Source organism: Microbacterium sp. LWH13-1.2, from assembly GCF_038397735.1.
Classification (GTDB): domain Bacteria; phylum Actinomycetota; class Actinomycetes; order Actinomycetales; family Microbacteriaceae; genus Microbacterium.
Map to the genome: position 1 here is coordinate 2,755,236 of NZ_CP151635.1, position 54,816 is coordinate 2,810,051.

General features: G+C 66.4%; 58 protein-coding genes (2 of these 58 running past the window's edge). 27 read left to right on the forward strand and 31 right to left on the reverse strand.

Features of this window, described 5'->3' with window-relative positions; all coding sequences use genetic code 11:
• Positions 1-76, forward strand: partial view of an AAA family ATPase gene (locus tag MRBLWH13_RS13295; RefSeq protein ID WP_341955435.1) — the 3' end only. It extends 473 nt beyond the left edge of the window; the window shows 76 of its 549 coding nt (coding positions 474-549); its start codon lies off the left edge, out of view; the stop codon is at positions 74-76.
• A gap of 185 nt (positions 77-261) precedes the next feature.
• On the opposite strand, the gene MRBLWH13_RS13300 is transcribed toward MRBLWH13_RS13295, so the two are convergent.
• The 8 genes from MRBLWH13_RS13300 to MRBLWH13_RS13335 all read right to left on the reverse strand — a co-directional run bounded on the left by MRBLWH13_RS13300 (position 262) and on the right by MRBLWH13_RS13335 (position 6,994).
• A complete protein-coding gene (locus MRBLWH13_RS13300) occupies positions 262-1,728 on the reverse strand; it encodes a carboxylesterase family protein (protein ID WP_341955436.1) in 1,467 nt (488 codons plus the stop codon).
• A gap of 5 nt (positions 1,729-1,733) precedes the next feature.
• Positions 1,734-2,078: a type II toxin-antitoxin system PemK/MazF family toxin gene (locus MRBLWH13_RS13305; protein ID WP_341955437.1), complete on the reverse strand. Its 345-nt coding sequence runs from the start codon at positions 2,076-2,078 to the stop codon at positions 1,734-1,736.
• A complete protein-coding gene (locus MRBLWH13_RS13310; RefSeq protein WP_341955438.1) occupies positions 2,075-2,320 on the reverse strand; it encodes a CopG family transcriptional regulator in 246 nt (81 codons plus the stop codon). The genes MRBLWH13_RS13305 and MRBLWH13_RS13310 overlap by 4 nt, the downstream gene beginning before the upstream one ends.
• Before the next feature lie 76 nt (positions 2,321-2,396).
• Positions 2,397-3,404, reverse strand: coding sequence for a site-specific DNA-methyltransferase (locus tag MRBLWH13_RS13315; RefSeq protein ID WP_341955439.1), 1,008 nt, complete (start codon positions 3,402-3,404; stop codon positions 2,397-2,399).
• The gene (locus MRBLWH13_RS13320) at positions 3,401-4,450 is read right to left on the reverse strand and encodes a lipoate--protein ligase family protein (RefSeq protein ID WP_341955440.1); all 1,050 of its coding nucleotides are present in this window, start codon (positions 4,448-4,450) and stop codon (positions 3,401-3,403) included. The genes MRBLWH13_RS13315 and MRBLWH13_RS13320 overlap by 4 nt, the downstream gene beginning before the upstream one ends.
• A gap of 47 nt (positions 4,451-4,497) precedes the next feature.
• Complete coding sequence (locus MRBLWH13_RS13325; RefSeq protein WP_341955441.1) at positions 4,498-5,235, reverse strand: DUF1684 domain-containing protein; 738 nt, start codon at positions 5,233-5,235, stop codon at positions 4,498-4,500.
• A 134-nt stretch (positions 5,236-5,369) separates the two neighbouring features.
• Entirely contained in the window at positions 5,370-6,224 is an 855-nt protein-coding gene (locus MRBLWH13_RS13330) for an alpha/beta hydrolase (RefSeq protein ID WP_341955442.1), read from the reverse strand.
• A gap of 32 nt (positions 6,225-6,256) precedes the next feature.
• On the reverse strand, positions 6,257-6,994 hold the full coding sequence (locus MRBLWH13_RS13335; RefSeq protein ID WP_341955443.1) for a copper homeostasis protein CutC: 738 nt from the start codon (positions 6,992-6,994) through the stop codon (positions 6,257-6,259).
• Between the two features lie 184 nt (positions 6,995-7,178).
• Here MRBLWH13_RS13335 and MRBLWH13_RS13340 point away from each other — a divergent pair, with 184 nt between their 5' ends.
• From MRBLWH13_RS13340 to MRBLWH13_RS13355, 4 genes are all read left to right on the forward strand, one after another.
• Positions 7,179-7,517 (forward strand): MarR family transcriptional regulator, encoded by a 339-nt coding sequence (locus tag MRBLWH13_RS13340; RefSeq protein WP_341955444.1) that lies wholly within the window; start codon positions 7,179-7,181, stop codon positions 7,515-7,517.
• Between the two features lie 5 nt (positions 7,518-7,522).
• On the forward strand, positions 7,523-8,869 hold the full coding sequence (locus MRBLWH13_RS13345) for an MFS transporter (protein WP_341958317.1): 1,347 nt from the start codon (positions 7,523-7,525) through the stop codon (positions 8,867-8,869).
• Positions 8,870-8,942: 73 nt separating this feature from the next.
• Complete coding sequence (locus MRBLWH13_RS13350) at positions 8,943-9,275, forward strand: hypothetical protein (RefSeq protein ID WP_341955445.1); 333 nt, start codon at positions 8,943-8,945, stop codon at positions 9,273-9,275.
• A gap of 135 nt (positions 9,276-9,410) precedes the next feature.
• Positions 9,411-10,409, forward strand: coding sequence for a hypothetical protein (locus tag MRBLWH13_RS13355; protein WP_341955446.1), 999 nt, complete (start codon positions 9,411-9,413; stop codon positions 10,407-10,409).
• A gap of 95 nt (positions 10,410-10,504) precedes the next feature.
• On the opposite strand, the gene MRBLWH13_RS13360 is transcribed toward MRBLWH13_RS13355, so the two are convergent.
• Positions 10,505-11,341, reverse strand: coding sequence for an alpha/beta hydrolase (locus MRBLWH13_RS13360; protein WP_341955447.1), 837 nt, complete (start codon positions 11,339-11,341; stop codon positions 10,505-10,507).
• A 294-nt stretch (positions 11,342-11,635) separates the two neighbouring features.
• Here MRBLWH13_RS13360 and MRBLWH13_RS13365 point away from each other — a divergent pair, with 294 nt between their 5' ends.
• A complete protein-coding gene (locus MRBLWH13_RS13365; RefSeq protein WP_341955448.1) occupies positions 11,636-12,034 on the forward strand; it encodes a CrcB family protein in 399 nt (132 codons plus the stop codon).
• Positions 12,031-12,405, forward strand: coding sequence for a CrcB family protein (locus tag MRBLWH13_RS13370; RefSeq protein WP_341955449.1), 375 nt, complete (start codon positions 12,031-12,033; stop codon positions 12,403-12,405). The genes MRBLWH13_RS13365 and MRBLWH13_RS13370 overlap by 4 nt, the downstream gene beginning before the upstream one ends.
• Positions 12,406-12,707: 302 nt before the next feature.
• Here MRBLWH13_RS13370 and MRBLWH13_RS13375 read toward each other — a convergent pair whose 3' ends face one another.
• From MRBLWH13_RS13375 to MRBLWH13_RS13390, 4 genes are read right to left on the reverse strand one after another with little or no spacing between them, the layout of a single operon-like run.
• Positions 12,708-13,427, reverse strand: a complete 720-nt coding sequence (locus MRBLWH13_RS13375; RefSeq protein WP_341955450.1) for a YoaK family protein — start codon at positions 13,425-13,427, stop codon at positions 12,708-12,710.
• Positions 13,424-14,677 carry a threonine/serine exporter family protein gene (locus MRBLWH13_RS13380; protein WP_341955451.1) on the reverse strand — a complete coding sequence of 418 codons (1,254 nt, stop codon included), beginning with the start codon at positions 14,675-14,677 and terminating at the stop codon, positions 13,424-13,426. Before MRBLWH13_RS13380 ends, MRBLWH13_RS13375 begins: the two co-directional genes overlap by 4 nt.
• Positions 14,678-14,682: 5 nt before the next feature.
• Entirely contained in the window at positions 14,683-16,143 is a 1,461-nt protein-coding gene (fumC, locus tag MRBLWH13_RS13385; protein WP_341955452.1) for a class II fumarate hydratase, read from the reverse strand.
• Positions 16,144-16,161: 18 nt separating this feature from the next.
• Complete coding sequence (locus MRBLWH13_RS13390) at positions 16,162-16,890, reverse strand: YoaK family protein (RefSeq protein ID WP_341955453.1); 729 nt, start codon at positions 16,888-16,890, stop codon at positions 16,162-16,164.
• 158 nt (positions 16,891-17,048) lie between these two features.
• On the opposite strand from MRBLWH13_RS13390, the gene MRBLWH13_RS13395 reads away from it, so the two are divergent.
• Positions 17,049-18,260 carry a cupin domain-containing protein gene (locus tag MRBLWH13_RS13395; protein ID WP_341955454.1) on the forward strand — a complete coding sequence of 404 codons (1,212 nt, stop codon included), beginning with the start codon at positions 17,049-17,051 and terminating at the stop codon, positions 18,258-18,260.
• A gap of 40 nt (positions 18,261-18,300) precedes the next feature.
• Here the strand turns inward: MRBLWH13_RS13395 and MRBLWH13_RS13400 are convergent, their stop codons facing one another.
• The 6 genes from MRBLWH13_RS13400 to MRBLWH13_RS13425 all read right to left on the reverse strand — a co-directional run bounded on the left by MRBLWH13_RS13400 (position 18,301) and on the right by MRBLWH13_RS13425 (position 23,388).
• Positions 18,301-19,377, reverse strand: coding sequence for an FUSC family protein (locus MRBLWH13_RS13400; RefSeq protein WP_341955455.1), 1,077 nt, complete (start codon positions 19,375-19,377; stop codon positions 18,301-18,303).
• The gene (locus MRBLWH13_RS13405) at positions 19,374-19,838 is read right to left on the reverse strand and encodes a lipocalin-like domain-containing protein (RefSeq protein WP_341955456.1); all 465 of its coding nucleotides are present in this window, start codon (positions 19,836-19,838) and stop codon (positions 19,374-19,376) included. Before MRBLWH13_RS13405 ends, MRBLWH13_RS13400 begins: the two co-directional genes overlap by 4 nt.
• Positions 19,835-21,523 (reverse strand): MFS transporter, encoded by a 1,689-nt coding sequence (locus MRBLWH13_RS13410; protein WP_341955457.1) that lies wholly within the window; start codon positions 21,521-21,523, stop codon positions 19,835-19,837. Before MRBLWH13_RS13410 ends, MRBLWH13_RS13405 begins: the two co-directional genes overlap by 4 nt.
• A gap of 86 nt (positions 21,524-21,609) precedes the next feature.
• Positions 21,610-22,596 (reverse strand): NAD(P)H-quinone oxidoreductase, encoded by a 987-nt coding sequence (locus MRBLWH13_RS13415; protein WP_341955458.1) that lies wholly within the window; start codon positions 22,594-22,596, stop codon positions 21,610-21,612.
• Between the two features lie 68 nt (positions 22,597-22,664).
• A complete protein-coding gene (locus MRBLWH13_RS13420) occupies positions 22,665-22,823 on the reverse strand; it encodes a zinc transporter permease (RefSeq protein ID WP_341955459.1) in 159 nt (52 codons plus the stop codon).
• Positions 22,824-22,836: 13 nt separating this feature from the next.
• Positions 22,837-23,388 (reverse strand): hypothetical protein, encoded by a 552-nt coding sequence (locus MRBLWH13_RS13425; protein WP_309687627.1) that lies wholly within the window; start codon positions 23,386-23,388, stop codon positions 22,837-22,839.
• Between the two features lie 74 nt (positions 23,389-23,462).
• Between MRBLWH13_RS13425 and MRBLWH13_RS13430 the strand changes: the two genes are divergently transcribed.
• The gene (locus MRBLWH13_RS13430; RefSeq protein ID WP_341955460.1) at positions 23,463-26,477 is read left to right on the forward strand and encodes an AAA family ATPase; all 3,015 of its coding nucleotides are present in this window, start codon (positions 23,463-23,465) and stop codon (positions 26,475-26,477) included.
• Here the strand turns inward: MRBLWH13_RS13430 and MRBLWH13_RS13435 are convergent.
• The 6 genes from MRBLWH13_RS13435 to MRBLWH13_RS13460 form a co-directional block, all read right to left on the reverse strand.
• Complete coding sequence (locus tag MRBLWH13_RS13435; protein WP_341955461.1) at positions 26,474-27,181, reverse strand: NAD(P)/FAD-dependent oxidoreductase; 708 nt, start codon at positions 27,179-27,181, stop codon at positions 26,474-26,476. The two genes, MRBLWH13_RS13430 and MRBLWH13_RS13435, sit on opposite strands and share 4 nt — an antisense overlap.
• 330 nt (positions 27,182-27,511) lie before the next feature.
• Positions 27,512-27,871 carry a UBP-type zinc finger domain-containing protein gene (locus MRBLWH13_RS13440; protein WP_341955462.1) on the reverse strand — a complete coding sequence of 120 codons (360 nt, stop codon included), beginning with the start codon at positions 27,869-27,871 and terminating at the stop codon, positions 27,512-27,514.
• A gap of 60 nt (positions 27,872-27,931) precedes the next feature.
• Positions 27,932-28,327: a nuclear transport factor 2 family protein gene (locus tag MRBLWH13_RS13445; RefSeq protein WP_341955463.1), complete on the reverse strand. Its 396-nt coding sequence runs from the start codon at positions 28,325-28,327 to the stop codon at positions 27,932-27,934.
• A complete protein-coding gene (locus tag MRBLWH13_RS13450; protein WP_341955464.1) occupies positions 28,324-28,626 on the reverse strand; it encodes a hypothetical protein in 303 nt (100 codons plus the stop codon). The genes MRBLWH13_RS13445 and MRBLWH13_RS13450 overlap by 4 nt, the downstream gene beginning before the upstream one ends.
• A 97-nt stretch (positions 28,627-28,723) precedes the next feature.
• Positions 28,724-29,350 carry an acetate uptake transporter gene (locus MRBLWH13_RS13455; RefSeq protein WP_341955465.1) on the reverse strand — a complete coding sequence of 209 codons (627 nt, stop codon included), beginning with the start codon at positions 29,348-29,350 and terminating at the stop codon, positions 28,724-28,726.
• A 105-nt stretch (positions 29,351-29,455) separates the two neighbouring features.
• Positions 29,456-30,397, reverse strand: coding sequence for a Dyp-type peroxidase (locus MRBLWH13_RS13460; protein WP_341955466.1), 942 nt, complete (start codon positions 30,395-30,397; stop codon positions 29,456-29,458).
• Positions 30,398-30,603: 206 nt separating this feature from the next.
• Between MRBLWH13_RS13460 and MRBLWH13_RS13465 the strand changes: the two genes are divergently transcribed.
• Both MRBLWH13_RS13465 and MRBLWH13_RS13470 read left to right on the forward strand, forming a co-directional pair.
• On the forward strand, positions 30,604-31,449 hold the full coding sequence (locus tag MRBLWH13_RS13465) for a helix-turn-helix transcriptional regulator (RefSeq protein WP_341955467.1): 846 nt from the start codon (positions 30,604-30,606) through the stop codon (positions 31,447-31,449).
• The gene (locus MRBLWH13_RS13470; protein ID WP_341955468.1) at positions 31,446-32,765 is read left to right on the forward strand and encodes a helix-turn-helix domain-containing protein; all 1,320 of its coding nucleotides are present in this window, start codon (positions 31,446-31,448) and stop codon (positions 32,763-32,765) included. The genes MRBLWH13_RS13465 and MRBLWH13_RS13470 overlap by 4 nt, the downstream gene beginning before the upstream one ends.
• Before the next feature lie 43 nt (positions 32,766-32,808).
• Here the strand turns inward: MRBLWH13_RS13470 and MRBLWH13_RS13475 are convergent, their stop codons facing one another.
• Positions 32,809-33,183, reverse strand: a complete 375-nt coding sequence (locus tag MRBLWH13_RS13475; RefSeq protein ID WP_341955469.1) for a DUF488 family protein — start codon at positions 33,181-33,183, stop codon at positions 32,809-32,811.
• 132 nt (positions 33,184-33,315) lie between these two features.
• On the opposite strand from MRBLWH13_RS13475, the gene MRBLWH13_RS13480 reads away from it, so the two are divergent.
• Together MRBLWH13_RS13480 and MRBLWH13_RS13485 are read left to right on the forward strand one after the other, a co-directional pair.
• Complete coding sequence (locus MRBLWH13_RS13480; RefSeq protein ID WP_341955470.1) at positions 33,316-33,879, forward strand: YbhB/YbcL family Raf kinase inhibitor-like protein; 564 nt, start codon at positions 33,316-33,318, stop codon at positions 33,877-33,879.
• On the forward strand, positions 33,876-34,178 hold the full coding sequence (locus tag MRBLWH13_RS13485) for a Dabb family protein (protein ID WP_341955471.1): 303 nt from the start codon (positions 33,876-33,878) through the stop codon (positions 34,176-34,178). Before MRBLWH13_RS13480 ends, MRBLWH13_RS13485 begins: the two co-directional genes overlap by 4 nt.
• 12 nt (positions 34,179-34,190) lie before the next feature.
• Here the strand turns inward: MRBLWH13_RS13485 and MRBLWH13_RS13490 are convergent, their stop codons facing one another.
• On the reverse strand, positions 34,191-35,957 hold the full coding sequence (locus MRBLWH13_RS13490) for a GAF domain-containing protein (RefSeq protein WP_341955472.1): 1,767 nt from the start codon (positions 35,955-35,957) through the stop codon (positions 34,191-34,193).
• 66 nt (positions 35,958-36,023) lie between these two features.
• Between MRBLWH13_RS13490 and MRBLWH13_RS13495 the strand changes: the two genes are divergently transcribed.
• The 8 genes from MRBLWH13_RS13495 to MRBLWH13_RS13530 all read left to right on the forward strand — a co-directional run bounded on the left by MRBLWH13_RS13495 (position 36,024) and on the right by MRBLWH13_RS13530 (position 44,289).
• A complete protein-coding gene (locus MRBLWH13_RS13495) occupies positions 36,024-37,517 on the forward strand; it encodes an aldehyde dehydrogenase (protein WP_341955473.1) in 1,494 nt (497 codons plus the stop codon).
• Positions 37,518-37,636: 119 nt separating this feature from the next.
• Positions 37,637-38,911: an MFS transporter gene (locus tag MRBLWH13_RS13500; protein ID WP_341955474.1), complete on the forward strand. Its 1,275-nt coding sequence runs from the start codon at positions 37,637-37,639 to the stop codon at positions 38,909-38,911.
• A gap of 18 nt (positions 38,912-38,929) precedes the next feature.
• Complete coding sequence (locus MRBLWH13_RS13505; protein ID WP_341955475.1) at positions 38,930-40,183, forward strand: hypothetical protein; 1,254 nt, start codon at positions 38,930-38,932, stop codon at positions 40,181-40,183.
• A gap of 20 nt (positions 40,184-40,203) precedes the next feature.
• Positions 40,204-40,635, forward strand: a complete 432-nt coding sequence (locus tag MRBLWH13_RS13510) for a hypothetical protein (protein ID WP_341955476.1) — start codon at positions 40,204-40,206, stop codon at positions 40,633-40,635.
• Positions 40,635-41,606, forward strand: a complete 972-nt coding sequence (locus MRBLWH13_RS13515; protein WP_341955477.1) for an amidohydrolase family protein — start codon at positions 40,635-40,637, stop codon at positions 41,604-41,606. Before MRBLWH13_RS13510 ends, MRBLWH13_RS13515 begins: the two co-directional genes overlap by 1 nt.
• 95 nt (positions 41,607-41,701) lie before the next feature.
• Complete coding sequence (locus MRBLWH13_RS13520) at positions 41,702-42,166, forward strand: MarR family transcriptional regulator (protein ID WP_341955478.1); 465 nt, start codon at positions 41,702-41,704, stop codon at positions 42,164-42,166.
• A 99-nt stretch (positions 42,167-42,265) separates the two neighbouring features.
• Positions 42,266-42,958 carry a VOC family protein gene (locus MRBLWH13_RS13525; RefSeq protein ID WP_341955479.1) on the forward strand — a complete coding sequence of 231 codons (693 nt, stop codon included), beginning with the start codon at positions 42,266-42,268 and terminating at the stop codon, positions 42,956-42,958.
• A 26-nt stretch (positions 42,959-42,984) separates the two neighbouring features.
• Positions 42,985-44,289 carry an MFS transporter gene (locus MRBLWH13_RS13530; protein WP_341955480.1) on the forward strand — a complete coding sequence of 435 codons (1,305 nt, stop codon included), beginning with the start codon at positions 42,985-42,987 and terminating at the stop codon, positions 44,287-44,289.
• A gap of 226 nt (positions 44,290-44,515) precedes the next feature.
• On the opposite strand, the gene nrdF is transcribed toward MRBLWH13_RS13530, so the two are convergent.
• The 4 genes from nrdF to nrdH are packed head-to-tail and all read right to left on the reverse strand — an operon-like array spanning position 44,516 to position 48,372.
• The gene (nrdF, locus tag MRBLWH13_RS13535) at positions 44,516-45,496 is read right to left on the reverse strand and encodes a class 1b ribonucleoside-diphosphate reductase subunit beta (protein WP_241796658.1); all 981 of its coding nucleotides are present in this window, start codon (positions 45,494-45,496) and stop codon (positions 44,516-44,518) included.
• A 33-nt stretch (positions 45,497-45,529) separates the two neighbouring features.
• Positions 45,530-47,650 carry a class 1b ribonucleoside-diphosphate reductase subunit alpha gene (gene nrdE / locus MRBLWH13_RS13540; RefSeq protein ID WP_042537901.1) on the reverse strand — a complete coding sequence of 707 codons (2,121 nt, stop codon included), beginning with the start codon at positions 47,648-47,650 and terminating at the stop codon, positions 45,530-45,532.
• A gap of 20 nt (positions 47,651-47,670) precedes the next feature.
• Complete coding sequence (gene nrdI / locus MRBLWH13_RS13545) at positions 47,671-48,132, reverse strand: class Ib ribonucleoside-diphosphate reductase assembly flavoprotein NrdI (protein WP_042537840.1); 462 nt, start codon at positions 48,130-48,132, stop codon at positions 47,671-47,673.
• A 6-nt stretch (positions 48,133-48,138) separates the two neighbouring features.
• Entirely contained in the window at positions 48,139-48,372 is a 234-nt protein-coding gene (nrdH, locus tag MRBLWH13_RS13550) for a glutaredoxin-like protein NrdH (protein ID WP_042537838.1), read from the reverse strand.
• 389 nt (positions 48,373-48,761) lie between these two features.
• Here nrdH and MRBLWH13_RS13555 point away from each other — a divergent pair, with 389 nt between their 5' ends.
• From MRBLWH13_RS13555 to MRBLWH13_RS13580, 6 genes are all read left to right on the forward strand, one after another.
• Complete coding sequence (locus MRBLWH13_RS13555; protein ID WP_341955481.1) at positions 48,762-49,970, forward strand: MFS transporter; 1,209 nt, start codon at positions 48,762-48,764, stop codon at positions 49,968-49,970.
• Positions 49,971-50,047: 77 nt separating this feature from the next.
• Complete coding sequence (locus tag MRBLWH13_RS13560; RefSeq protein ID WP_341955482.1) at positions 50,048-50,902, forward strand: sugar kinase; 855 nt, start codon at positions 50,048-50,050, stop codon at positions 50,900-50,902.
• A gap of 54 nt (positions 50,903-50,956) precedes the next feature.
• Positions 50,957-51,715 (forward strand): alpha/beta hydrolase, encoded by a 759-nt coding sequence (locus MRBLWH13_RS13565; RefSeq protein WP_341955483.1) that lies wholly within the window; start codon positions 50,957-50,959, stop codon positions 51,713-51,715.
• Entirely contained in the window at positions 51,712-52,872 is a 1,161-nt protein-coding gene (locus MRBLWH13_RS13570) for an acyl-CoA dehydrogenase family protein (protein WP_341955484.1), read from the forward strand. The genes MRBLWH13_RS13565 and MRBLWH13_RS13570 overlap by 4 nt, the downstream gene beginning before the upstream one ends.
• A gap of 88 nt (positions 52,873-52,960) precedes the next feature.
• Complete coding sequence (locus MRBLWH13_RS13575; protein WP_341955485.1) at positions 52,961-53,428, forward strand: Lrp/AsnC family transcriptional regulator; 468 nt, start codon at positions 52,961-52,963, stop codon at positions 53,426-53,428.
• Positions 53,425-54,816: the 5' portion of an aspartate aminotransferase family protein gene (locus MRBLWH13_RS13580; RefSeq protein WP_341955486.1), read on the forward strand. Its footprint extends 3 nt past the window's final position; 1,392 of the gene's 1,395 nt are visible here — the first part of the coding sequence; the start codon lies at positions 53,425-53,427; its stop codon lies beyond the right edge, outside the window. The genes MRBLWH13_RS13575 and MRBLWH13_RS13580 overlap by 4 nt, the downstream gene beginning before the upstream one ends.

A 54,816-nucleotide genomic window follows, 5' to 3' on the forward strand; every position in this document is an offset into this window, starting at 1 on the left:
TTGGATCGACACGTCGAACCACACAGCGGAAGAGTCCGCGGCCGACGTTCTCCGACGGGTCCGCGTCGGGAGCTGACGGCCGCCAAGAACGGTCGTTTGCGGCGCGATTGTCGACGTAGACGTCCAGCCGCACGACTCGCCGTCAAACGGTCCGCCGAAGCCTCCTGCCGAAACGCGATCCACCGAAACTCCGGCATCAGCGTTTTCGGCAGGGCACCCGTGGCTGATCCGCATCTGGCGCCACCGCCTCGGACGCTCGACTCAGAGCAGCGCCCGCACCGACGCATACGCGTCGGCGACGTCACGGGTGGGCCGGTCGTAGACCCGCACGACGCCGGCATCCCCCTCGTGTCTCGTCCACCCCGGATCGCCGGTGGTGATGAACGCGACCGCGGCGCCGTGCACGTCGTCGGCGAGCTCCTGCGGCGGGTTCGGACCGGCGAGAGCTTCCATCGACGGGCCGTCGAGGCAGTCGAAGAAAAACGGCACGTCGAGGCAGTGCTCCGCGAAACCGAAGCGTCCCGAGGGCCAGGAGAAGCGGTAGAGCCAGGTGGGAGCATTGCCACGGTCGGCCGCGATGCCCGGCACGGTGGTGCGGAACATCCGATCTGTCAGCACCCGGCCCGCGAGACGCGCCTTGCCGAGACGCACGACGGCCGCATTCGCGGCGAGGTACTCCGCACGGATGCTCTTGGGCACCCCGAACCGGTTCAGCAGCACCGCCTGCGGCACCCACCGCAGGGCCGTCGCCGCCTTGCCTGCAAAAGCCATCGTGAACTCGTCGTCGGTGGCGCCGATCACGAGCGGCTTGTCGGCGCCGATGCCGGCGCGCAGCGATTCGCGGGTCGGCCGCGGCAGCAGGTCGCCGTCGATCGCAGGCCCGAGTGGCAGCCCCTCCTCGATCATGGTCGTCATCGACGACGGTCCGAGTTGGGTCGCCTTCTTCTGCAGCGCGAGCAGACGATCCTCGCTCACGGTCGACAGACCGGCCACGGTGGGCTCGACGCCTGCTGCCGCGGCGAGCGCCCGCCCCAACGCCTCGGCTCGCGGCGCAGCGACGTCACCGAGTGCTCCCGAGATCGCATAGACCCCGTGGAACAGGTGCTGCGCCTTCTCCATGCCGAGCAGGGTGAGCACCGCCCCGCCGCCCGCGGACTGTCCGGCGATCGTCACGCGCCCGGGGTCTCCACCGAAGGCGGCGATGTTCTGCTGCACCCATTCGAGCGCGAGCAGCCAGTCGCGCACACCACGGTTCGAGGGCGCATCCTCGATCCAGCCGAAGCCGTCGAAGCCGAGCCGGTACGAGATCGACACGGTGACGATGCCGTCGCGGGTGAAGTTGCGTCCGTCGTACCAGGGGCTCGCCGGAGAGCCCGCGAAGTAGCCGCCGCCGTGGATCCACACGAGCACGGGCATGCCAGATGCCCTGGGATCGGGCGTGAAGACGTTGACGTTCAGCGTCGAATCGCCCTCGACGCTCGGCTCGGGGATCAGCGTCACCCCGGGGTCGCCCCGCTGCGCTGTGGCGGCGAACTCGAGCGCATCGTGCACGCCCTCCCACGGTGCCTTCGGCACGGGAGCCTGGAATCGCAAGTCACCGATCGGCGGCTCCGCGAACGGGATACCGAGAAAAGCCGCCGACCGCGGAGCCCCTCGCCCTCCCGTGGTCGGGCGCCAACGCCCGCGAACCCGCCCCGCGGCGGTCTGCACTTCGACGTACTCGGTCATGACTCTCACACTCCCAGAACGAGGCGGATGCCGGTGCTGATCTGCGCCATCAGATATGGCGCGAGGTGGCCGGCCGGGTAGGCGTCGACGAATTCTCGGGTGACCGGGCCGATCTGACCGACGTTCGCCACCGAGTCACGATCGAGTCCTGACGCGGCGGCCGGCACCAGCACGTTGCCGGGAAAGCCCTCGAGAGCGGTGTTCGAGGTCAGCGGCACGACGAGGACCGTGTTGATGTCCGTGTCCAGCAGCCAGTCCTCCTGCACCACGACGGACGGTCGCACCTTCGCAGGCGCCGAGCCGCGCGGAATCCCGAAGTCGACCCAGACGATGTCGCCGCGGCGGATCACCAGTCGGAGTTCTCGCGCAGCCGCTGCTCGTTCGCACGAACGAACAGCTCATCCGCGGCATCGCTGCCCGCCTGTGCCAGGATCTGATTCCCGATCCTGGTCAGGTCCGACGAGCCCTCCAGCTCGTCGGCCAGTCGTCGCCCGGCGAGCTGGAAGAACTCGGACCTGTTCATCCCGTGTCGCGCGGCCACGCGCTCGAAGCGAGCGAAGTCGCCATCGGGTACCGAGATCGCCGTCTTCATGGCAAGAGTATAACCGGTCATACCGCGAGAGTAGTATGAGCCTCCGACATTCCCGGATGCACGGAAAGAGGCCCGCCTACTCGCCGAGCTGCGTGACCACGGCATGCGGCATGCGCTCGGTCATCACGCGCACCGCCTCGGGGTTGTCGTCGACGAGCACCGCGTCGCGCCCGAGAACCGAGGCGACGGCTCCGGTGGTACCGCTGCCCGCGAAGAGGTCGAGCACACGGTCGCCGGGGCGGCTCGAGGCGCGCACGATGCGCCGCAGGATGCCCTCGGGCTTCTGAGTCGGGTATCCCGTCTTCTCGCGCCCGGTCGTCGGCACGATCGTGTGCCACCACACGTCGGTGGGCAGCTTGCCGCGGGCGGCCTTCTCGGCCGTCACCAGACCCGGAGCCATGTACGGCTCGCGGTCGATGTCGTCGGCGTTGAACACGTACTCGCGCGGGTTCTTCACGTACACGAGGATCGTGTCGTGCTTGGTGGGCCAGCGGCGACGCGACTTCGCGCCGTAGTCGTAGGCCCAGATGAGCTCGTTGAGGAAGCAGTCGCGACCGAAGACCGCATCGAGCATGACCTTGGCGTAGTGCGCCTCGCGGTAGTCGAGGTGCAGGTAGAGCGTGCCGTCGTCGGCGAGCAGCCGCCATGCCTCCTCGAGTCGGGGCATCAGGAACGCGCCGTAGTCGTCGAAGCGGTCGTCGTAGGTGCGCAGCATCCCCCGCACCCGCTCGTACGCGTGGCCGTGGAATCCGTGCCGCACCTCGGAGGGCGCCGTCGCCGGTTCGGTATTCAGCACGATCGGGGCGACCGCGGCATCCGACCCGCGGGGTTCCGTGAGCGCGACGCCCTCGGCCTCCGACTCCTGCTGAGTCGTGAACGTACGACGGGCGGTGACGACCTGCCGCTCCTGGGCGCGGCCCGTGTTGAACGGCGGATCGAGGTAGACGAGCGTGAAGGACGCCGACGGAAGAGTCGCCGCTGCGGCGAGGTTGTCTCCCTGGAGGATCGAGACATCGCCGCGGACGGGAGCAGGATCGGCGGGCCTCTCCGGGGCAGCCTCCGGCTCAGGCGCGGGATCTGTCACGGAACCCGCTGCAGCCACGCGTCGGTGGCGAACTTCGACTCGACCAGAGCCTCGGCATCCGCGTACTCGTCGGCAGTGATCGCGCCGTCTTCGGCGGAGGTCAGCGAGCGGAACGTGTCCTTGAAGCGCTCGATGATCTCGGCCCGCGCGAGACCGGTCTGGCTGCGCAGCGGATCGACGCGCTTCGCCGCCGACGTGGTGCCTTTGTCACTGAGCTTCTCGCGTCCGATGCGCAGCACCTCGGTCATCGTCTGACCGTCGATGTCGTACGAGAGCGTCGCATGGTGCAGCACTCCCCCGTTCGCGAGGCGCTTCTGCGCGGCTCCGCCGATCTTGCCCGAAGAGCTCGCGATGTCGTTGAGCGGCTGGTAGATCGCGTCGATCCCGAGCGAGCGCAGCGCCTGCAGCACCCAGTCGTCGAGGAAGGCATACGAGTCGGCGAAGGTCATGCCCTGCACGAGGGATGCCGGAACGTACAGCGAGTACGTGATGATCTGCCCCGCGGCCATGAGCATCGCGCCACCGCCCGAGATGCGACGGACGACGTCGAAGCCGTGACGAGCAGCACCCTCGGGGTCGACCTCGTTGCGGTATGACTGGAACGAGCCGATGACGACAGCCGACTGGTCCCATTCCCAGATGCGCAGGGTCGGGCGTCGACGCCCTTCGCCCACGCGAGAGGTGAGCACCTCGTCGAGCGCGAGGTTCATGCGGGGAGAGACCGCCTTCTCGTGCACGATCTCCCAGTCGAAGTCGTTCCAGCCGGGGGCCGTCACCAGCGCACGGCGCACCGCGGTGCCGACGGCCTCGGGCGTGAAGCCGAGCAGCTGCGCACCCTCGGGCAGGGCACCGCGCACCGCCGCGGCGATGGCCGTGGCATCGGATTCGACCGGCAGCCCCGTGACCGCCGCGTCGATGTCGTCGAGAGCCGTGTCGGGCTCGAGGAAGAAGTCGCCGGCGAGGTGGAAGCGAGCGATCCGGCCGTCCTCGACCTCGAGGTCGACGACGACGAGCTTTCCGCCTGGAACCTTGTATTCACCGTGCACGGTTACAGCTTAAGCCGAGCGGGTCGCGCAGGCGCCGAACCCGGGGATCAGCGTCCGAGCACCACCGCACGCTCGCCGGCGCGGATCGGCGCCGAGAAGCGGTTGCCGGCCGGGGGCTGCGGGCAGACGTACTGATCCGAGAACGCGCACGGCGGCAGGTAGGCCCGGTTGAAGTCGATCACCGCGGATCCGTCTGCGGCCGGTTCCTCGATCGGCAGGAAGCGGAACCGGTAGGTCTCGGTGCCGTTCGTGCCGTCGGCGAAGACCGCCGTCAGAGCGCCCTGCGGAGTTCGGGTGGCCGAGAGTGACACGGCGACGCCGTCGAGCGCGAAGTGCAGTCTGCCCGCGAGGTCCGAATCGTGGACGTGTCCGTCGATCGACGTGACGGCGATCGTCTCCCCCGGCGTCCGTTCGAACACCGCAGCGATCCGCCAGCCCTCCCGAGGCGGATACGCGTCGATCGCGCTGAACCGTTCGCGCTCGGGGCGCCTCGGGTTGAACACCCGCAGGGCGACCGTGCCGCGGCGGTCGAACACGCGCAGCTCGCGGCGTCCGAGCCGCAGCGACTCGCTGCCACGCAGGGTGACGACCGAGCCCGAGGTGCCGAGATCACTGCCGCGGATCCCTCCGTCTCCGGTGAGCGCCCACAGCCCCGGAACCCCCTCGACGGCAGCGGGCTCGGTGATGAGCCAGTTCGTCGACTCGAGCGCGGCCGGACCGTACTCCGCGCCGGCGTACCGCTCGCGCGACTCGTGCCACGCCCGCCACTCGTCTTCGAAACCCACCGCGCACCTCCCTCTCGCCGCGAATCTATGCGCAGGAGAGACCGATATGTCGGGTCGACGTCACGCGGATTCACCCGCTGTAACACCCGTTCACGGGGCGTAACACGCGGACGCGCGGGCGGGCGCGGTGCAGCTCAGCGCGCGGGGATGTGCGAGTCGAGCCACGAGAGGATGTCGGCGCGGACCTCGTCCTGCTGCAGCTCGTTGAAGATCTCGTGACGCGCATCGGGATAGACGAGCGTCGTGATGTCGGTGAGCCCCGAGCGCGTGCGGTACTCGTCGGCGAGTTTGTGCACGCTCCGAGGGCCGCCGACCGAGTCGTCTCGGCCCACGAGGAGCAGCATCGGGATGTCGCGGCCGAGATCCTTGCGGGGTCGACCGTAGAGCTTCGCGGCCTCGATCGGGCCGAACAGCTTCAGCAGCGGCACGTCGGTGGTCAGCGGGTCCTCATCGAACGCCTTCCACACCGCGGGATCGCGGCTCAGCCACTCGAGCCCCGTCGCATCGTCTGAGGCCCAGCGGGCGTTCAGCGGTGCGGCGTTGAGCGAGCCGGGCATCCGCAGGGCCGAGCCCGACAGGATCACGGCGTCCCACGCCTCGGGGTGGTCGTTCACGAGCATCTGCGCGAGGAACGACCCCCACGAGTGCCCCAGCAGCACGAGCGGAAGATCGGGATGCTCGTCCTTGATGATGCCGGTGAGCTGCCAGACGGCATCCTTGGCGGCGATCAGGCCGCCCTTGCCGAGTCGGCCCAGCTTCGCCGGCCCCCCGTGCTGTCGGATGCCGGTGCGACCGTGTCCGCGGTGATCGTCGGCGTAGACGTGGAAGCCCGCCTCCGTGAGGGCCGCGATCAGCGTGCCGTAGCGACCCGCATGTTCGCCGACACCGTGCAGCAGCTGCACGACTCCCCGCGCATCCCCCGCCGCCTCGTGGACGTCGTAGACGATGGCGATGCCGTCAGCATCCGTGAACTCTCGGGTATCCGTCACGCCCCCACCCTACTGAGAGTGCGCGGCGTGCGTCAGGCCCCCAGCGCGGCGATGACGCCCTGGGCTATCGCGAGATCGGTGACCTCGTAGCCGCCGACGCCGTCGGAAGCCGAGCCCATTCGCACGCCGCCGTCTTCGTGCACGGTGCGCTTGGCAGAGAAGTGCAGGGCGTCGATGCCGGTCGCGGCGAGCGCCTCGGCACTGGCGGCATCCACTCCACTGCCCGCCATGATCTCGATCTCTCCCGCCGCTTCGGCGACCAGCGCGCGGAGGGTCTCGACGCCCTCGATCGCGGTGGACGCACCACCGGAGGTGAGCACGCGGCGCAGGCCGAGCGAGCGCGCGGCGACGAGGGTGGCGACAGGGTCAGCGGTCACGTCGATCGCACGGTGGAGGGTCACGGATGCTCTGCCCGCGGCATCGCGGAGCCGACGCATAGCGGGGATGTCGAGCCGCCCTGCGTCATCGAGGGCTCCGATCACGACGCCGTGGGCACCCGCCTCGATCGCGCGGCGGACATCGGCCTCCGCGACTGCGACCTCATCGGCGGAGTAGACGAAGCCGCCGGCCCGGGGCCGGACGAGCACGTGCACCTCCACCCCCACGGCCTGTGCCGCGTCGATCGACAGGTCCAGAGTCGCCGGCGACGGAGTGAGGCCGCCGAGAGAGAGAGCCTGAGCGAGTTCGACACGCGCGGCGCCGACCGTCCCGGCGATGCGTACTCCGGTCGGGTCCTGGACGGCGATTTCAATGGCGAGGGCGCGGGTCATCCGTCCATTCTGGCCTGTGGTCGGCGGGCACCCCGGCATCCGGCTTCCCATTCCGCGGGAAATTACTTAGACTGTCTAAGTAATGTCTGCGTCTGATGAATCCCTCCACCTCACCGCGACAGACCTGCGCATGGCGACTTTTCGGCTCGCACGGCGCCTTCGATGCGCCCGAGCCGTCGACGCGATGAGCGATGCGCAGCTCGCCGTGCTCGCCACGCTGCGCATGCACGGCCGCCGCACGATCACGGCCCTCGCCGAGCGCGAGCGCGTCACCGCCCCGTCGATGACGAACATGATCAACGGCCTCGAAGAGCAGGGCTACGTCGTCCGCACTCCGGATGCCGAGGATCGCCGACGCGTGCAGGTCGACATCACCGACGCGGGCACCGAGATCGTGGCGCAGACGATCAAGCGCCGCGACGAGCTGCTCGCCGACATGCTCGCCGAGCTCGACTTCACGGAGGAAGAACTCGCGACGCTGCGCGAAGCCAGCGCCCTGATGCGAAAGGTGGTCGACCGATGAGCGCGATGTTCCGTTCGTTCTCGAACATCAACTACCGCATCTGGTTCGCCGGAGCCCTCGTCTCGAACATCGGCGGGTGGATGCAGGCGACCGCCCAGGACTGGGTCGTGCTCACCGAGCTCACCGACAACGACGCTGCGGCCATGGGCGTCACGATGGCGCTGCAGTTCGGGCCGCCTCTCGTGCTCGTGAGCCTGACCGGCTGGGTCGCCGATCGGTTCGAGCGACGGCGCATCCTGATGGCCACGCAGTCGGCGCTGCTGCTGCTCGCGATCGCCGTGGGAGTGCTGCTGCTCAACGGCGTGATGACCCTGCCGATGATGTTCTGCTTCGCCGCGGGTTTCGGTGTCGTCAACGCGTTCGACGCACCGGCCAGGCAGGCGTTCGTCTCCGACATGGTCTCGTCGGGCGACACGTCGAACGCGGTCGCCCTCAACTCGGCATCCTTCAACCTCGCCCGCATGATCGGCCCCGCGGTCGGTGGCCTGCTGATCGTGGCGATCGGCTCGGGCTGGGTGTTCATCGCGAACGCGGTGACCTTCCTCGCGATGCTGGTCGCGCTGCTCCTGCTGCGCACCGGCCAGCTGGCGCCGCGTCTGAAGAACCGCCGCCCCGGCGGGCTCGCCGAGGGCTTCCGCTACGTGTGGGGGCGAAGCGACCTGCGCGTCGTCTTCGTGACGGTCTTCCTGATCGGCGCGTTCGGCATGAACTTCCCGATCTTCGCGTCGACCATGGCGCTCGAGTTCGGAGCAGGAGCCGACGGCTACGGCGTGCTGAGCTCGGTGCTCGCGATCGGCTCCCTCGCCGGCGCACTGCTCGCCGCCCGCCGCGACCGCGCCAGGGTGCGCGTCGTGATCCTCGCGGCCGGCGGCTTCGGCATCGCCGCGTTCGTGTCGGCGGCGATGCCCACGTACATCTCCTATGCCGTCACGCTCACGTTCACCGGCTTCATGATCGTCACGCTGCTGACGACCGCGAACGGCTACGTCCAGATGACGACGGCTCCGGCCCTCCGCGGGCGTGTGCTCGCGCTCTACATGGCGGTGATCATGGGATCGACCCCGGTCGGAGCCCCCATAGCCGGATGGGTCGCCGACACGTTCGGCCCTCGCAGCGCGATCATGCTCGGCGGTACCGCCGGGTTCGTCGCCTGTGCGATCGGCGCGATCTGGGTCTTCACCTCCGGTCGTCTGCACCGGTCCGAGAACAGTCGCTTCCTGATGACGCTCGATGAGACCAGGCCGCTGAACGTCGTCGACGAGGCTGAGATCCTCGACGAGAAAGCCGATCCGGTCGAGTTCAGCGACGAGGCGGCCGTCACGACGCCGATCCGCACGTCGAAGAAGGACTGACCGCGTTCTGAGCGCGTGGATGCGGTTTGTCAATGCCCTCCACGCCTGGCCGGGGCGGACGTACGTTCGCCGCATGGACCAGAACACAGGACGCACCCCGCACGCCGAAGAGCCCGCCGAGGGTTCGCCCGACCGGAACCCGGAGCACAACACAGCTCCGGACGGACAGTCGTCGACCGAGCGCGACGAGCTTCACGGAAACGCTCAGGGCGCAGCCCAGGGCGGCGCGATCCAGGGCGACAGCTCGCATGGCGAATCGCCGCGCGGCGCCATCCAGGGTGACGCGAGCCCTGACCGCGATGCGGCGCTCGGCGGCGACAAGAACACCGAAGAGCAGCTGACGGCCGACAACGAGGTCGAGGAAGACGCCCTGCGCTCCTTGAACCCGGACGACGCTCCGGCCTGACCGCCGGACAGCCGACGACAGCAGGGTGGATGCCGCGGCATCCACCTCTTCGCTGGCAGACCTGTCACTCGATCGAGCAGCGCAGCGATCGCAGAAGCCGATGCGGCCGACGCGAGGCGGGTGTAGGTTGCGGAGATGGAGCCGATCCGAGTGGGCCTCGTGGCCGACCCGGCTTCGCCCACTACCGTCGCGCGTCGGATGACCGACCTCACGCCACCGATAGCCGCTGCGGCCGACAGCTGGATCGTCGAACTCGTCAGCGAGCCGTTCACCCTCGGGTCCGAAGACGTCGACGTCGCCCTAAGGCGGCTGCGTGCGCATGCCGAGCAGAACGGGTGGGATCTCGTCATCGGCGTCACCGAGCTTCCGCTTCGCGACGACGACGGCCGCTACCTGCTGGCGGCGATCGATCCTCGTCGCCAGTCAGCGGTGCTGTCGCTGCCCGCGCTGGGCGGGTTCCGGGTGCAGAGCCGCGCCCGCCACGCGGTGCGGGGACTCGTCGACGGGATGGCCGAGCCCGCGTCACCGGAGGAGCAGCGCCTGCCGCTCCCTGGACTCAGTGCCCGCGGGCGCGTGCTTCTGGGGATGGTGTTGGCCAATCGTCCGTGGCTGCTCGCCGCCGGGCTGAAGTCCGCGTTGGTCGCGGCGCTGGCGACCGGAGCGGTGGCGACGATCGAGCCGACGATATGGTCGCTCGCCAGCTCACTGTCCGGCTGGCGCCTGGTGGCGGCGACAGTGGCCTCCATCACGATCATCATCGCCTGGATCGTGATCGACGGCGGGCTCTGGGACCATCCAGACGACGACTCGCTCCAGGCCCGAGAGAGATCCCGTCTCTACAACACCTCGACGCTGCTGACCCTGACCATCGGCATCGTCATCTGCTATCTGGCGCTGTACGTCGTGAATCTCGCCTGGGCGCTCTTCGTGCTCGACACGGCGGTGATGAGCGAATCTCTCGGCCGAACCGTCGAAGTCGGCGATCTGTTCGTACTCACCTGGTTCGTCGCGTCGGCGGCGACCCTCGGCGGAGCGTTGGGCACCGGCCTCGAGTCCGACGCTGCGATCCGCGCCGCCACCTACTCGAAGCGCGAGGAGGAGCGACGCGCCCGCCTGGCGGACGAGCGCCCCTGAGACGGCGACCACATGATGAAGGGGGCGGATGCCGCAGCATCCGCCCCCTTCACGCACCCCGTCGAACGCGCTGCCCCCGCCGGTCAGAAATGGAGTTACTGCCGGATGAACGCGAGGATGTCGGGGTTGATGACATCGGCGTGCGTGGTGAGCATGCCGTGGGGGTAGCCCTCGTAGATCTTGAGCTCGGAGTTCGGAAGGAGCTCGTGCTGCTTCAGCGCCGCATCCTTGTAGGGGACGACCTGGTCGTCGTCGCCCTGCAGGACCAGCACCGGGACGGAGATCGCCTTGAGGTCTTCGGTCTGGTCGGTCTCGGAGAACGCCTTGATGCCCTCGTAGTGTGCGAGCGCGCTGCCGGTCATGCCCTGACGCCACCAGTTGGCGACCACGGGCTCGGAGAGCTCCACGCCTTCGCGGTTGAATCCGTAGAACGGCCCGGATGCGACGGCCTGGAAGAACTCGGCACGGTTCGCAGCCAGGGCTTCACGGAAGCCGTCGAAGACCGAGATCGGCGTGCCTTCGGGGTTGGCGTCGGTCTGCACCATGAGCGGAGGAACAGAGGAGACCAGGACGGCCTTGGCGACACGGCCCTGCGGCTCGCCGTACTTCGCGACGTAACGGGCGACCTGGCCGCCGCCGGTCGAGTGTCCGATGTGGATGGCGTTGCGGAGGTCGAGGTGCTCGACCACAGCGTTCACGTCGCTGGCGTAGTGGTCCATGTCGTGGCCGACGCTGGTCTGCGAGGAGCGACCGTGTCCGCGACGGTCGCTGGCGATGACTCGGAAGCCCTTATCGAGGAAGTAGAGCATCTGCGCGTCCCAGTCATCGGAGGACAAAGGCCATCCATGGTGGAAGAAGATGGGCTGGGCGTCGCGGGGGCCCCAGTCCTTGAAGTAGATCTCCGTACCGTCGTCCGTGGTCACAAAGGGCATGAGGGTCTCCAAAGGGTTCGCGAGCCGGGCAGCGCCCGACTTCCGTCATGAGATCTCCGCGCGGGTCGGCGGAGTCACACCTCACGGTACGAGGCCGGGCCGGCGAGGCGGCTCCGACGTTTGACGAGTCGTCTTGCTCCCACCGGTCGGCTCCGTCGAATGTCGACATCGGACTCGACAGTCGTCGCGCTCCGCACTGTTCCACCACGCCTAGGGTCGCTGAGACGGAGGAGGTCGAATCATGTCTCACGGGATATCGGCGATGCACTCGCACATCCACTTCCCGGGTGGTGGGTGTTGAACCCCTACATCCTCGTATTCATCGGCGGAGCGTTCGGAACGCTCCTGCGGATCCTGCTCGGCTTGGTTCCCGGAGACTCCGAGTTTCCTTGGGTCACGTTCGTGATCAACATCACTGGCGCGGCGCTGCTGGGAGCCCTTTACGGGCTCACCAGCCGACTCTTCGTATCCACCTCAGCAAGCGCTCAGATGAGGCTTCTGCTCGGAACCGGACTGATGGGTGGGTATACGACCTACAGCACCCTGGCCGTCGGAACGGATGGCCTCATCCTCGGGGATCACCTGCTCCTCGGCGCCGCGTATGCCGTTCCCACGGTCGCGCTGGGGATCCTGTCCGCGTTCCTCGCTGAGCGCGCGTGCCGAACCCGCACTGTTCCGGCCGACCGGGCATGACCCCTACCATCGGTCTCCTCGCCGCTCTGGCCGGAGGACTAGGCGCCACGGCGCGATATGCACTCGACTCCCGCATCACGGCGCACGTCGGCGGCGCGTTCCCCTGGGGAACCTTCATCATCAACGTGACGGGAGCTCTCCTCCTCGGCCTCGTCACCGGGGCCGCCAACGCGTCGCTGTTGCCCGAACCATGGAGCATCGTGCTCGGCATGGGGTTTCTCGGCGGATATACGACTTTCAGCACCGCGAGCGTTCAGGCCGCGGAGCTCTTCGCCCGCCGACGCGCGAGGCTTGCCGTCGGCTATGCGGGCGTCATGCTCATCGCGGCACTTGCGGCGGGGCTGCTGGGACTCGGTCTGTTCTCCGCGTGAACATCGTCCTGCACAGCCTCGGCTGCTGGCATCACTCGCGACGCCGGCTAGGCATCTGCGTGCGTGAGCCGAGAGGTCGCGACATGCCCTGCTCCGGGCCCTCATCCGAACTCCGTCTCCTCGCCAGACGCTCCCACAGCGCAATCACGAGGACGCGAAGCACCAGGACCGGGAGAACGAGCACGACGTAGGCGACGAGGACGGGCAAGGCGAACGCGTCGTTTCTCCCTGATCCTGCGACAGACGCCCTCGCCGAATCATGCGTGAGCGGCGGCTTCGCATTCGAGTGCCGGATGCTCATCTCAGGCGCCTTTCTGTCGAACATCGGAGGAACGAGGATTCGGAACGTCGAAGGAACCGGGACGAAGCGTCGTCAGGAACAGTGCCAACGCGAGCAGGGCGGGCAAGACAGCCGCGTGGTCGCCGAACAAGGCCGCACCCGCTGCGCCGACCAGGCACCCGCCGATGAAGCCCGCAAGCAGTGGCCATGTCTGGGTCCACCTCTGCCGCGCTTGCCGATCCTCCCCCCGCGACCGGGCGATGTCCGTGACGGCTATGGTTCCCGCGACAAGGTTGCCGGTCATCACCGCGGTGGAAAGGGCGCGATCCGGGACGAGGTGGAGGTAGGCGTTCTGGGCAGCCATTGCACACACCGCGAGCATCCCGATGAGGATGGCTGTTCCTGATCTCGGGTGCGTCGACGCCTGCGTGGTGAAAGACAGGACGGCTGCCGCAATGAGGAATGCGGCCTGCCCGCCGAGGAGCAACCTGTCGGTGGCGTGCGAGTGGGCGCCGATGCGGCGGGCGACGAGCGTTGCAGCCACGGTCGCGACGATGAACACCGGCACGGCCAGCATCGAGGCGAGGTCGGGGAGCGTTCCGCGCACGACGTCCGCGGCCATGACCACGAGGTTGCCGGTGACGTGTGCGGAGAAGAACCCGCCGAGCAGCAGCCAGCTCGTGACGTCGGTGACGCCGGCGATGACCGCGAGGGCGGCGGGGATGGAGATCTGCCGGTTCATGGGGTCCGCCTCTGCCGGATGAGTTCGTAGAACCGCATGGGGATCACGAGGCCTGCTGCCATCGCCATGATGATGAAGACAGCCGTTGCCCCGTCGGTGAGCGCTCCGAACGACGGTGACGCGCTGCCGGCGAATGTCAGCACCCCCAGTGCGTCGATGGTGCGGAAGATGTAGACGCCGGGGACGAGAGAGACCACGGCCGCGAACCCGATACCCGCGAAGGGGATGTGCTTGGCCCGTGCCACGGGGGCCAGTGCGAATCCGACGAACAAGCACGCGACAAGTGCGCCCACCGCGATGTTCCACCCCCACACGTCCATGACGAGCCAGCGGAGTCCGTGCGCGACCGCACCGACGACGACCGGCCACCAGATGAGCCTCAGCGGCATGGCGAAATACACCGGGTATGACGCGGCGGCGATACCCGCAGCGAGGACGTCGAGACCGAGTGCGACCTCGCGTCCCGGTGGTGTGGGTGGCAGTCCCGTGCCGAATACGGCCAAGCCGATGGCAAGCCCGGTTCCGATGGACAGCAGCAGCATGCCGGCGTATCCGAGACGCGCGAAGCCGAGTGGGATCCGCAGGTTCAGCAAGTCCAGCGTGGCGTTGAGGATGTGCGGTCCGGGGACCAGGATCATCGCAGGGCAGACGGCGATGAGGCGCAGCGCGGAGCTGAGATCCGCGTGCACGGCAAGGCCACCGATCAGCCCCGCGATGAGAGCAGCAGCGAAGACCTGCCCGATGGGTCCGACGTGGAGGCGTGCGAGCGCACGTCGGGCGACACCCCCTAGCACTGCGCTGCCCGCCGCGAGTGCTACGGCCGTTGCGTCTTGGGCTCCGAAGATGACTGCCAACGAGGCAGAGCCGGTAGCGCAGGCAAGGAGGAAGAGCCAGATGCTGGCCGGCCGCATCTTCTTCGCCTCGACGAGTGCCGTTGCAAGATCGGGCTCGCTCGCCGATCCGGCGCCCACTCTGTCGATTGTTCGCATGAGCACCGCGACGGCGTTCATGGCGATCCCCGTCGGCGGCGCGACAACGATGCGGGGAGTGGAGGCCACGCCGGTGCCGCGCTCCGCGATCGTCACGGACGTCCAGGTCGGGATGAGTTGGACGTCAGTGCCCAGGCCGTGGTTCATCCGGTCGACGGCCGCGAGCGTCACCGAGGTGGACTCGCCTGAGGCGTGGAGCGTCGCCGACGCGCTGGCGATGAGGTCGCGCCTCGTCGCCAGCGCATCCGTGTCAGTGCTCATCGGCATCAGGCTCCGCCGACTCCGCGACCGACGAGGTCGGCCGGCACGACGATGGAGTCGAACTGCTCGGCGGTGACCTTGCCGGAAGCGAGCGCTGCTTCGCGAAGCGTCTGGTCCTTCGCCAGGGCGCCCTCTGCGATGTGGGCAGCGTTCTGGTACCCGATCACCGGGCTGAGCGCTGTCACGAGCATGAGGCTCTCGCCGACGTAGGAGCTGATCTTCTTCTCGTTCAGCTCCGTGCCGGACACCGAGTACTCGAGGAACTTCGCCATCCCGTCGCCGAGGATCCGCGCGGAGTGGAGGAAGTTGTTGATGATGATGGGGCGCATCGCGTTGAGCTCGAAGTTGCCCTGCGAGCCCGCGAACGCGACGGCCGCGTCGTCTCCGATGACCTGGATGGAGATCATCACGATGGCCTCGCACTGGGTCGGGTTGACCTTGCCCGGCATGATCGACGAGCCCGGCTCGTTGGACGGCAGCACGAGTTCTGCGAACCCGGTCCGCGGCCCGGAGGCGAGCCAGCGCATGTCATTGGCGATCTTCATCAGCGACACGGCCAAGCCGCGCAGCGCCGCGTGAGCGCGAACCATCGCGTCCAGTGAGCCCTGTGCCTCGAACTTGTTCGGGGCAGTGACGAACTTCTTGCCTGTCAGCTCGGCGATCTTCGCCGCGACCTGTACAGAGAACCCCTCGGGCGCGTTCAGGCCCGTACCGACCGCGGTTCCGCCGAGGGCGAGCTTGAGCAGGTCCTCCCGGCTGTGTTCGATGTCGCGGATACCGGATTCGAGCTGCGCGGCGTATCCCGACCATTCCTGTCCAACGGTCAGGGGAACGGCGTCCTCGAGGTGGGTGCGTCCGATCTTCACGACGTCCATCCACTGCGTGGACTTGCGCGCGATCTCCGCGTGCAGCGCCCGCAGGCTCGGCAGCAGCCGGTCGTCGAGCTCCGTCAGCGCGGCGACGTGCATAGCGGTGGGAAACGAGTCGTTGCTGGACTGCGCCATGTTGACGTCGTCGTTGGGACCCACCGGCTGCTGGGTGCCGAGCTCGCCGCCGAGGAGCTGGATGGCACGGTTGGAGATGACCTCGTTGACGTTCATGTTGCTCTGCGTGCCGGATCCGGTCTGCCACACGTAGAGGGGAAACTCCTCGTCCAGGTCGCCCGCGATGACCTCGTCAGACGCCTGGACGATGGCCTTCGACTTCCAGGGGGCGAGACGCCCGGCGTTCTCGTTCACGAGCGCTGCGGCCTTCTTCACGACGCCGTACGCGCGGTAGACCTCGATGGGCATGTGGTCGTGGCCGATGGAGAAGTGCTGCAGGGAACGCTGTGTCTGTGCGCCCCAGTAGCGTTCGGCGGGAACGTCGACAGTTCCCATGCTGTCGAACTCGCTTCGCTGACCGGTCTGTCCGGTGCCGATGGGCACGTTCTCGTACTCGGGGGTGTTCGCGTCGGCGGTGGTCATGGTGTGCTCCTTCTCGGTTCAGGGGGTGGGGTTGTTCTGCGCGGGATCGATGGGGCCACGCGCCGACGATGCCGCGATGAACAGGATGAGGAGGACGGCTGCGGCGGTGGCGAGCGATGCGCCGGCCCAGAGCTCGTCGATGCCGAAGCCCGTGCCGCCACCGACCACGAAAGCGACGAGGACGACGAAGTACGCGCCGGCAGGTCGCATGTGCGCTTCACCGTCGTCGGAGATCCGTCGGCCCAGCGCTCGGGCAACGAGGCTTGCGGCCATCTGGACGACGGACGTCACGGCGATGTTGCCGTAGAGCATTCCGGTCTCGCGGTGGAACGCGTTGCCCTGCACACCCGCGATGAAACTGACCGTCCATGCGACCGCCCACGCGTTGAGTCCGGTGGTCGCGGTGAGTACGGCGAGAAGTGCGACGATCACGAGTTCGAAGACGAGGACCTCGGCGGAGTACGGCTTGTCCTCCCGTGCGCGCCACAGGACGTAGATGCTGCAGACGAACGCGCCGAAGGCGAACACGACGACGCTGGTCGCTGCGAGGAGCACACGTCCGTGGTTGCCGTCGGCGAGGAAGTAGCCGATGGACAGCAGGTTGCCGGACTGGACGGTGGCGAACGTGCCCACCTGTCCGAACGTCCAGGCGTTGAGAAGACCGGAGACGAGAGCGAGCGCGACTGCGGCGGGCGCCGTCTCCAACAACGGGTAGTGGCGAGTGAGAGCGTGAGCTGGCGGTGACATGGGGCCTCCTGCGTGGGTGCCTTCTCATGAGAGTGCCGATTGCGCTGAGGCCCTTGCGACGAGAGTCGAATGTGCATTCGTCACGATTCGATGCGCTCCGAGCCGCCCGCTGGGCAGACTCCTGGGTATCGTCCGGAATCGTCACGAAGGAGCACCGCATGGACACGTCCGAGAACCCCGAGGTGGGTCACGAAGTCCCCTCGCTGGGTAACCCCGACCTGCCGCAGGAAGGCGAGATCAACATCGCCGACCGCCCGCAGAGCAACACCATGACCGGCCCGCAGAACGAGGTCATCGAGTCGCAGTTCCCGAATCAGATGCATGCGCCTGCGACGGACATCAGCACGCAGCCGTTCTTCTGGTCCTCGTTCAACATCTCACCCCGCCGCGTACAGCGCGGCGGCTGGGCGCGGGAGCTCACGAAGCAGGACTTCCACATCTCCGACGAGATCGCCGGAGTGAACATGTACCTCGAGCCCGGCGGCATCCGGGAGCTGCACTGGCACCAGACCGCCGAATGGGCGGTGATGACTCGCGGCAAGGCCCGCGTCACGACCCTGAGCCGGTCAGGCCTCCCGGCAGTGGAGGACGTGGAGGAAGGAGACCTGTGGTTCTTCCCCGCCGGCACCCCGCACTCCCTGCAGGGGCTGGGACCGGACGGGGCCGAGTTCGTCCTCGCGTTCGACGACGGCGACCAGTCCGAGTCGAACACTCTGCTGCTGACGGACTGGTTCGCGCACACCCCGCCCGAGGTTCTCGCGAAGAACTTCGGAGTGGCGCAGGAGGTCTTCTCCGACATTCCCCTGCACAACCTCTGGATCTTCCCGGGCGAGGAGCCGCCGGCGCTCGACGTCGACCAGGCCGCAGCCGGGGTCGAGTGGGGCATGGAGCCGGTCATCTTCCGCCTGTCGCGCTCGAAGCCGCTCTACCAGAACACGGGCGGCAGCATCCAGATCGCCGATTCCTCCAACTACAAGTACTCGAGCACCGTCGCTGCGGCGCTCGTCACGGTCGAACCGGGCTCGATGCGCGAACTGCACTGGCACCCGAACGCCGATGAGTGGCAGTACTACCTGCGCGGTTCGGCCCGCATGACCGTGTTCAACACGGGTCCGCACGCGAACACGACCGACTTCCGTGCGGGCGACGTGGGTGTGGTGCGCAAGAACTTCGGCCACTACATCGAGAACACCGGTGACGACGTGCTGCAGTTCCTCGAGGTGTTCCGCACCGACACCTACGAGGAGATCTCGCTCGCCAACTGGCTGTCGCACGTGCCGCCGCAGCTCGTCTCCGCGCACCTCAACATCGACCCCGCCGTGCTCGCGACGTTCCCCCGAGGGGCCCAGGGCATCACGCCGCTGCGCTGAGTCGCGAAGTCAAAGCGGAAGGGGGTGTGGCGCTCAAGCGTCACACCCCCTTTGCCGTGTTGTGAGATCCGACTCCGCGGGCTGCCCACCTCCGGGTGATGCTCACAGCACCCAGCACGACGCCGGCGACGGCACCTCCGACGACGGTGTCGATGATGCGCGTGCCCATGGATGCTTCGAGCAGCGGACGGCTGCCGCCGGCCACGAGAAGAAGCGCCATCGGAGTCACCACCATGAGCGCGAACATGAGGTTGCTGCGGATGAAGAACACGAACCCGAACACGAGTCCGCCGACGACGACGACCAGCGCAAACCCCTCGGGTATCCAGATCATGAAGACGAGCGCGATGCAGACACCAAGAGCTGTTCCGATGAGCCTCTGGGCCGTCCGGAGAGTCCCGAGGTGCAGGTCGGAATCCTTCTGCAGGATGCCGATGACGGCGAGAAGCACCCAACCGACGTGGTGGAGTCCCAGCCATGCGCTCACAAGCACCGCGAGCACGACCGCGACAGTGAGGCGCGCGAAGATACGTGCAGAATCAGGCTTCCAGCTGTAAGTCCAACGGTAGTCATGAGGCAGTGCCGCATCTGCGGTGCGTACCCGTTTCAGGGCGAGCGGCGCGACGATCACGACGTACCCGGCGACGACGCCCAGTGCGACAACCGAGATGACGAGTAGCGGGTCCACCCCGCTTCCCCCCATCGACAGGGGTGCTGTCAGCTGCCCCATGGAGCCTGCGGTGAGGACCGGGAAGATGGCGCCGGGCGGGCCCACATTGAACGTCAAGCTCGCGTACGAGAAGACAATGGCGACGATGCTCATGGCGAGCAGGCTTGTCGGCAGTGAGCTTCCCGTGCTGATGCCGATGATGGTGCCCACGAGGAAGCCGACTGCGATGACCGGCAGCTTCGCGGCGCGTTCTCTCCTGCTCTGCCCGGAGAGGTACAAGACGATGAGCGCGCCGAATGCCGCGAGGAGTCCCAGGCGCAGTTGTCCGTAGGCGGCGAACACGGCCGGAGGGCCGGCGACCGCGATGGTCGCTTGGGTGGCGGGAACCCACGCGCGAGGCGCGGGAGCGAAATGCACAAGTGCCCGTGCGGTTCGGGCCGCGCTCATGAACCCTGCGTCGCGCGCGCACCCACCCGCGTCCAGTGCAGTTCGCTGTGGAACGTGAGCCCGTCGATGGTGGTGCGTGGAGATCCTGTGATGAACAGATCGTTGCCTTCGATTCGGGCCTGCCGAGCCTGCGGTTTGCCTTCCCACCCGGTGAACAGGGCGACATCCACGTGGTGAGTGACCGTGTCGCTGGCGGAGTCGACGGTGTACGGCCCGGCGTAGGCGATGAAGCCTCCGGCCATGAGCGCCAGGTTCGCGGTCGAGACGGACTGCGGGTCGGGGTCGTTCGTGCGAACCCGATCCGTCGACCCCAGGGTCGCTGAGACGATGCCGTCAGGGCTGTACGAGAGGTAACCCTTCACGTCGGGACCGAACTCCGGCATTCGCACGCCGTCGGCGAAGACTTCCGTCGCGCTGACGAGCCGCCATGCTCCGATGAGGTCCGAGGCCGTCAGCGTCATGAAGTCTTCTCCTGTCGGGTGCGTGCTGTCACCGTGGCGTGCTTGTGTCGCGGCTTCGTGTGTGCGCCGGCGACACTGTCGTGCTCGATGAGGTGGTTCACGTCGACGGACAGTGCAAGTGCGCCGGCCGTCTCGATGACGACCTGGTCGTACTGGGTGAGACGGGTCTGGTGCTGTTGGAGATGCTCGCTCCAGCTGCCGACCCCGAAGACTTCTACCCACGTGCCGTCTTCCCTGTCCTGATACAAGGCCCACGTGCGAGCACCGGTTCGTCGGCGGCTGTGCTCGACGGCATTCATCTGATGCATGAACGCGGCTTCCTGCTCTTCGGCTATGTCGTAGCGGACGAGGACAAGAGTGGGGCTGTGCCCGTCGATGTCGTGAACAGCGTCCGCCAATGGAAGGGCGAACGTGTCTCGCTTCTTGTCTGCCGTTTCCAGCAGTGGCCAGAAGAGCTGCGATACGGCGACGACGAGCGTCGCCGCCCCTGCAATGGCGCTGGTGGCGATGGCGCCGATCCACCCGGCGATGAGTCCGCTCGCGAGGCCGCCCGCGGCCATGGCTCCGTAGAGAACCATCTGATAGACGGACAGACCTCGTGCGCGGACCCAGACGGGGAGGAAGGACTGAACGGCACCGTTGAGCGTGGCGACGACGCCGATCCACGCGGCTCCAGCCACCGCGAGGATCGGCAGCGTCAGGAATAGCCATGGGGATACGGCAACCCCGATGGTCGCGGCCCCGAAGAGAGCCGACGACAGCAGCACTGTCCGGTTCGCGCCCAGGGCATGGAACCACGGGATGAGAAACGCCGCGCCGACTGAACCGACGCCGAGCCCCGCAAGCAGGAGCCCGTACCCGGCGGAGTCGAGATTCAGACGCTGTGTGGCAATGAGCGGCAGCAGTGCGTACAACGCGCTAGCCGGGACGACGAACGCTCCGAGACGCACGTACATGCGGCGGACGACGGCAGCCTGAGTGACGTAACGAAGGCCCGCACGGGCTGCGTCGACGAACCGCTCGGCCTGATGAGGGTTCGGGCGGTAGGTGCGCCAGCCGATGAGGACGATGAGGAATGCGGCGAACGACAGCAGGTTCATCCCGAAGACGAAGGCGATTCCGAAGCCGGAGAGCAGGACGCCGGCGACTGCTGGCCCGATGGCACGGGCGACGTTGACGGATACGGCGCTGAGGGACGCCGCCATCGGCACCATACGAAGCGGGACGATCTCGGTGGCCAGCGCTTGGTAGGCGGGAAGCTGCACGGCCGTCGCGGCGCCGAGGAGCACGGTGATGAGCAGCAGCAGATACGGCGTCATCTCGCCTGTCGCGGTCAACGTCACGAGAGCCGCGCTCAGCAGTACCTGGAGTGTCTGCATCCAGATGAGGATGGAACGACGGTTCAGGAATTCACCGAGCACTCCCGCCGGGATACCGAGGAGCAGCACCGGGGCCGCGGACGCTGTCTGGATGAGGGCGATGAGAAGAGGGTGGGTGTGCTGCTCCACCATGAACCATTGCGCTCCGACCGTCTGCATCCAGGTACCGATGTTGCTGACCAGTGCCGTCAACCACAGTGCTCGGAAGATCGGCACAGCGAGGGGCGCCCAGATCGACGTGCGGGGTGCGGTGTCGTGGGAAGTCGTGACGTCGCCGGTTGCGGGTCGGGGTGCCGGTGTGTTCATGGCGGTGTCTCCAAAGTCGATGTGATCTGTCGGGAGCAGCAACCCCCGTTCGATGCCGCTGCCCGACAGATCCAGCCCCAGACGGGCTACTGCTCGAGGGCGTTCAGGACGACCTTCCCCACGGTCTGCCCGCCTTCGAGAAGTTCATGTGCCCGGTTCGCTTCTGCGAGCGGGAATACTGCGTCGACGGCGCCGCGGATGGCGCCGCTTTCGATGAGCGGCAGGACGTCGCGCGTGACACCGGCGATGATCGCGGCCTTCTGGGCTGCGGGCCGTGCCCGCAGGAGGGTGGCGGAGATGCTGGCTCGGCGCGACATCAACTCCCACAGATCGACGGTGGCCGGACCGGTGGATCCGCCGATGATGACGAGGTGGCCATCGTCTGCGAGGCATTCGATGTTGCTCTCGAGGTACGGCGTTCCGACGATGTCGAGGATGGCATCGACGCCGCGCCCGTTCGTCGCGTTGCGCGTGACCGAGGCAAAGTCCTCGCTGCGATAGTTGATGGCGACAGATGCTCCGAAGCCGAGGACAGCGTCGGTCTTGGCCTTGCTTCCGGCGGTGCCGATGACCCGGGCGCCGATAGCGGTCGCCCACTGTGTGGCGAAAGACCCGATGCCCCCGGCCGCACCGTGGATGAGAACCGTCTGACCCGCTTTCAGGCCCGCGATCATGGCGAGATTCGAGTAGACCGTGCAGGCCACCTCAGGGAGGCCAGCCGCTTCCAACATGGTCAGAGTGGTGGGCTTCGGCATCACCTGGGTGGCGGGGACGACGACTTCCTCCGCGTAGCCGCCGCCGGTGAGGAGCGCGCACACTTCGTCGCCGACCTTCCAGCCCGTGACGTCCGCGCCCACGGCGTCGATGACTCCGGCGCATTCCAGCCCGAGTCCAGGGGGCGCCCCCGGAGGCACGGGGTAGTGACCGCGACGTTCGAGCAGGTCGGCGTTGTTGATGCCGGCGGCGTGGACGCTGATGCGCACCTCGTGAGGTGCGGGCTGGGGCCGTTCCACCGAGATCAGGCGGAGCACATCAGGCGAACCGGGTCGGGTGAACCGTACTGCTGAGGTCATGGGGTTCCTTCGTTCTCGAACGCGAGCGGGTGGAGGAGACATTGTGCCCCCTCCACCCGGACGGGTTCTCAGTGCTCGTCGTAGTGGTCGCCGTGAAGCGCGTGACGGTGGTCGTCGTGCACGTAGTCGACGTGGTCGCCGTGGGCGACCGCGTCGTGTCCGCAGCTCGCGCCGTGCTCGTGCTCTGCGACCGTGTGGTGCTCGGCGTGCGTGTCCGTGGTGGCCATGGTCACTCTCCGCTCAGGCGGATGCGTGGGCCTTGGCGTACGCGACGATGCTCTGCGCGTAGTGCGGCGTCTCGAGCTCGCAGTGGCGGCCCGAGGCCTCCTGGCGGGCTGCCGCGGCCTCCTCGAAGGTCTGTCCGCTGGCCGTGATGAACTCCAGGAACTCCTCCGTCGGGTGCGAGGTCACGGTGTTGACGTAGCGCAGCTGGTCTCCCTCGAGCTGCTCCATGCCGAGCTCCCAGATCACCTGGGTGGTGGTCCAGCCGGCCGGGGAGAGAACGTCGGAGATGGAGACCATCTTGCAGTAGTGCTTGCTGGCGACCTCGTAGCGGTAGTTCTGGATGACCAGGCCCGCACCGATGACCTCGACGTTGATCGACATGGGCGTGCCGTCGTCGTCGACCGTGTAGCCGGCGGCCTTGTGATCGCCGGGTGCACACCGCTGGTACTCGTGGGTGGGGAGGTTCTTCAGCCACGCTTCGATGTCGATGTCATCGAAGTTGCCGGTGACGTCAGACGTGACCACGGCGTGCGAGAGCACGAGGTCGGGGCGAGGGGTTGCAGCCATGAGTGGCTCCTTCGTTTCATGCCGGTGTCCGGCGGGGTGTGGTTTGGCACGAGCCGCCGATCCGGCGCTCGCAGATGCGACGTTATTCGGCGGTTTCGGGGGCTACATCCCCCGGGTGCCGCCGATACATCGCATGTTCTATTCGCGCACCCTCTGCCCGAAACGCGTTGCGACGATTGGCGAAAGCCGCTTCGTCTCGTGTTCAGCCGCTGCGCGAGTATCGTGAGTGCGTGCCCCCCTCCCGCAAGCCACATCGCGCCAGCAACCGCGACGCGCTGGCGGGGAGTGCAGCCGACCTCTACCTGGTTCCCGTTCGCGGTCGAAAATCAGAGGTGCATGCGATTGAGCGGGGGTTCGACCTCGCGTTCACCGGGCACAACGCTGTCACGGTTTTCTCCGGCGATCCCGGGATGGGCAAGACCCGTCTGCTGCAGCATGCTCTGCAGCTTGCGCACGGACGAGCATGGTCGACGCTGGTCGTGGCACCGGATTTCGATTCGCAGTTGTCGCCGTTGGGTGCCCTCATCAGTGCGGTGACCGAGGCGGACCCACCTCTGCTCAGCGCTGACGAACTGCACGCGGCGATTCAGGGAGCATCGCCGCAGTACTGGATCACGCGCGTGCTCGGCGACACACTGGAATCTGCCAGTTCTCGCGCCGGGGTACTCGTCGTCGTCGACGACCTGCAGTGGTTGGACTCAGGGTCCCTCTCGGTCCTCGCCGCGCTGCTGCGAACCCTTGAGGGCCTCCCTGTGTACTGGGTCTTCGCCACACGCAGCGGAGCCTACGGCCCCGAGCATCGGCGGTTCCTCGTCAACCTTCGAGAGTTCGCCTCTGTCATCGATCTGTCTTCGCTTGACGTGGATGCTGTCGATGCGATGGCCCGCGACATTCTCGGGGCCGCGCCGGGGCCGAAGGTCGAGGCGGCCATACGCAAGACTGGCGGGTCGCCACTTCTGATTCTCGAGATGCTTCGCGGGATGGAAGAAGAGGGGCTCCTGCATCCGTCCCGTGGCATGGTCGACCTCGAGAAAGAAGCGGTTCCTGCCCGGTACGGCGCATCGGTGCGAGAACGCATCGCGGCGCTCGATGCTGATGCCCGTCGAATCGCCCAGATCGGCAGTCTCTTCGGTCGAGAGTTCCCCCTCGGCGGCGTCTTGGATGTCATCGGCCAATCCGCCGCACAGGCCGTTCCCGCGGTGCAGCAACTCCTCGACCTCGGATTCGTCGTCGACACCGGAAGCAGCTTCGCGTTCCGTCACGACACGATTCAGGCTGCAGCGTACGACAGTCTGTCCCCCACCGTGCGGCGAGCGGTCGCTCGAGAAGTCCTGCAGCATCGGTTGCGGGCCGGAGAGTCGGTGTCTTCCCTGGCGTCCCCGATTTCCGCAGCGGCTGACGCCGGAGATGACGCGTCCATCGATCTGCTTTTCACCGCGGCTGAGGAGCTCGCCCCCGTCGACGCCCGCGGCGCGGCAGAGTTGACGGTGCGTGGAGCACAGTTGGCGCAAGGGCGGATCCACCACTCGACCCGCGTGGTCGAGCTGCTTCCGTTGGTACTCGCCGGCGGACTGCAGGACGATGCCCATCTCATACGTGAGTCGCTCACCCCGGGCCTCAGCGCGGACGAACGCGCACGGGTCGGCCTCGCCTTCGCCAGGCAGCTCACGGAGTCAGACTTCGGCAAAGCTATTGCGGAGACGGAAACAGCGCTGGCTCTCGGAGGGGTCTCTCAGAAGACCGTCGTGGAGTTGCTCGCGGTTCGTGCACTCAACTACGCGAACAAGGCTGACGCGGTCGGCCTGCGCGACAGCCTGGCACGCGCCCGGCAGAACGCCGATGATGACCGCGATCTTCTCGCGGTTGCCACCGTGGACGCCACCGAGTCAGTGCTTCTGTTCAACGAGAATCGCTTCGATGAGGCGCAACGGTTGCAAGAATCGGCGCTCGAGAAGCTCGAACGTGCCGGCAGGTCCGCGGCGCTGTGGGTCCCGGAGGGCCTGTGGATGGCCTTCATGCTGAACAGCAGAGGCGACTGCGAGGACGCTCTTCGGCTTGTTGACGACGGTCTGCGTGATGCGAGAACTGCGAAGTACGTCGTCGCCGAGGCGTTCTGGATGATGGTGCGCTGCCGAGTCCTCTACGACCTTGGTCGCTTGGATCAAGCGCGCGAGCAAGCAGAGACCGTCCTCGACCTCGCGGAGCTCCTTCACCTCGGCGATTTCGCGAATGCCACAGCGGGGGTGGTGCTGCACCGGATCGCATTGGACACCGGCGATGTCGAGCTGCGGCAGAGTGTTCGATCCCTCGTGGAACACCTTGCGGATGGCATGAGTCTGACCAGAACCGGCAAGTGGAGCCTGGCGCTCGAAGCGTTCGATCTCGGCGATATCGAGATGGCCTACGGGTACACGGCACTGGCCCGCGAGTGCGTGAACGTGCCGATCCCCTCGATGACCAGTCCCGCAGACTTCTCCGACGATGTGTACCTGGCCTATCTGAGCAAGAAGATGGGCGACGACGCCGCCGTGGAGAAGGTCGCCCGGCACGCGGCCAGTCGCGCGTCCCAGAATCCCGACAATGCGTACGTCTCGGCGGTGTCCTTGGCTGTGCAGGCGGTGCGCGATGGATCGTTCTCCGCTGTCATGGAAGCGGTCGCGTTGATGGAGGAGGTAGAGCGGCCGCTGATTCGTGCTCGGTTGCTCGAACTCGCTGGCAGCCTCGCCCCGACGGACGATGAAGCGGCGAGCTGCTACGTGCGAGGGATGCGCCTCTTCGAGGAGTTGGGTGCGGCCCGCGAAGTGAGTCGCGTGCTCCGAACGCTCCGAAACCGCGGAGTTCGGACGAGGGCGAAGTCGGTCAGCGACGGCCCGATGGGGTTGTCTTCACGCGAGTATCAGGTCGCCGAACGTATTGCAGCGGGGCTGACGACACAGAAGATCGCCGAGGATCTCATGGTGTCCCCGCATACGGTCGTCACGCACATTCGCCACATCTTCTCGAAATGGGGCGTGAACACGAGGCGCGAGGCCGCACATCGATTCCAGGAGGAATCCGCCGCGTCAGCAAGCTCCTCTCGCCCGGGTTAGTCCGGTTCCGCCAGGTATCGGTGGATGAGAGTGACGGCCATCGCGCCCTCGCCGACGGCCGAGGCGACTCGTTTGACCGATTTCGCGCGTACGTCGCCGGCGGCGAAGATCCCAGGGACGGAGGTCTCCAGATAGAACGGTGGCCGGGCAATCGGCCACCGCTCGAGATCGGCGGGGGCGAGGTCCACACCGGTCAGGACGAAGCCACGACTGTCGAGTCGGACATCGGTGGTCTCTGCCCACTCGGTGTTCGGGGCGCCGCCGATGCAGACGAACAGGTGGGTCGCGGGCACGCGTGCCGTGACGCCCGCCTGGTCGAGCGTGATCTCACGAAGATGGTCGTCTCCGTCGACCGCGACGATGCGGGTGTGGACGAGGATGGTGACGTTCGGTTGCACGGCAAGCCGATTGAGCAGGTACGCCGACATGGTCGAGGAGAGCGAAGCTCCGCGCACGACGACGGTGACATGGGCGGCGTGGGCGGCCAGGTTCATCGCGGCCTGCCCTGCGGAGTTCGCGCCACCCACGACATACACGTGCAATCCGATGCAGGCGGAGGCCTCGCTGGTGCCTGCACCGTAGTAGATGCCCGCCCCTTCCCACTCATCCTCCCCCTCGAGACCGAGTCGCCTCCATTGCACGCCCGTCGCCGAGAGGGCCGCGCGGGCATGGATCTCCGAACCGTCGGCGAGGACGGCGCGCACGTCATGGTCTTTGAACGTCCGGGCGATGCCGTGCCGCATGAGAACGAGGTCCGCACCGAAAGACAGCGCCTGGCGGCGTCACCCACCCCAAGGCGGACGCCACCTGAGCCGGCGTGGGGCGCTCGAGCAGCTGCCCGTCAGCGAACAGCACCAGAGGAAGCTGGCGCCCGGCTAGGAGCACGCCTTCGGCCACCCGACTGCCAGGCGGCACGCTGACGGACAAGAAGGGCACTTCGCTACGGGTCAGGTAGTCGCGCAGCGCATACGCGTCTGGTCCATCCGCATCCGCGATGAGTCTGAGCGGCAGCTTGCTGCCAGGAGTGATCTCGGTCATGCGTCTTCGGCGAGTTGGTCTTCCCAGTTCCTCGGCACTCGGTCTGCGGGCCCGGGGGTGGTCTGGGATCGCGGATGGCTGCGCGGAGGCGCGAGGAGAGGGCCCTCGAATGCGGTCTCAGTGTGGAAGTCCCAGAACCAGTCCTCGCCCGGTTCGAAGCTCTGGATGACCCGGTGACCACTCGCGTGAGCGTGCTTCGTGGCGTGCTTGTTCAGGGAGTCGTCGCAGCATCCGATATGCCCGCAGAACGCGCATCGGCGCAGGTGCAGCCACCACGACCCGATCTTCTCGCAGTCCACGCACCCCGGTCCGGATGGCGGTACGTCCACTCGGATGAAGTCGCTGACGTCGCTCATGAGTGGTTCTCCTGTCGTCGGTGTCCTGTCGGATCATGGCGCCTGGGTTCGCGGCCGCATTCAAGCGTGCACCTGGTGCCATGCGCTGATTCTGAAGTTGTCCACGCGGAAGCTCGCAAACCCCATGACCCACTGGGGCCCTGTTGCAGGGAGGGTGAGACACATAGCCAGTTCGGCCAGAACCACCTGGCCCGAGACCGCCAAGCTCACGAGCTCCGTGTGCCAGTCGGTGAACGTGCCGCGGATGTCCCGGATCATCGACACGACCGCGGCTCGGCCGCGAACGATCTCCCGCGCGGACGGCTGATAGGTGACGTCCTCGGTCAGGAATGCGTGGATGTCGTGGTCGCTTCCTTCGTTCAAGATGGTGACGAAGTCGCGGACGACGAGTTCGATCTCCAGCAACTCGATGGCTGTCAGGGTGCGTTCCCAGTGCTCGTGCATGTCGACCTTCACGCCGTGGTGATACGGAGTGCAGAGATCGTGTCGCCGCGCGTGGAGAAGGTCAAAGTGGCTGGACCGTTGTAGCCGTCTCCGTGGACTTGGGTATGCACGGCCAGGTCGCTGCCGTCCCAGGCATGCAGGAGGTCCGTGAATTGCACGCGGTTCTCGATGATCCATTTCTCGATCCACAAGGTGATCCCCGGAAAGCCCTCGAACAGCATCCCCCACGCGTCCACGTCCGCGTCGGGGTGGAAGCATCGGGTGAGAGCGTACGCGTTCTGGGAGTTTGCCGCGTGCAGGGCATCGGTCACCACGGAAGGTACGTGTCCTTCGAGACGACGCACATGCTCGAGCGCCGAGGACCCGACTCCCGCGGGGGCCGAACGGCTGGTCTGAGGCCTCATGTCATCACTCGCGGCTTCCCAGCGGGATGACCGTGCGGTGCCAGGTGGCGTTCACCACGGATGCGAAGCAGCCGTAGAGACCGAGGATTCCGACAACGAAGCCGGTGTACCCGGCGGCACGGGTGATCACGCTCGAGGATGCGTATGCGCCGATGGCCAGGAGGACGAAGGTGAGGGCTGCGGCGCTGAACAGAACGGTGAGCAGCACGGAGATGCGGGTGCACGGGATGACCAGGAACGCGGTGAAGACGGCCCACAGGATCAGGAATGTGCCCATTCCGCCGGGCCCAGCCTTCGCGAGCATGCCCGGCGTGGTGATGGTCCACCAGTAGGCGAGCCAGAACGCGCCGTAGGACACGAAAGCGAGAGCTCCGAAGGTGTTCGCCTGGACGAACTCCCAGATGCCGGCGATGATCTGAGCGACTCCGCCGTAGAACAGGCCGAGACCGAGCACAGCCACTGCGGCCCCCGGGAAGATGCCCGCGTTGGCGAAGCTCAACAGGAATGTCGACATGCCGAATGCGCCGAGGCCGAGGGCTGCAGGGTCGGCGATGCCACGAATGACGGGGTGGCGAACGGATGCGACCGGTTTCGGGGCGTCGGTGACGGGCGGCGCGATGTGGGTGGTCATGGGTGCTCTCTGTCGGGTCCGAGGTGCGGTGAATGGTTGTGACGGTAGGTCTGGGGTGGGATGCGGGACATCCCCCGGCGCGCCTGGGGACATCACCTGTCGCCGTCACTCCGGGGAACGAAGGGACGCGAGGACGTCCCCGCGCGGCGCGAAGAACACGGAGCCGGTGAGGGCGGTGGAGAAGTCCAGGAGCCGGTCATGCAGCCCTGGTGGGTCGCCGACGAACATCCGCTCCAGCATCTGCTGGATGACCCACAGGTTCCGCGCGTAACCGAGGAAGTACGTGCCGAACTCGCCGCGCCCCGGACTGCCGAACGGCATGTTGTCCCGTTGGATGTCGTGCTCGGTGCCGGCGTCGTCGGTGATGGTCGCCAGGGTCTTGTGGGATTTCTGGCCCTCGTCCGCGTCATCCAGCTCGACGCCCTCGAGCTTCGTGCGTCCGATGATGGCCTCTTGCGTCTCCGTGGGGAGTTCTCGCCACGCGGCGAGCGGATGAACGTACTTCTGCGTGACCACGTAGGTGCCGCCCGCGTGAACCGGATCCTCGCGACCGACCAACACCGATGCCTCGGCATCGGGCCCCACGGGGTTGGCGGTGCCGTCCACGAACCCCAGGAGGTCGCGTCGGTCGAAGGAACGGAACCCGACCGTCTCGTCCTGGACGACGACGGAGGCACCGAGCGCCTCCAGGAGCTGCCGTTCGAGCTCGAAGCAGACGTCCGCTCGCTCGGCTCGAACGTGGAAGAGGAGGTCGCCTGGCGTCGCAGGAGCGGTGTGCGCGGCACCGGTGACCGGCGTGAACTCTCGCAACTGGCGCGGTGCCGCAAGCCCGGTCAGGTCAGCCCATATCCGGCTTCCGATTCCCACGGTGCAGGTCAATGCCGTCTCGGGAAAGCGGAAGGTGAGTGCTTTGACCGTGTCGGCGAGGCTGGTGAGGACATCTCGCGCCTGGCCTATGCCATCTGGGGCGACCGTGGCGACGAGGAACACGGCGTTCGCGGTCAACGGCGCCGTCAACGCCTGTACTGCCTCGGTCGTCCCCGCCATAGAAATCCTCGCTCCCATGCGCACGTACCTCGGCGCCTGGAAAAGTGTGAGTCGGTCCGGAAGGTGATGACATCCGACAGATGTCGAGCACGAGTTCGACTCTCTGACGTGGGATATCGGAGGTCGCTTCGGGTGATGTGGCGGGCTTGCGGCCGGCGGTACGTTCTCCACGCACACGTGAAGAACACCGACCCCAAGGAGCGCGCATGGACACCGCTTTGATCGCACTCGGCGACTACTTCCGGGCACGGCGCGCGGTGATCGCTCCGGAGGATGTGGGCCTCCCCCGCACCCGCGGTCGTCGTGTCGCGGGCCTTCGCCGGGACGAGGTCGCGGAACTGGCCGGAATCAGCATCGACTATTACCTGCGAATCGAACAGGGTCGGGGCGCGCGTCCCTCCGACCAGGTGATCGGAGCCATCGCGCGCGCACTCCGCCTGGATGTGGAATCCACGGCGTACGCCTTCCGTCTCGTGTCAGGGCAGATGCCCCGCGGAGTCATCCGCGACAGCGACACGCCTGATCGGATCGCCCGCACCCTGTCGCAGTGGACGCACACCCCCGCATATGTCTCCGACCCGCATCGGGACATCATCGCCTCCAACCCGCTCGCGACGATATTCGGAGAAGGCGGGCTCGCGGCCGGCTCGAATCAGGTCAGCGCTCTGTTCAATGAGCGCATGCGGCGGAGTCTTCTCGAATGGGAGCCGATGGCCCGCTCGGCCGTTGCGACGCTGCGGCGCGACGCGCACCCGCAATCGCCACGACTGCGTGAGCTTCTCAGGCAGTTGTCCGTGCACGACGACTTCAGACGTATCTGGGAACGCCACGACGTCTCGGGCCCGGAAGACGCGACCTTTCGTTTCGTGTTCGAAGGCGTCGGCGAGATCGCCATCGACGCTCAGAACTTCGCCGTCCGCAGTATGCCGGGATATCAGCTGACCGTGTTGTCCGCGCAACCAGGTGGCCTGGGGGCAAGCCTGTTCGCTCGCCTGGCTGAGACGCTGCCTGGTGGAGCGGCCACGACTGCGATGACCGGAGCCGAGCGATGAGTGCTGACTCAGGGTGGTACAACGCGGACCTGTTATCCGCCAGCGGTCCTTCCGTAGCGTCGTTGGTGTGGCCAGAACAGACGCAAGCGACCGTTGAGCATCATGCGGGAATCCGCCCCGACCTGATCCCGCTGCCTGCGGGTGGTGGAGCGACAAGCCTGCAGGACCTCGTCGATGAGCTGTCCGACGTCCTCGGCCGCTCGGTCATGATGCAGGACAGCGGCTTCCGACTGGTCGCGGCCAGCGCGCAGGCGGACGACGTCGATGAGCTGCAGGTGCGCACGCTTCTCACCAGGACGACACCCCAGGCGGAGCGCGAATGGGCAGAGCAGTGCGGGGTCACCCGTACCCGCCATCCCCTCACCGTCGACTTCGCTGAATTCGGTGCACACGAACGGTTCATCATTCCGGTCTGGGCCGACGACGAGCCGCTCGGCACGATCTGGCTCATCAAGACCGGCTTCCCCCCGCTCAGAGAAGATGAGTTCCGTGCCATCGACGCGACCGTCACCGTCGCCAGCTCCCTCCTCCAAGCCAGGTCACGCGGGGCGGCGCGCAACGCCCGGGAGAGCATCTTCCGCTCCCTCCTCGCCGGCGATGCGGCCTCTCGTCGCGAGGCGCTCGCTGCGGCCGTTCGCAGCCATGGAATCACCCGCGGGCCAGAGACGGTGGTGCGCGCCATCACCGTCGAAGAGAACGCCCCTGTCATTCAACGCGCAGCACTCGGCCAGGCGTTGGAGAACACAGCCCGGCAGGCGCTCTTCTTCATCGGCGAGTTGGGGGCAGCGCTCCTCTTCGTCGGACGCCACGGAGTCCCGGAGAACATCGACGCGCTCATCACGTCCGAGGCCGACAGGGCTGGCGTCGCCCTCAAAGCGATCGGATCCGCCGCCCTTTCACCGAATGAGACCGATCTGCTTCCCGTCGCAGGGCGAGCGGTTGCGACCGCAGCCGTCGTAGAGATGCTTCCAGAACTCGGAACGAGCGCTCACGCGGACGACGTGGGTCCCTGGCTGTTCCTTGCGGACGTGCTCGTAGATCCTGAGCGTCTGCAGTGGTACTCACCAGCCGCTCACACACTCATCCACGATCCCGATCCGATGCGCCGTCAGACCGTCGAGGTCCTCCTGGACACTGCCAATCATGTGCGCGACGTCTGCGAGACCCTACACATCCACCGCACCACTCTGTATTACCGGCTCGAGAACATGCCTCCCGTAGTGAAAGAGGCTCTGGATAACGGGATGCAGCGCAGTGCCCTGCACCTGGCGCTGAAACTCGCCACCTATTGGGAGAACGCCGGGCACATTCGGTGATCTGCGCCCGGCGACGAGAGGCGCGTGCCACCCCGAGGTGTTGTCAGCTGTCGAAGTCGTCCACGAGACGCCGCAGTACGTAGTCCCGGAGGATGCGGGCGTGGTTCACGACCGGGTCGTGCGCGCCGTAGAGGAGCGTGACGGTGGGGTGCGCGCTCACGACCGCCGCGAGATGGCGCACCTCCGACTCGTTCGCATCCAGCTCCGCCTCGTACCGTTGCGCGAACTCGACCATCCGAGCCGGGTCATGATCCCACCACGTCCGTAGAGCCGGGGTGGGTGCGATGTCACGCATCCATTCGTCAAGGTCCGCGTGCCCCTTTGCGACGCCCTGCGGCCAGGCCCTGTCCACCAGCACCCGGAACCCGTCCTCAGCGGCCGCGGGTTCGTGGACGCGCGTGATGAGCAGGGTGTTCATAGGGTCCTCGCAAGTCCGGCAGCAATGACTCCACGGGAGAAGTGCCGTTCCCTCACTTCACCCGACGAATGTAGAACCGCCATCCGACTCCCGCTCGAAGCCGTTGCCCGACCATCGCCGTTGAATGGGGCCATGACCAACGACCCGAACTGGAAACTCCCCGAGGTTCCCGCTTTCTCCCTGACAAGCCCCGACTTCGTCGACGGCGCCCACCTCCCTTTGTGGGTTCGCGGTTCTGCCGGCGGTGGCGAAGACCGTTCCCCCTCCCTGGAGTGGTCAGGTGCCCCCGAGGGCACGCAGAGCTACGTGCTCTCCGTGTTCGACCCGGACGCCCCCTCCGGCTCGGGGTTCTGGCACTGGACGCTCATCGACATCCCTGCCGGGATCACCGCCCTCGTCCGTGGAGCAGGGACCGAAGACGATCTCCTGCCCCCGAACGCGAAGCGCCGCCGCAACGAATACGGCACGGACGTCTTCATCGGTGCCGCCCCGCCCGCAGGTCACGGCCCGCACCGGTACGTCTACACGCTCAGCGCGCTCGACACCCCGGCCCTCGAAGTCGCCGCCGACGCGACTCCTGCAATCATCGGCCTCCGTCTACGACCGCACATCATCGGTCGGGCACAGCTCATCGGCTTCCAGGAGACCACCGCCGACGGCAAGCCGGCCTACGGCCAGGAGGGGGCACGCGCATGATTCACCACCTCGTTTCCTGGAAGCTCCGCGACGACGTCGACCGTGACGAATCCATCGCTCGCACACGCGAGTTGCTCATGGGACTCGTCGGCATCGTCGATTCCATTCGAACCATCGACGTCATCGAGAACGTCGCGTTCCCCGAGGTGAATCATGACCTCGCGGTGCTCGCCACTTTCGATGACATCGCCGGTCTCGAAGCATTCGCCGACAATCCCATCCACCGCGCAGCCGTCGTCGAGATCCACACGTTCGTCACCGAACGGGGAGGGATCGACTGGTCGACAGACGAGAACTAGAGTCTCACTCGCTCACCCGCCGGGCGTGCCCACGCGATGACCCGCGAGCATCGAATGCACGGCAAGAGCGGCCGTCAGATCGAGGAGCGTCCCGGGGCTCGCAAGACTTCGACCTGTCAGCGACTCCATCCTGCGGATCCGCTGCTGGACAGTGTTGACGTGGACGCGCATGGACCGTGCGGTCGCTGACCGGTCGAAGTCGCTCGAGATGAGCTGCTGAAGAGTCTCGATGAGGTTGCTCCCCCGCTCGGCGTCATACGCGAGAATGCCGCCGAGCACTGCGGTCAGAAACCCGTGAAGGGCATCGGGGTCGTCAACGTGCAGCAGCAGTCCCGCGAAACCAAGCTCTGGCGCTCGGACCGATTGCCCCGGCACTGCGGAAGCCGCGAGCGCATGCGCTCCGATGGAGATTCGAACAGCTTCAGCGAGCGTGCGGCGATGTGCACCGGAGGAGGCGACCGTGACTGTTGACCGCGGGTATGCCTCGGAGAGGTGCGCGTGCACTGCGTCCCCGACGTCGCCCCCGACATCATCCGGCCACAGCGCCACGATGTTGCCCTGGTGTTCCGTGACGAGCGGTCGCGTGAGACCGTCTGTTCCTTGCACTCGAAGACGGCCCAACCGAACCAAGGCTCCTCGACGCAACTGCTTTTCCGCCTGCGAGCTTTCTGGGTCGACGGGGCGCAACGATACGACTGTCGCGACGCGCAGCCTGGCCAGGTCGAAGCCCATCGCCTGGGCGCGGCTGATCGACTGTTCGGTGATCCCCGCCAGCAGCACATCCTGCAGAAGCTCGCCTGCGATTCGATGCTCCGTGTCGAGAGCCGTACGCTGCCTGAGCAATTCGAGCGTGAGCACCGCGACAGCATGCCGCGCGGCCACCTCTTCGATAGAGCCCAGCTCCGCGTCGTCCGAGTCCTCGGCGGCGCTTGCCCAGATCACCAGTTCCCCGGCGCGCTCTCCTTCGACCTGGATGAGGCGCCTGGCCAGGGCTCTCCGTTCCGGCGTCGCGTCGCTCGCATCGTGGAGAGGAACGTAGGTTACGGGGCGCCGCACAATCTGCTGCAGGGCGGAGAGAACGGCCTCCACACCCCGAGAGCTGAGGGACGCCTGCAGCAGTTGTTCTCGTATCGCCTGACTCCGTGCGAGGAGGTCGCGCTGCTCCAGGAGCGCATCGTTGGACCTCCGGAGGTCGTCCACGAGGTCCGCCGACGAGAGCGCAACTGCCGCGTGGTTCGCAAGCAGCGTCATCCGCTCGATCTCATCCGCGCTGTACTCGTGGCGTGCCGCGTGGTACCCGTTGAGTGTTCCGAGAACGCCCCTGTCGCTCCGCAACGGCACGCTGATCATCGATGTGTAGCCCTGCTCGTGAGCGATCCCACCCCATGGCGCGAATCCTCGTTCGGCCTCGATATCGGTGACGACAACCGGAACACCCCCGAAGTACGCGCGGCTGGAGGGCGCTTCGCTCCCCAGCCCGACGGGGTTCGACTCGTTGATCCGGTCCACGTACTCGCGTGAGAGGCCGTCCCACCCTGTGATGATGAGGGCGCTCTTCTCCTCATTGGGCGTCAGCACACCGCAGAAATCGAGTGGGAGAAGCTCGCGAGCCGTGGCAGCGACGAGGCCCAAGGCTTGACCGACGGGGATACCGCGGGATGCGACTTCACTCAGCTCACGGAGCCGAGCCAGCCAAGTAACGAGATCGGAAGACACACTTGAGTGTCCGCCCAAACATAGAAAACAGTCAAGAGTGTGGGCACAAACATAGGTGAGCACTGACTCCAGTGCTCCAATGGACTGATCGGAGAGCGGCGCTCTTCGATATGAACACAAAGGAGTGACATGAGTCTTCTTGAGGACGCGACGCACGAGCCGATGTCGGACAAGCCCGGCGACCTGAACACCCGCACCATCGTCAACCCATCGACGGGCCGGAAGATCGAAGACGTGCCGGAGCATGGTCCTGCTGATGTCGATGTGGCGGTCGCCCGGGCGCTCGATGCATTCACCCGCGGACCCTGGTCCACCTTCACGGCGACTCAGCGGGCACGGATCCTCCTGCGCATCGCCGACGAGATCGAGTCGGGGAGCGAAGACCTCTACCGCCTCGAGGCACTGAACAATGGTCGACCCGTGAACGAGACACGCGCTCAGCTGTCGCGAGTACCGGAATGGTTCAGATACAACGCCGGCCTGCTGGCCGCCCAGCGCACAGCCGTGCTGCCGACCGACGGACCGTACCTCACCTACCAGCGTCGTGCCCCCCTCGGTGTGTGCGCGATCATCACACCTTTCAACCACCCGATGCTCATCCTCGCGAGGAGCTTGTCTGCAGCACTCGCCAATGGCAACACCGTGGTGATCAAGCCATCCGAGATGACGCCGCTCACGACGCTCGCACTGATGCCGATGCTCCGCCGTGCGGGTCTGCCTGACGGGGTCGTCAACATCGTCACGGGAGCGGCCCCTGCCGGCAAGAGGCTCACCGAGCATCCGGACGTCGCCAAGGTCACTCTGACGGGCGGTACGGAGACCGGACGTTCCGCCGCCGTCGCTGCGGCCCGCCGCTTCGCTCGCATGACGGCGGAGCTGGGAGGGAAGACCCCGATCATCGTCTTCGATGACTCCGACCCCCAGGGCGCAGCCGAGGGCGCCGCCTTCGCCGCCTTCGTCGCGGCAGGGCAGTCGTGCGTCGCCGGGTCGCGGTTCCTGGTTCAGCGGGGCATCTACGACGAGTTCGTACAGCACTTGTCCGCCCGGGCCCGGGCGATCCGCATCGGCGATCCGACCAGCACCGATACTCAGATGGGTCCGCTGATCAGCGAACGCCAGCGCGCGAAGGTCATGGAGCTCGTCGATTCCGCTCGCGAGGAGGGTGCGACCGTCCGCGCAGGTGGTGAGATCCCCGACCTCGAAGGCGACCTTCGAGACGGCTTCTTCTATACGCCGACCGTCATCTCCGACGCCACCATGAGCATGCGCGTCGCCAGGGACGAGATCTTCGGCCCCGTCGCCGTGGTGATCCCTTTCGACGACGAAGCCGACGCGATCTCGATGGCCAACGACAACCCCTATGGCCTGGGCGCTGGGGTCTGGACGAGCGACTTCGCGCGCGGACTCCGAGTTGCGGATGAAGTCCACGCAGGAATGGTCTGGATCAACGATCATCACCGCCTGGAGCCGTCGCTCCCGTGGGGCGGCATCAAGGAATCCGGGATCGGGAAGGACGCCGGTCAGGAGTCCTTCGACGACTTCTCCTGGATCAAGACCATCGTCGCCCGCACCGCCCCCGGGTACGCCGACTGGTACGGCGGAGCGAACGAACGCCTGAACTAGCAATGAACCCGAGCCGCATGACCGAAAGGACGTCGACGATGACGCGCACGGCCACCTCTCCGCGTACTGGATGGCGGAAGGAAATCACCAAAGCCCAGTGGCTTGTTCTAGCCGGAACGATGCTCGGCTGGGGCCTCGACGGCTTCGCCGGCAGCCTCTACATCCTGGTTCTCGGACCCACGATGACGGAGCTTCTCCCGAACAGCGGCATCGAAGCCACCCCCGCGAACATCGGACTCTACGGTGGCCTCACGGTCGGGATCTTCCTCGCCGGGTGGGCTGTTGGAGGGGTCGCTTTCGGCGTCCTCGCCGACTACATCGGACGGACGAAGATCCTTGCGCTCGGCGTCCTGACTTATGCGGTGTTCACCGCGGCGGCGGCGTTCGTCGACAGCTGGTGGCTCCTGGGCATCCTGCGGTTCATCGCAGGTGTCGGTTCGGGCGTCGAGGCTCCGGTCGGAGCAGCGCTTATCGCAGAGTCCTGGCGCAATCGGTATCGGGCTCGAGCGGGTGGATTGATGATGTCGGGGTACGCCATGGGGTTCTTCGCAGCCGCGCTCGCATACGCGCTGCTGGGCGACCTCGGCTGGCGGTTCATGATGGCACTGGCCGTGCTGCCCGCGATCCTGGTCTGGTTCATCCGCCGCTTCGTCAAGGAACCCGAGGAATCCACCGAGGCCATCCGCGTGCGGCGCGAACGGAAGAGTTCGGGTCGCACAGACCACCGCGACGCGTTCGTACTCAAGCGCCTGTTCACCGGACCTCTGCTGAAGCCGACGCTCGTCTGCACTGCAATCGCGACGGGAGCTCTCATCGCCTTCTGGAGCGTGAGCACCTGGTACCCGCAGATCATCAGACAGATGGGCGCCGAAGCCGGCACCGAGCCAGGTCACATCGCTCAGGATGTTGCACTCGCCTCCATGCTCTTCAACGCCGGAGGCGTCCTCGGCTATGCCTCCTGGGGCTTCATCGCCGATGCACTCGGCCGCAAACCCACGTTCCTTCTCACGTTCGGCGTCGCGGCTGTATCAATCGGAACGATCTTCCCGTTCGACCATCCGCTGGGTGTGTACCTCGCTGCCATGCCCGTCCTCGGGTTCGCGCTCTTCGGGTCGCTGTCCGGTTCTTTCATCTACGGGCCGGAGTTGTTCCCGACGAGTGTGCGAGCGACGGCCATCGCGTTCTGCAACAGTGTCGGACGCATCGTCACCGCGGCCGGGCCGCTCGTCGCCGGAGTCATCGCGACCTCCTGGTTCGCCGGAGACCTCGGCATCGCCACCACCGTGATCGCAGCACTCGGAGTCATCGGACTCATCGGCGTTGCGTTCGCGAGCGAAACACGAGGGCAGCCTCTGCCCACAGACGCGTCTCTTGACGCCGCAACCACCCGATGAGTGTGAGGGAGAACAACCATGCAACGCACCAGTGACAAGTTCGAGGGATCCACAGCCATAGTTGTCGGCGGTTCCATCGGCGGCCTTACCGCTGGTCTCGTCCTCCGAGACATCGGCTTCGATGTGAGCATCTTCGAGCGCACACCGGTCCCTCTACACGGGCGGGGCGGCGGGATCGTCCTGCAGCCGGACACCATGCGGTGGTTCGAAGAACGCAGCGAGCAGGACGCAGCTTCGCTGTTCACTTCGACCTCAACCGTGCAGTATGTGGACCGCGACAAGGGGACGGTCTTCGCTGAATCGCGCGAATGGCAGTACACCTCGTGGGGGACGTTCTACCGCGCTCTGCTGGAGGACTTCGGCGAGGAGCGCTACTACCTGGATTCTCCGGCTGTGAGATGGACTCCCGGAGGTGACGGAGAGCGCGCGACAGTCGAGTTCGCGGATGGCAGCGTCCGGACGGCGGATCTGGTGGTCTTCGCGGACGGTATCGGCTCAGTGGGGCGCCCCCTTTTCGACGCGAACGCGCTGAGCCGGTACTCCGGCTACGTCGGATGGCGCGGCACGGTCCCCCTCGCCGACCTCAGCGAGGAGACGCGCGACCTCATGGGGGACGCCATCACCTACAACGTCATCGACCATTCCCACATCACGCTCTACCCGATCCCCGGCGAGAGCGGAACCGGTACAGGAGACCAGCTCATGAACTATGTCTGGTACCGCAACGTCACCGCCGGAGAGCAGCTCGACGACCTGCTCCGCGGACTGAACGGCTATGTCGGTGCACTCACTGTTCCACCGGGGCTCGTCCGGGACGAGTACGTGACCGAACTGCGGGATGTCGCCCGCGCTCAACTCGCCCCCGGGCCGGCAGAAGTCGTCCTGAAAACGGAACAGCCGTATGTTCAGGTCGTGCAGGACCTGCGCTCATCGCGGATGGCACTCGGTCGTGCCGCGCTGATCGGCGACGCGGCGTGCGCCGCACGACCGCACGCCGCCGCGGGCACTGCGAAGGCGGCTGCGGACGCGTGGGCGTTGCGGGATGCACTGCTCGAGGCCGAGAGCGTGGAGGGCGCGCTGGCGGCATGGGAGCCGACGCAACTGGCTTTGAGCGATGCACTGCTCGAGCGAGTCGTGTCCATGGGCGAGCGCTCCCAAGTACACGGGACATGGGTTCCCGGCGACGCGGACCTGCGGTTCGGCCTCTACGGGTCAGGCGTGACAACGCGGCCGACCCAGGCGAACGACGCGCACTTCGTCTCGGCATACTGAACAGAACCAGGAGAACAACGATGTCGAAATTTCTCGCAGACCTGCCTCTCGCAGGCACCCTCATCGGAACCGACTTCGAAGGCTGGAGCGACGAGCTTCGGGCCGAGTTCGATGCTCATTCGCAGGACGGTGCGGTCGGGTCGCGACTCCTTGCTGAAACGCCCCGCGCCCGTATCTGGGAGATCCGTCTGCAGCCGGGTGAGAGATGGCATGCCCATCGGCATGTCCTTGACTACTTCTGGACGGCCATCAACGCCGGCACATCTCGCCAGCACACGTTCGATGGCACAACCCGTGACGTGTCCTACGGTGCCGGCGAAACTCGCTACTTCCATTTCGGGCCGGGCGAGTACCTGTTGCACGACATCGAGAACGTCGGCTCCACGGAGTTGATCTTCACCACCGTCGAGCACCTCGACAGCGATAACGCGCCCCTTCCTCTGGAGAACTGATGACCGTCACTCTTCGTCCCGGGCCCATCGACGTGCATGCTCACTGGCTGCCACAAGAACTCTTCGACCTGCCACCCGGTGCTCCTTACCGCCCGATCTCCGACCGGGACGGTCAGCTCTTCATCGGAGATATCCCGCTCTCTATCGATAGCCGGCTCATGAGCGACGTCTCTGCGATCCGGGCAGACATGGACAGGACAGGCGTCGCGGTTCGCGTTCTCTCCGCGCCGCCGTTCGCCTTCGCGCGCAATGATCTTCCCGGAGCGGCGGAGTACGCCGATGCCTTCAACGAATCGCTCAGCAGGGTGGTTCTCGACGGCGATGGTGCTCTCGTGGGCCTCGGATGCGTGAGCCTCGGCAATGTCGACGATAGCGCCCGCCAGATCCGTCAGTTGCAATACGCGGAAGGGATCGTCGGAATCGCGATACCGCCGCTGGCCGGAGATGATTCGCTCGACGCGGGGACGTTGCGCGAGGTGGTCCGCCTCGCGGCACGTGCGAACCTTTCTGTCCTCGTTCACCCGATGCAGCTACCTGGCCAAGCCCTCGGCCGGCACTACCTGACGAACTTGATCGGCAATCCGGTCGAGACAGCGGTCGCGGTGGCCTCCACACTCCTGGGTGGGGTGCTGGATGAGCTCCCGGACCTGCGAATCTGTTTCGTGCACGGGGGCGGTTGTGCCCCAAGCCTGCTCGGTCGGTGGGATCACGCCTGGCATGCACGGAGTGACGTGTCCGCTGATTCCCAGCGGCCCCCGAGCGAGGGATTCCCCCGCCTCTTCTTCGACACCGTGACCCACGACGAGGATGCGCTGAGCCTCCTCACGGCAAAAGCCGGCGTCGGCCAGGTTCTGCTGGGTAGCGACTACCCATTCGACATGGCCGATTCGGAACCGCTCACGCACGCACTCGAGCGGGGCATGAGCGCCCATGAACTCGAGCGTGCGGCGAGGCGTTTCCTGGGCGTGTGAGCCCCGGAGGCACGATCGAGGAGGTCGAGACGATGTCGATACGATGACGTGGACGGTGCCGGTACCCATGGCCCGGAGACGCGAGGACGACCACGATGCTGACTTCCGCCCAGCTAGCGCTGTTCGAACGCCTCATCGATGTGGGCAAGCTCCTCGAGAAGCGAGCAGATCGAGCCACGAAGCGTGAAGTCGGTCTCAAGTACTCCCAGTACGAGGTGCTCATCCGCCTCCGGAACGCTGGTGGCGAGCTGCGCATGTCGGAGCTCGGCGGACTCCTCGTCACCTCGCCCAGCGGTTTGACTTATCACTTGTCCCAGCTCGAGAAGGCCGGACTGGCCGAGAGGTTCACCGCGGCTGACGACGAACGAGGAGTGGTCGCTCGGATCACGCCTCAGGGTCGGAGCCTTCTAGTCGACGCGTTCGATGCGCAGACCGACATGATCACGGACGCGGTGGTCGCACCGCTCGACGAGAGCACCATCGAGGATCTGACTCGAGAGCTCGGCAGGCTGCAGGTGCATCTCCGTGGCGAGGCGACCGGCGGGGCCCTCCCGTACTGAGTCGGCGCCTCACCGAACTGTTACATGGGTGAAACCTAAGAGTGTTCTTCGCCCAGTAATTTCAAATTTGAAAGAAATTCGCCAACGGAAAGCAGACACATGATTGCCCTCGACCACATCGCGGTCTGGTCCGACAACCTCTACCGCGCCACACTCGACCTCAGTGAGCTCACCGGAATCGGCAGCTCCGACGGTGGTTACTTTCCCGGCTTGGGCCTCGGGCAGAAGCTGCTGTCACTCGGAGGCTCCGTCTACATCGAAGTCGAGAGCATCGTCGATCACCAGATGATCGCTAACGACGCACCGCTTGCGGTCGAGGTTGCGCGCCAGACCTTCGGGGGCGACTGCTTCGCGGGCCTCTGCTTCCGCAGCGACGACGAAGCAGAGATCGAAGCCTTCGCGCGCCACCGGGGCAAGGACGTGTCCCGTGAGATCGCCGGCGGAAAGCGTTCGATGAATCTCTCCGTAAAGAGGCCTGGGGCCGTCCACGCTCCTGATTTCCGGAACTCATGGCTGGTCGGCAAACCCAACGTCTACCACGTACCGGAGCTGGAGTCCCACCCGAGTTCGATGCCCCCTCAGCCAGGAAGCGGCAGTACCCGCGGCGAAGGGGTTACCGCCCTCGAAGTCGGGGGCGCCGAGGCCGACATGCGCGAATGGCTCGGCCCCCTCGACATCGACGAACTCGGCGTCGACTTCCACTACAACGGCGGACCGGACGGCCTTTACGCCGTCACCTTCGCATCCACCACCGGATCACAGACGATCCGACTCAACCCGATCACTCTCTGACACCCGAAACCACACAGGAGCACATCATGACGGACACAGATGTTCGCGCGCAGTCGAATGTGAAAGTTCGCCGCGCAGCGATCTCAGGCTTCTTCGGAAGCGCACTCGAGTACTACGACTTCCTTGTCTACGCATCAGCATCGGCGCTGATCTTCGGCCGGCTGTTCTTCCCCGAAGCGGGCGCCACCGGAACACTCATCTCTATTGCGACCTTCGGAGTCGCTTACGTCATTCGGCCTTTCGGAGCAGTCCTCTGGGGGCACATCGGCGACCGATACGGTCGCAAGCTCGCTCTGATGCTCACCATCGCGCTGATGGGAGTGGCAACCTTCATCATCGGCTTGCTCCCCACCTTTGAGACCATCGGTTGGGCAGCTCCCATCCTTCTGGTCGCGATTCGACTGCTGCAGGGCCTCTCAGCGGGCGGCGAGTCTCCCGGCTCCACGTCGCTCACGGTCGAGCACGCACCCGCCCGGCGTCGCGCCTTCTACACCAGCTTCACGATGAGTGGCATGCAGTTCGGCATTGCAATGGGAAGCCTCGTGTTCATCCCCGTCGCCCTCCTCCCGGAGGATCAGCTGTTGTCGTGGGGTTGGCGGATCCCGTTCCTGCTCAGTGGAGTGCTGACAGTCGTCGCCTTCTTCCTTCGTCGCAAGCTCGATGAGACCGAGGCGTTCTCCGACATGCGCACCAAGGGGAGCCGGGCGAAACTCCCTATTGCGATCCTTCTCCACAGCCACTGGCGAACCGTGATCCGCGTGCTCTTCCTGAGCTCCATCAACATCGTCGGCACCATCTTCAATGTCTTCGTTCTCGCGTATGGCACAGGTAACGGAATCCCCAGCGCAGTCATGCTTGCGGTGGTGACTCTCGCGAACCTCACCGCAGTGGTTGCGGCACCCATCATCGGCGCACTGTCTGACCGCTGGGGGCGGCGCCCCGTCTTCATCGTCGGAGTGTTCGGAGCGGCGATCTGCATGGTCGCACTGTTCGCCGCCATCGATGCACAGAACATCCCGGCCGTCTTCGCAGCGGGGATCGCGGGAATCGGGGTCTTCTACTGCATGCCGATCACCGTCGGCGCGACCTGGTACCCCGAGCAGTTCCCGACCAAGGTGCGCTACACCGGCATGGCCGTCGGCCTCATGCTCGGGATTCTGCTCGCGGGGTTTGCGCCGGCAGCGGCTCAGGCAGCGGGTGCGGACTCGACGATGTGGTGGCCGGCCGCGCTCATCTGCGCCGGCGCCGCTGCTGTCTCAGCCGTCGCCGCGTTCATGGCCCCGGAGACCTTCCGGGTGCCGAAGGCGGAGCTGGGCTCCTCCTCCGAGTAGGACAATGCGGAGGGTGGTGAGGATCAACCCTCACCACCCTCCGACTGCAACGCCCTGCGCCACATCTCCAAGCACCCTACAAGCGTGACGCCGGCTATCTGCCCGAGAAGAACCGACGAGACGCGGTCAGCGCTCCCACGGAAGGCAGATGACGCTTTGCCAGTTCCATTGGTTTTGTGCCGATCCATCGGTCCTGTGCCGACGAGGTCGCGAACCTACGTGTGACTCAGAAGTCCCAGTCGTCGTCTTCCGTCGCCTCGGCCTTGCCGATGACGTAGGAGGAGCCCGACCCCGAGAAGAAGTCGTGGTTCTCGTCGGCGTTCGGCGAGAGCGCCGACAGGATCGCCGGGTTCACGTTCGTGACGGTCGAGGGGAACATCGCTTCGTAGCCGAGGTTCATCAGCGCCTTGTTGGCGTTGTAGTGCAGGAACTTCTTGACGTCCTCGGTCAGACCGACGCCGTCGTAGAGATCCTGCGTGTACTGCACCTCGTTGTCGTAGAGCTCGAACAGCAGGTTGAAGGTGTAGTCCTTCAGCTCCTGGCGGCGCTCTTCGGTCTCGTTCTCGAGACCCTTCTGGAACTTGTAGCCGATGTAGTACCCGTGCACGGCCTCGTCGCGGATGATGAGGCGGATCAGGTCGGCCGTGTTCGTGAGCTTCGCTTTGGACGACCAGTAGATCGGCAGGTAGAAGCCCGAGTAGAACAGGAACGACTCGAGCAGGGTCGAGGCGACCTTGCGCTTGAGCGGGTCGTCACCCTGGTAGTAATCCATGATGATCTGAGCCTTCTTCTGAAGGTTCGGGTTCTCCGTGGACCAGCGGAAGGCCTCGTCGATCTCCTTCGTCGACGCGAGCGTCGAGAAGATCGAGGAGTAGCTCTTCGCGTGCACCGACTCCATGAACGCGATGTTCGTGTACACCGCCTCTTCGTGAGGGGTGATCGCGTCAGGGATCAGCGAGACGGCGCCGACCGTCCCCTGGATCGTGTCGAGCAGAGTCAGACCGGTGAAGACGCGCATGGTGAGCAGCTGCTCTTCGGGCGTCAGCGTGTTCCACGACTGGACGTCGTTCGACAGCGGCACCTTCTCGGGCAGCCAGAAGTTGTTCACCAGGCGGTTCCAGACCTCGAGGTCCTTGTCGTCCTGGATGCGGTTCCAGTTGATCGCCTGAACGCTGTCGACCAGCTTGAGCGGGGGGTGAGGAGTCATTGTTCTTCGTCGTTTCTCGTGTTCAGGGCCGGATCAGAGCATGCACGAGACGCACTCGGTCATGTCGGTGCCCTCGAGCGCCATCTGACGCAGACGGATGTAGTAGATCGTCTTGATGCCCTTGCGCCATGCGTAGATCTGAGCCTTGTTGATGTCACGCGTCGTGGCGGTGTCCTTGAAGAACAGCGTCAGCGACAGGCCCTGGTCGACGTGCTGGGTGGCGGCGGCGTACGTGTCGATGACCTTCTCGTAGCCGATCTCGTAGGCGTCCTGGTAGTACTCCAGGTTGTCGTTCGTCATGAACGGCGCCGGGTAGTAGACGCGGCCGAGCTTGCCTTCTTTGCGGATCTCGATCTTCGACGCGATCGGGTGGATCGACGACGTCGAGTTGTTGATGTACGAGATCGAGCCGGTCGGGGGCACCGCCTGCAGGTTCTGGTTGTAGATGCCGTGCTCCTGGATCGACGACTTCAGCGCCACCCAGTCGGCCTGCGTCGGGATGTGCTTGCCGGCGAAGAGCTCCTTGACCTTCTCGGTCTCGGGCACCCAGGCGCGCTCGATGTACTTGTCGAAGAACTCCCCCGACGCGTAGGTCGAGTCCTCGAAGCCGTCGAAGGCCTGCTTGCGCTCGATCGCGATGTTGTTCGAGGCGCGCAGCGCGTGGAACAGCACCGTGTAGAAGTAGATGTTCGTGAAGTCGATGCCCTCTTCGGAGCCGTAGTGCACGTGCTCGCGAGCGAGGAAGCCGTGCAGGTTCATCTGGCCGAGGCCGATCGCGTGAGAGCGGTCGTTGCCGTCTTCGATCGAACGGACCGAGCGGATGTGGCTCTGGTCACTGACCGCGCTCAGCGCACGGATGGCGGTCTCGACCGTCTGACCCAGATCGTCGGCATCCATCGACAGCGCGATGTTCATCGAGCCGAGGTTGCAGGAGATGTCCTTGCCGATCTGGTCGTACGAGAGGTCGTCGTTGTACGTGGTCGGCGTGTTCACCTGCAGGATCTCGCTGCAGAGGTTCGACATGTTGATGCGGCCCTTGATCGGGTTGGCCTTGTTCACCGTGTCCTCGAACATGATGTACGGGTAGCCCGACTCGAACTGGATCTCGGCGATCGTCTGGAAGAACTCGCGCGCGTTGATCTTGGTCTTCTTGATGCGCGGGTTGTCGACCATCTCGCGGTACTTCTCGGTGACCGAGATGTCGCCGAAGGGAACGCCGTAGACCTTCTCGACGTCGTACGGCGAGAAGAGGTACATGTCCTCGCCGTTCTTGGCGAGCTCGAACGTGATGTCGGGAACCACGACGCCGAGCGACAGCGTCTTGATGCGGATCTTCTCGTCGGCGTTCTCACGCTTGGTGTCGAGGAAGCGCATGATGTCGGGGTGGTGCGCGTTGAGGTACACCGCTCCTGCACCCTGACGGGCTCCGAGCTGGTTGGCGTAGCTGAAGCTGTCTTCGAGGAGCTTCATCACGGGGATGATGCCCGAGGACTGGTTCTCGATCTGCTTGATCGGAGCGCCGGCCTCACGGATGTTCGAGAGCAACAGCGCCACGCCGCCGCCGCGCTTGGAGAGCTGGAGAGCGGAGTTGATGCCGCGGGCGATCGACTCCATGTTGTCTTCGATGCGCAGCAGGAAGCAGCTGACGAGCTCGCCGCGCTGGGCCTTGCCCGAGTTGAGGAAGGTCGGCGTCGCGGGCTGGAAACGGCCGGAGATGATCTCCTCGACCAGGGCGACTGCGAGGTTCTCGTCGCCGCCGGCGAGGCCGAGTGCCGTCATCACGACGCGGTCTTCGAAGCGCTCGAGGTAGCGCTTGCCGTCGAACGTCTTGAGCGTGTAGCTCGTGTAGTACTTGAAGGCGCCCAGGAACGTCTCGAACCGGAACTTCTTGCTGTAGGCGAGGTCGTTGAGCTTCTGGATGAACTCGAGCGAGTACTGCTCGATCACGGCAGGCTCGTAGTACTCCTTCTCGACCAGGTAGTCGAGACGCTCCTTGAGCGAGTGGAAGAACACCGTGTTCTGGTTGACGTGCTGCAGGAAGTACTCGCGTGCCGCCCGCTTGTCGGCGTCGAACTGGATCTTCCCGTTCGCGTCGTACAGGTTCAGCATCGCGTTGAGGGCGTGATAGTCCAGGCCCTCGTAGGTCGGGTTCATCTTGAACGCCACCGTGTCTGTCACTGAGTCGGTTCCTGCCTGCTCGTCAACTGCGGTACCCACCGTCGCTCCAATCCGTCGCTCACGCGATCTACATCGTCTTGTGTGCCGAAGATCTCGAGCCGATACAAGTGAGGCACGTTGCACTTGCGGCTGATGATGTCGCCGGCGAGACAGAAGGAGTCGCCGAAGTTGGTGTTCCCCGCGGAGATGACTCCGCGGATGTGATTCCGGTTGCGCTCGTCGTTGAGGAACCGGATGACCTGCTTGGGCACCGCGCCTCGTTCGACGCCGCGCCCCTCACCCCCGCCGTAGGTGGGGGTGACCAGCACGAAGGGCTCGTCGACGACGAGATCTTCCTGCTGTCGGAGAAGGGGAATGCGTCGGGCCGGGAGCCCGAGCTTCTCGACGAAGCGCGCGGTGTTACCCGAGGCGCTCGAGAAGTAGACCAGGAGCGGCGCGGCGGTCGCGACGGCGCTCATGGCGGATCACGCCAGACGCGAGGCGAGCTCGTCGATCTTGTCGGGACGGAAGCCCGACCAGTGGCCCTCGTCGGTGACGACGACCGGCGCCTGCATGTAGCCCAGCGCCTTGACCTGCTCGAGCGCAGTTGCGTCTTCCGACAGGTCGAGGATTTCGTACTCGATGCCCTTGGCGTCGAGCGCGCGGTAGGTGGCGTTGCACTGAACGCAGGACGGCTTCGTGTAGACCGTGATCGACATCTTTTCGCTTCCCCTCAAATCTCTGGCCTGCATCTGTATCAGGCTGTTTTCCGGTAGACCCTCACCGGGATCTCAATACTACATATAGGTACGGACATTCAGGGTGACCACTAGGGGTAGTAGTTACATACGTGTAGTTTTCCACCGCTCTCCACTGGTACAACACAGGTTCTCCACCGTTTCTTCCACAGGCTCAGGCACCTCGAGAGCAGCTCCGAACCGCGAGAAATCGCGGCTGGGAACGACCTGTGAGAGATCCATCCACAGGTCGGACCGTACGCCTCACCTCTGACATCGGATTTTCTGTGGAAACTCGGTTTGGGCGTGTCGCGGCGTGTCGAGGATCGGCCGCTTCGACCGGCGTCCGCACCTCCCGGTAGCGTTGACCCGTGGCGGGATATCGTGACCTTCTTCGCACGCCCGGAGTGGCGCGCATGATCGCTGCACAGCTGACCGCTCGCTTCCCCAACGGGATGACCTCGCTCGCGATCCTGCTGCACGTCGAACAGCAGACCGGCTCATACGGCTCCGCGGGCCTGGTGCTCGCCGCGACCAGCGTCGGGCAGGCCGTCGCCGGCCCGATCACGAGTCGATGGATGGGCGCCTGGGGCATGCGCCGCGTGCTCGCCCTCACGCTCAGCGTGTGCGTGGTCGCCGTGCTGGGCCTGGCGCTGCTCCCCCTGAACGTCCCCGGATACATGGCGCTCGGCATGATCGCCGGCCTCTCGACTCCGCCGGTGCAGGCCGCCGTGCGCACCATCTATCCGAAGCTCGTGAACTCGACACAGCTCACCCCCCTCTTCTCTCTCGATGCCTCGCTGCAGGAGATCATCTGGGTGCTCGCCCCCGTCGTGATCACGCTCGTGTCGACGCAGATCGGCACGGCCGTGGGGCTGCTGCTCGTGGCGGTCGTGCTGGTCGGCGGCGGAGCGTGGTTCATCCTCTCTCCCGAGGTCGGCCGCGTGCGCATCCCGCGAAGCCGCAGCGCCCTCGGCAAGGTCGTGCTCAAACCGCCGGTACTGCTCGCCACAATCATCGGATTCCTGCTCATCGGCGCGTGCTCCGCGGTCGAGGTCGGTGTCGTCGCGACGTTCGAGCACGGCAGCCTCGCGGCCGGCCTCGTGCTCGCGGTGTTCGCCGTCGGCAGCCTCGCCGGAGGACTCTCGTTCGGACACATCCCCATCGGCCCCTGGGCGATGGCCCGCCGCCTCGCCATCGTCACGGTCGGCCTCGCGCTCACCATGCTCTCCCTCAACGAGTTCTGGCTCGGCGGCACCCTGATCGTCGCCGGTATCGGCGTCGCGCCGGCTCTCGCCGTGCTGTTCGCCATCACGACCGCGAGCGTCAAGTTCAGCGAGACCGCCGAGGCCTTCGGCTGGGCCGGCACCGGTCAGCTGATCGGCGCCGCGGCCGGCTCTGCCGTCGCGGGCTTCCTCGTCGATGCGACGGATCCCCGCGGCGCCTACCTCGCGGCAACGCTCTTCGCCGCAGCCGGACTCGTCGTCTCGATCGTCTTCGTCCGCTCCTTCCCCGATCTGCGTCATCGCGATGCGAGCCCCCACCCCGACACCGAACCCCTGGCGGTCACCCCTTCATGAGCTCTGCCCCCTCCCCCGCATCCACCGCCCCAGAGAGCAAAGCCCCAGCCCCCGAGGTGATCTGCGTCGGAGAGTCCATGGGACTCGTCACAGCCCTCGGCGCACCGCTCGCCGAGACCGAGACGGCCGCGCTGGGACTGGCAGGCGCAGAGGGAAACGTCGCGGTCGGCCTCGTGGCGGCAGGGCGCACGGCGGCGTGGGCCTCGCGCCTGGGCGACGACCCAATCGGCAGCCGCATCTCGACCGAGCTCGCGCGCCGGGGCGTCGATCTCTGGGTGACGACGGATGCGGATGCTCCGACCGGCGTCATGTTCAAGGACCCGGGCGTCGAATCCTCCGCCGTCTACTACTACCGACGCGGATCGGCGGCCTCGCTGATGGGTCCGGGGTTCCTCGACGCCGCCCAGCTCGCCGGCGTGCGGATCGTGCACACCACCGGCATCACCCCCGCGCTCTCGGCGTCGTGCCGCGCGATGGTCGATCAGCTCTACGTCGACGCCCGTGCCGCCGGCGCGCTCGTCTCGTTCGACGTCAACGACCGCCGCGCACTGTGGACGATGCAGGATGCCGCCGAGACGCTGGCCCGGCTCGCAGATGCCGCCGACGTCGCGTTCGTCGGACGCGACGAGGCCGAGCGCATCTGGGGCACCGTCACTGCCGCCGAGATCCGCGCGCACCTGCCGCACTGCGGGCTGCTCATCGTCAAAGACGGCGACGTCGGCGCGACAGCGTTCCGCGGCGACGACGAGCCGGTGTTCGTGCCGGCTCCCCGGGTCGACGTCGTCGAGCCGGTCGGCGCTGGCGACGCCTTCGCCGCCGGGTTCCTCGCCGCGACCCTCGACGGCGCCGACCTCGCTGATCGGCTCTCAGCCGGGCACGCCGCGGCCGCGCGGGTGCTCACGACGCACGGCGATCTGCCTCCCCTGATCTGACCTCGCGTGACCGCAGTCGGGCTGCCTCGCACACGCCGGTCGTAGGCTGAGAGCATGCCCGCACCGCTCTCGTTGCCTCGCATCTCCTGGGGACACCCGGCGTCTGATCGCCGCGTCCTCCTCGTGCACGGACTCGGCTCGTCCGGCGCGCTCATGTGGCGCCTCGGCACTGCTCTGGCAGACGTGGGCTGGCACGCGACCGCGATCGATCTGCGGGGCCACGGCGATGCACCGCGCGCGCTCGACTACTCGGTCGCCGCGTACGGCGCCGATCTCGTCGCCACGCTCCCCGACGACGGCGGCTCGTGGGATGCCGTGGTCGGCCACTCGCTCGGCGGGGCCTCCGCCACCGTTGCCACGGCATCCGCCCCTGACTGGACCCGGCGACTGGTGCTCCTCGACCCCGCGATCCTCGTCGGCGGCCGCGACGCCACGATCGTGCGCAAGAGCCAGGAGCGCGCGTTCGCCGACAACAGGGTCGAGCTGGTGCAGCAGGAGCATCCGCACTGGCATCCGCAGGACTGGGAACTCAAGGTCGATGCGGTGCACCGCACGAGCGCCTGGGCCGTCGAGCAGACGAGCCGGCAGAACACGCCCTGGGACGTCACGGCGGATGCCGCACGGCTGACCGTCCCGACGCATGTGATCGCCTCCGACCCCGCGGTCTACAGCATCTTCACCGGCGACGTCGCCGCCGCCGTGCTCGCATCGAACCCGCTCATCACGATGTCGGTGGTCGCGGGATCGGGCCACTCGCTGCACCGCGACAAGCCGGAGGAGACCATCCGACAGCTGGAAGAGGCACTCGCATGAGCACGTTCGACCCGACCGCGTTCCTCCCCGACGACCTGCTCGAGCGCATCCGCGAGCGGGCTCCCATCCACGACCGCGACAACTCCTTCCCCCAGCAGGACCTCGACGAGCTCCGCGACGCGGGCTACCTGTCGATCCTCGTGCCGGCCGAGCGCGGCGGCGCGGGGCTCGGGCTCGCCGAGGCGGCGATCCTGCAGCAGCGCCTCGCGACGGCCGCCCCCGCCACGGCCCTCGCCATCAACATGCACCTCGTCTGGACGGGTGTCGCCAAGGTCTTCTCCGACCGGGGAGTCCCCGGCCTCGAGTTCGTCCAGGACGGCGCCGTGGCCGGCGACGTCTTCGCCTTCGGCATCAGCGAGGGCGGCAACGACCTGGTGCTGTTCGACAGCGACACGGATGCCGTGCCCACCGCCGACGGCGGCTACTCGTTCACGGGCACCAAGATCTTCACCTCTCTCGCGCCCGTCTGGACCAGGCTCGGGCTGCACGGCCTCGACACGACGAGCCCCGACGCCCCGAAGCTCGTGTTCGCCTTCGTCGAGCGCACCGACGCGGTCGTCACCGGCGACGACTGGGACACCCTCGGCATGCGCGGGACGCAGAGCAGGACGACGCGCCTGAACGGAGCGACCGCGGATGCCGCGCATGTGGTGCGCCGCATCGATCCGGGCCCGAACCCCGACCCCATCGTCTTCGGCATCTTCTCTGTCTTCGAGATCCTGCTGGCCTCGGTGTACACCGGTATCGCACGACGCGCGCTCGACTTGGCGGTGCTCACCGCGCAGAAGCGCCGCTCGAAGAAGACGGGCGCCGCCTACAGCCAGGACCCCGACATCCGCTGGCGCATCGCCGACATGGGGCTCGCGTACGACGCGCTGCCTCCCCAGATCGCATCGCTCGCGCGAGACGTCGATGAGAAGGTCGACAACGGCGCCCGCTGGTTCACCCTGCTCTCGGGCGTCAAGCATCGGGCCATCACCATGTCGAAGCACGTCGTCGACCAGGCGATGCTGGTCGCGGGCGGCGGCTCGTACTTCTCGTCGAACGAGCTCTCACGTCTGTATCGAGACGTGCTGGCCGGCGCATTCCACCCGTCCGACCCCGAGTCGGCGCACGCGACCGCGGCGAGCGCGTGGTTGGGACCACTCGACTCCTAGGCCCGATATTCTGCGTTTTCCCGGCTGCGGATCCGATTAATCTGCGGAATCGGTTGAAGAGCGCCCGCTCCGGTGCGAGGATCGCATCATGCCGTCCTCGAAGAAGCACCCCCCGTTGGATGACGTCGCGAAGACGATCATCGAGTTGCTGCAGGAGGACGGGCGACGCTCGTACTCCGACATCGGACGAGAAGTCGGCCTGAGCGAGGCCGCCGTCCGCCAGCGGGTCCAACGCCTGACCGAGTCCGGCGTCATGCAGATCGTCGCGGTCACCGACCCGATGCAGCTGGGCTTTCCCCGCCAGGCCATGATCGGCATCCGCGTCTCCGGCGACACCCGGCTCGTCGCCGAGGCCATCGCCGAGATCCCCGCGATCGACTACGTCGTGATCACGGTCGGGTCCTTCGACATCCTCGCCGAGGTCGTGTGCGAGGACGACGAAGACCTGCTCGCGATGATCAACGACCACATCCGCCCGATCGACGGGGTGCTGTCGACCGAGACCTTCATCTACGCCAAGCTGCAGAAGCAGCTCTACAACTGGGGGACCAGATGAGCACGCAACGCACGACTCCGTCCGAGGCCGAACTCCAGGCCATGGCCAAGGACCACCTGTGGATGCACTTCACGCGCCAGTCCACGATGGAGAAGAGCGGTGTGCCGATCATCGTCAAGGGCGACGGTCACCGCATCTGGGACTCGAAGGGCAAGGAGTACTTCGACGGCCTCGCCGGACTCTTCGTCGTGAACGCCGGACACGGTCGCCGACGCCTCGCCGAGGCCGCGGCGAAGCAGGCCTCCGAGCTCTCCTTCTTCCCGCTCTGGTCGTACGCGCACCCCGCGGCCATCGAGCTCGCCGACCGACTGGCCGACGAGGCTCCGGGCGACCTGAACCGCGTCTTCTTCTCGACCGGTGGCGGCGAGGCTGTCGAGACGGCCTTCAAGCTCGCGAAGCACTACTGGAAGCTGCAGGGCAAACCCACCAAGCACAAGGTGATCTCGCGCTCGGTCGCCTATCACGGCACTCCGCAGGGCGCCCTCGCGATCACCGGCATCCCGGCGATGAAATCGATGTTCGAGCCGGTCACGCCGGGCGGCTTCCGGGTGCCGAACACCAACTTCTACCGCGCGGCCGAGATGGGCGGACCGAGCGACGACCTCGAGGCCTTCGGTCGCTGGGCGGCCGACCGCATCGAGGAGATGATCCTGTTCGAGGGCGCAGACACCGTCGCTGCCGTCTTCCTCGAGCCGGTGCAGAACTCGGGCGGATGCTTCCCGCCCCCTCCCGGCTACTTCGCCCGGGTGCGCGAGATCTGCGACCGCCATGACGTGCTCCTCGTCTCGGACGAGGTGATCTGCGCGTTCGGCCGACTCGGCCACACCTTCGCGTGCACCGGCCTCGGCTACGTGCCCGACATGATCACGTGCGCCAAGGGCATGACGAGCGGTTACTCGCCGATCGGGGCCACGATCATCAGCGACCGGATCTACGAGCCCTTCTCGAAGGGCGACGTGTCGTTCCCGCACGGCTACACGTTCGGCGGGCATCCGGTCTCGGCAGCGGTCGCGCTCGAGAACCTCGCCATCTTCGACGAGGAGGGGCTCAACGAGCACGTGCGCGAGAACTCGCCGCTGTTCCGCGCCGAGCTCGAGACCCTGCTCGACCTGCCGATCGTGGGCGACGTGCGTGGCGACGGCTACTTCTTCGGCATCGAGCTGGTGAAGGACAAGGGCACGCGCGAGACGTTCGACGACGACGAGTCTGAGCGGCTGCTGCGCGGCTTCCTCTCCCCCGCCCTGTTCGAGGCCGGCCTCTACTGCCGCGCCGACGACCGCGGCGACCCCGTGATCCAGCTCGCGCCGCCGCTCACGATCGGCCCCGCCGAGTTCCGCGAGATCGGGCAGATCCTGCGCAGCGTCCTCTCCGAGGCCCAGTCGGTGCTC

Excerpts from the sequence above, each read along its gene's own strand:
- MRBLWH13_RS13300 (WP_341955436.1), bottom strand. The coding sequence starts at position 1,728 with ATGACCGAGTACGTCGAAGTGCAGACCGCCGCGGGGCGGGTTCGCGGG.
- MRBLWH13_RS13310 (WP_341955438.1), bottom strand. The coding sequence starts at position 2,320 with ATGAAGACGGCGATCTCGGTACCCGATGGCGACTTCGCTCGCTTCGAG.
- MRBLWH13_RS13335 (WP_341955443.1), bottom strand. The coding sequence starts at position 6,994 with ATGACCCGCGCCCTCGCCATTGAAATCGCCGTCCAGGACCCGACCGGA.
- MRBLWH13_RS13340 (WP_341955444.1), top strand. The coding sequence starts at position 7,179 with ATGAGCGATGCGCAGCTCGCCGTGCTCGCCACGCTGCGCATGCACGGC.
- MRBLWH13_RS13345 (WP_341958317.1), top strand. The coding sequence starts at position 7,523 with ATGTTCCGTTCGTTCTCGAACATCAACTACCGCATCTGGTTCGCCGGA.
- MRBLWH13_RS13350 (WP_341955445.1), top strand. The coding sequence starts at position 8,943 with ATGGACCAGAACACAGGACGCACCCCGCACGCCGAAGAGCCCGCCGAG.
- MRBLWH13_RS13355 (WP_341955446.1), top strand. The coding sequence starts at position 9,411 with ATGGAGCCGATCCGAGTGGGCCTCGTGGCCGACCCGGCTTCGCCCACT.
- MRBLWH13_RS13360 (WP_341955447.1), bottom strand. The coding sequence starts at position 11,341 with ATGCCCTTTGTGACCACGGACGACGGTACGGAGATCTACTTCAAGGAC.
- MRBLWH13_RS13370 (WP_341955449.1), top strand. The coding sequence starts at position 12,031 with ATGACCCCTACCATCGGTCTCCTCGCCGCTCTGGCCGGAGGACTAGGC.
- MRBLWH13_RS13375 (WP_341955450.1), bottom strand. The coding sequence starts at position 13,427 with ATGAACCGGCAGATCTCCATCCCCGCCGCCCTCGCGGTCATCGCCGGC.
- MRBLWH13_RS13380 (WP_341955451.1), bottom strand. The coding sequence starts at position 14,677 with ATGAGCACTGACACGGATGCGCTGGCGACGAGGCGCGACCTCATCGCC.
- fumC (WP_341955452.1), bottom strand. The coding sequence starts at position 16,143 with ATGACCACCGCCGACGCGAACACCCCCGAGTACGAGAACGTGCCCATC.
- MRBLWH13_RS13390 (WP_341955453.1), bottom strand. The coding sequence starts at position 16,890 with ATGTCACCGCCAGCTCACGCTCTCACTCGCCACTACCCGTTGTTGGAG.
- MRBLWH13_RS13395 (WP_341955454.1), top strand. The coding sequence starts at position 17,049 with ATGGACACGTCCGAGAACCCCGAGGTGGGTCACGAAGTCCCCTCGCTG.
- MRBLWH13_RS13400 (WP_341955455.1), bottom strand. The coding sequence starts at position 19,377 with ATGAGCGCGGCCCGAACCGCACGGGCACTTGTGCATTTCGCTCCCGCG.
- MRBLWH13_RS13405 (WP_341955456.1), bottom strand. The coding sequence starts at position 19,838 with ATGACGCTGACGGCCTCGGACCTCATCGGAGCATGGCGGCTCGTCAGC.
- MRBLWH13_RS13410 (WP_341955457.1), bottom strand. The coding sequence starts at position 21,523 with ATGAACACACCGGCACCCCGACCCGCAACCGGCGACGTCACGACTTCC.
- MRBLWH13_RS13415 (WP_341955458.1), bottom strand. The coding sequence starts at position 22,596 with ATGACCTCAGCAGTACGGTTCACCCGACCCGGTTCGCCTGATGTGCTC.
- MRBLWH13_RS13420 (WP_341955459.1), bottom strand. The coding sequence starts at position 22,823 with ATGGCCACCACGGACACGCACGCCGAGCACCACACGGTCGCAGAGCAC.
- MRBLWH13_RS13425 (WP_309687627.1), bottom strand. The coding sequence starts at position 23,388 with ATGGCTGCAACCCCTCGCCCCGACCTCGTGCTCTCGCACGCCGTGGTC.
- MRBLWH13_RS13430 (WP_341955460.1), top strand. The coding sequence starts at position 23,463 with ATGCGACGTTATTCGGCGGTTTCGGGGGCTACATCCCCCGGGTGCCGC.
- MRBLWH13_RS13440 (WP_341955462.1), bottom strand. The coding sequence starts at position 27,871 with ATGAGCGACGTCAGCGACTTCATCCGAGTGGACGTACCGCCATCCGGA.
- MRBLWH13_RS13455 (WP_341955465.1), bottom strand. The coding sequence starts at position 29,350 with ATGACCACCCACATCGCGCCGCCCGTCACCGACGCCCCGAAACCGGTC.
- MRBLWH13_RS13460 (WP_341955466.1), bottom strand. The coding sequence starts at position 30,397 with ATGGCGGGGACGACCGAGGCAGTACAGGCGTTGACGGCGCCGTTGACC.
- MRBLWH13_RS13465 (WP_341955467.1), top strand. The coding sequence starts at position 30,604 with ATGGACACCGCTTTGATCGCACTCGGCGACTACTTCCGGGCACGGCGC.
- MRBLWH13_RS13470 (WP_341955468.1), top strand. The coding sequence starts at position 31,446 with ATGAGTGCTGACTCAGGGTGGTACAACGCGGACCTGTTATCCGCCAGC.
- MRBLWH13_RS13475 (WP_341955469.1), bottom strand. The coding sequence starts at position 33,183 with ATGAACACCCTGCTCATCACGCGCGTCCACGAACCCGCGGCCGCTGAG.
- MRBLWH13_RS13480 (WP_341955470.1), top strand. The coding sequence starts at position 33,316 with ATGACCAACGACCCGAACTGGAAACTCCCCGAGGTTCCCGCTTTCTCC.
- MRBLWH13_RS13485 (WP_341955471.1), top strand. The coding sequence starts at position 33,876 with ATGATTCACCACCTCGTTTCCTGGAAGCTCCGCGACGACGTCGACCGT.
- MRBLWH13_RS13495 (WP_341955473.1), top strand. The coding sequence starts at position 36,024 with ATGAGTCTTCTTGAGGACGCGACGCACGAGCCGATGTCGGACAAGCCC.
- MRBLWH13_RS13500 (WP_341955474.1), top strand. The coding sequence starts at position 37,637 with ATGCTCGGCTGGGGCCTCGACGGCTTCGCCGGCAGCCTCTACATCCTG.
- MRBLWH13_RS13505 (WP_341955475.1), top strand. The coding sequence starts at position 38,930 with ATGCAACGCACCAGTGACAAGTTCGAGGGATCCACAGCCATAGTTGTC.
- MRBLWH13_RS13510 (WP_341955476.1), top strand. The coding sequence starts at position 40,204 with ATGTCGAAATTTCTCGCAGACCTGCCTCTCGCAGGCACCCTCATCGGA.
- MRBLWH13_RS13515 (WP_341955477.1), top strand. The coding sequence starts at position 40,635 with ATGACCGTCACTCTTCGTCCCGGGCCCATCGACGTGCATGCTCACTGG.
- MRBLWH13_RS13520 (WP_341955478.1), top strand. The coding sequence starts at position 41,702 with ATGCTGACTTCCGCCCAGCTAGCGCTGTTCGAACGCCTCATCGATGTG.
- MRBLWH13_RS13525 (WP_341955479.1), top strand. The coding sequence starts at position 42,266 with ATGATTGCCCTCGACCACATCGCGGTCTGGTCCGACAACCTCTACCGC.
- MRBLWH13_RS13530 (WP_341955480.1), top strand. The coding sequence starts at position 42,985 with ATGACGGACACAGATGTTCGCGCGCAGTCGAATGTGAAAGTTCGCCGC.
- nrdF (WP_241796658.1), bottom strand. The coding sequence starts at position 45,496 with ATGACTCCTCACCCCCCGCTCAAGCTGGTCGACAGCGTTCAGGCGATC.
- nrdE (WP_042537901.1), bottom strand. The coding sequence starts at position 47,650 with ATGAACCCGACCTACGAGGGCCTGGACTATCACGCCCTCAACGCGATG.
- nrdI (WP_042537840.1), bottom strand. The coding sequence starts at position 48,132 with ATGAGCGCCGTCGCGACCGCCGCGCCGCTCCTGGTCTACTTCTCGAGC.
- nrdH (WP_042537838.1), bottom strand. The coding sequence starts at position 48,372 with ATGTCGATCACGGTCTACACGAAGCCGTCCTGCGTTCAGTGCAACGCC.
- MRBLWH13_RS13560 (WP_341955482.1), top strand. The coding sequence starts at position 50,048 with ATGGGACTCGTCACAGCCCTCGGCGCACCGCTCGCCGAGACCGAGACG.
- MRBLWH13_RS13565 (WP_341955483.1), top strand. The coding sequence starts at position 50,957 with ATGCCCGCACCGCTCTCGTTGCCTCGCATCTCCTGGGGACACCCGGCG.
- MRBLWH13_RS13570 (WP_341955484.1), top strand. The coding sequence starts at position 51,712 with ATGAGCACGTTCGACCCGACCGCGTTCCTCCCCGACGACCTGCTCGAG.
- MRBLWH13_RS13575 (WP_341955485.1), top strand. The coding sequence starts at position 52,961 with ATGCCGTCCTCGAAGAAGCACCCCCCGTTGGATGACGTCGCGAAGACG.